The sequence below is a fragment of the Bacillus sp. H1a genome, assembly GCF_000633475.1.
Lineage (GTDB): Bacteria > Bacillota > Bacilli > Bacillales > Bacillaceae_G > Bacillus_A > Bacillus_A paramycoides.
In genome coordinates, this window is the sequence record NZ_AYMH01000029.1 from 57,672 (window position 1) to 115,342 (window position 57,671).

At 31.7% G+C, this 57,671-nt stretch carries 63 protein-coding genes, 7 pseudogenes and 1 other annotated feature (2 of these 71 cut by a window edge); of the genes and pseudogenes, 29 read left to right on the plus strand and 41 right to left on the minus strand.

Annotated features, from left to right (window positions below):
* The 3 genes from U860_RS0114155 to U860_RS0114165 form a co-directional block, all read left to right on the plus strand.
* Window positions 1-33: the 3' end of a hypothetical protein gene (locus U860_RS0114155; protein ID WP_025149043.1), read on the plus strand. It extends 1,260 nt beyond the left edge of the window; only the last 33 of its 1,293 coding nucleotides appear in the window; its start codon lies off the left edge, out of view; the stop codon is at window positions 31-33.
* A 96-nt stretch (window positions 34-129) separates the two neighbouring features.
* Window positions 130-435 carry a hypothetical protein gene (locus U860_RS0114160; RefSeq protein WP_240184471.1) on the plus strand — a complete coding sequence of 102 codons (306 nt, stop codon included), beginning with the start codon at window positions 130-132 and terminating at the stop codon, window positions 433-435.
* 2 nt (window positions 436-437) lie between these two features.
* Complete coding sequence (locus U860_RS0114165) at window positions 438-632, plus strand: EamA family transporter (protein ID WP_025149045.1); 195 nt, start codon at window positions 438-440, stop codon at window positions 630-632.
* Window positions 633-798: 166 nt separating this feature from the next.
* Here U860_RS0114165 and U860_RS0114170 read toward each other — a convergent pair whose 3' ends face one another.
* Window positions 799-2,271 carry a HAMP domain-containing sensor histidine kinase gene (locus tag U860_RS0114170; RefSeq protein WP_025149046.1) on the minus strand — a complete coding sequence of 491 codons (1,473 nt, stop codon included), beginning with the start codon at window positions 2,269-2,271 and terminating at the stop codon, window positions 799-801.
* On the minus strand, window positions 2,264-2,929 hold the full coding sequence (locus tag U860_RS0114175) for a response regulator transcription factor (RefSeq protein WP_025149047.1): 666 nt from the start codon (window positions 2,927-2,929) through the stop codon (window positions 2,264-2,266). Before U860_RS0114175 ends, U860_RS0114170 begins: the two co-directional genes overlap by 8 nt.
* Before the next feature lie 491 nt (window positions 2,930-3,420).
* Here U860_RS0114175 and U860_RS0114185 point away from each other — a divergent pair, with 491 nt between their 5' ends.
* Together U860_RS0114185 and U860_RS0114190 are read left to right on the plus strand one after the other, a co-directional pair.
* The gene (locus U860_RS0114185) at window positions 3,421-4,101 is read left to right on the plus strand and encodes an HAD-IA family hydrolase (protein ID WP_025149048.1); all 681 of its coding nucleotides are present in this window, start codon (window positions 3,421-3,423) and stop codon (window positions 4,099-4,101) included.
* A 164-nt stretch (window positions 4,102-4,265) separates the two neighbouring features.
* A complete protein-coding gene (locus U860_RS0114190) occupies window positions 4,266-4,634 on the plus strand; it encodes a DUF4180 domain-containing protein (RefSeq protein ID WP_025149049.1) in 369 nt (122 codons plus the stop codon).
* A gap of 8 nt (window positions 4,635-4,642) precedes the next feature.
* Here the strand turns inward: U860_RS0114190 and U860_RS36410 are convergent.
* Window positions 4,643-4,744: pseudogene (locus tag U860_RS36410) on the minus strand (recombinase family protein); the annotation flags it as partial.
* A gap of 106 nt (window positions 4,745-4,850) precedes the next feature.
* On the opposite strand from U860_RS36410, the gene U860_RS0114200 reads away from it, so the two are divergent.
* Both U860_RS0114200 and U860_RS0114205 read left to right on the plus strand, forming a co-directional pair.
* Window positions 4,851-5,354: a MepB family protein gene (locus U860_RS0114200; protein WP_025149050.1), complete on the plus strand. Its 504-nt coding sequence runs from the start codon at window positions 4,851-4,853 to the stop codon at window positions 5,352-5,354.
* A 225-nt stretch (window positions 5,355-5,579) separates the two neighbouring features.
* Window positions 5,580-6,347, plus strand: coding sequence for an arylamine N-acetyltransferase (locus U860_RS0114205; RefSeq protein WP_025149051.1), 768 nt, complete (start codon window positions 5,580-5,582; stop codon window positions 6,345-6,347).
* Window positions 6,348-6,366: 19 nt separating this feature from the next.
* Here U860_RS0114205 and U860_RS0114210 read toward each other — a convergent pair whose 3' ends face one another.
* Window positions 6,367-6,549 carry a hypothetical protein gene (locus U860_RS0114210; protein ID WP_002172113.1) on the minus strand — a complete coding sequence of 61 codons (183 nt, stop codon included), beginning with the start codon at window positions 6,547-6,549 and terminating at the stop codon, window positions 6,367-6,369.
* A gap of 144 nt (window positions 6,550-6,693) precedes the next feature.
* On the opposite strand from U860_RS0114210, the gene U860_RS0114215 reads away from it, so the two are divergent.
* Both U860_RS0114215 and U860_RS0114220 read left to right on the plus strand, forming a co-directional pair.
* On the plus strand, window positions 6,694-7,353 hold the full coding sequence (locus U860_RS0114215) for a YdeI/OmpD-associated family protein (protein WP_025149052.1): 660 nt from the start codon (window positions 6,694-6,696) through the stop codon (window positions 7,351-7,353).
* Between the two features lie 119 nt (window positions 7,354-7,472).
* Window positions 7,473-8,588: an FAD-binding oxidoreductase gene (locus tag U860_RS0114220; protein ID WP_025149053.1), complete on the plus strand. Its 1,116-nt coding sequence runs from the start codon at window positions 7,473-7,475 to the stop codon at window positions 8,586-8,588.
* Between the two features lie 42 nt (window positions 8,589-8,630).
* Here the strand turns inward: U860_RS0114220 and U860_RS0114225 are convergent, their stop codons facing one another.
* Window positions 8,631-8,888, minus strand: a complete 258-nt coding sequence (locus tag U860_RS0114225) for a hypothetical protein (RefSeq protein WP_002172116.1) — start codon at window positions 8,886-8,888, stop codon at window positions 8,631-8,633.
* A gap of 136 nt (window positions 8,889-9,024) precedes the next feature.
* Here U860_RS0114225 and U860_RS0114230 point away from each other — a divergent pair, with 136 nt between their 5' ends.
* The 4 genes from U860_RS0114230 (at window position 9,025) to U860_RS0114245 (ending at window position 12,382) form a co-directional block, all read left to right on the plus strand.
* A complete protein-coding gene (locus U860_RS0114230; protein WP_025149054.1) occupies window positions 9,025-10,455 on the plus strand; it encodes a PQQ-dependent sugar dehydrogenase in 1,431 nt (476 codons plus the stop codon).
* Between the two features lie 181 nt (window positions 10,456-10,636).
* Complete coding sequence (locus U860_RS0114235; protein WP_025149055.1) at window positions 10,637-11,209, plus strand: hypothetical protein; 573 nt, start codon at window positions 10,637-10,639, stop codon at window positions 11,207-11,209.
* 151 nt (window positions 11,210-11,360) lie between these two features.
* Window positions 11,361-11,924 (plus strand): GNAT family N-acetyltransferase, encoded by a 564-nt coding sequence (locus U860_RS0114240; protein WP_025149056.1) that lies wholly within the window; start codon window positions 11,361-11,363, stop codon window positions 11,922-11,924.
* A 77-nt stretch (window positions 11,925-12,001) separates the two neighbouring features.
* Window positions 12,002-12,382 (plus strand): nucleotide excision repair endonuclease, encoded by a 381-nt coding sequence (locus tag U860_RS0114245; RefSeq protein WP_001048941.1) that lies wholly within the window; start codon window positions 12,002-12,004, stop codon window positions 12,380-12,382.
* A 57-nt stretch (window positions 12,383-12,439) separates the two neighbouring features.
* On the opposite strand, the gene U860_RS0114250 is transcribed toward U860_RS0114245, so the two are convergent.
* Window positions 12,440-12,646, minus strand: a complete 207-nt coding sequence (locus U860_RS0114250; protein ID WP_002172120.1) for a hypothetical protein — start codon at window positions 12,644-12,646, stop codon at window positions 12,440-12,442.
* 132 nt (window positions 12,647-12,778) lie between these two features.
* Between U860_RS0114250 and U860_RS0114255 the strand changes: the two genes are divergently transcribed.
* From U860_RS0114255 to U860_RS0114275, 5 genes and pseudogenes are all read left to right on the plus strand, one after another.
* The gene (locus tag U860_RS0114255) at window positions 12,779-13,558 is read left to right on the plus strand and encodes an undecaprenyl-diphosphate phosphatase (RefSeq protein ID WP_025149057.1); all 780 of its coding nucleotides are present in this window, start codon (window positions 12,779-12,781) and stop codon (window positions 13,556-13,558) included.
* Window positions 13,559-13,639: 81 nt separating this feature from the next.
* Entirely contained in the window at window positions 13,640-14,962 is a 1,323-nt protein-coding gene (locus tag U860_RS0114260) for an FAD-dependent monooxygenase (RefSeq protein ID WP_025149058.1), read from the plus strand.
* A gap of 63 nt (window positions 14,963-15,025) precedes the next feature.
* Window positions 15,026-15,553: a GNAT family N-acetyltransferase gene (locus tag U860_RS0114265; RefSeq protein ID WP_025149059.1), complete on the plus strand. Its 528-nt coding sequence runs from the start codon at window positions 15,026-15,028 to the stop codon at window positions 15,551-15,553.
* 16 nt (window positions 15,554-15,569) lie between these two features.
* Window positions 15,570-16,091, plus strand: a complete 522-nt coding sequence (locus U860_RS0114270) for a YfiT family bacillithiol transferase (RefSeq protein WP_025149060.1) — start codon at window positions 15,570-15,572, stop codon at window positions 16,089-16,091.
* A 1-nt stretch (window position 16,092) separates the two neighbouring features.
* A pseudogene (locus tag U860_RS0114275) lies at window positions 16,093-16,566 on the plus strand (GNAT family N-acetyltransferase); the annotation flags it as partial.
* A gap of 121 nt (window positions 16,567-16,687) precedes the next feature.
* Here the strand turns inward: U860_RS0114275 and U860_RS0114280 are convergent.
* The gene (locus U860_RS0114280) at window positions 16,688-17,065 is read right to left on the minus strand and encodes a PH domain-containing protein (protein WP_025149061.1); all 378 of its coding nucleotides are present in this window, start codon (window positions 17,063-17,065) and stop codon (window positions 16,688-16,690) included.
* Window positions 17,066-17,244: 179 nt separating this feature from the next.
* Here U860_RS0114280 and U860_RS0114285 point away from each other — a divergent pair, with 179 nt between their 5' ends.
* From U860_RS0114285 to U860_RS31540, 5 genes and pseudogenes are all read left to right on the plus strand, one after another.
* Window positions 17,245-18,096, plus strand: coding sequence for a patatin family protein (locus tag U860_RS0114285; RefSeq protein WP_025149062.1), 852 nt, complete (start codon window positions 17,245-17,247; stop codon window positions 18,094-18,096).
* Window positions 18,097-18,108: 12 nt separating this feature from the next.
* A complete protein-coding gene (locus U860_RS0114290) occupies window positions 18,109-18,480 on the plus strand; it encodes a YxiJ-like family protein (RefSeq protein ID WP_025149063.1) in 372 nt (123 codons plus the stop codon).
* 136 nt (window positions 18,481-18,616) lie between these two features.
* A pseudogene (locus tag U860_RS31535) lies at window positions 18,617-19,307 on the plus strand (alpha/beta hydrolase-fold protein); the annotation flags it as partial.
* Window positions 19,308-19,328: 21 nt separating this feature from the next.
* Entirely contained in the window at window positions 19,329-19,736 is a 408-nt protein-coding gene (locus tag U860_RS0114300; RefSeq protein WP_025149064.1) for a DUF1992 domain-containing protein, read from the plus strand.
* Window positions 19,737-19,814: 78 nt separating this feature from the next.
* Window positions 19,815-20,634 (plus strand): annotated as a pseudogene (locus tag U860_RS31540) (YwqG family protein).
* 823 nt (window positions 20,635-21,457) lie between these two features.
* Here the strand turns inward: U860_RS31540 and U860_RS0114310 are convergent.
* The gene (locus U860_RS0114310; protein ID WP_025149065.1) at window positions 21,458-21,853 is read right to left on the minus strand and encodes a RidA family protein; all 396 of its coding nucleotides are present in this window, start codon (window positions 21,851-21,853) and stop codon (window positions 21,458-21,460) included.
* 146 nt (window positions 21,854-21,999) lie between these two features.
* On the minus strand, window positions 22,000-23,085 hold the full coding sequence (locus tag U860_RS0114315) for a hypothetical protein (RefSeq protein ID WP_029952987.1): 1,086 nt from the start codon (window positions 23,083-23,085) through the stop codon (window positions 22,000-22,002).
* A gap of 317 nt (window positions 23,086-23,402) precedes the next feature.
* Here U860_RS0114315 and U860_RS0114320 point away from each other — a divergent pair.
* Window positions 23,403-23,759 (plus strand): annotated as a pseudogene (locus tag U860_RS0114320) (MBL fold metallo-hydrolase); the annotation flags it as partial.
* Between the two features lie 51 nt (window positions 23,760-23,810).
* Here U860_RS0114320 and U860_RS35635 read toward each other — a convergent pair.
* From U860_RS35635 to U860_RS0114390, 14 genes are all read right to left on the minus strand, one after another.
* Window positions 23,811-24,065 carry a hypothetical protein gene (locus U860_RS35635; protein WP_162791001.1) on the minus strand — a complete coding sequence of 85 codons (255 nt, stop codon included), beginning with the start codon at window positions 24,063-24,065 and terminating at the stop codon, window positions 23,811-23,813.
* A 72-nt stretch (window positions 24,066-24,137) separates the two neighbouring features.
* The gene (locus U860_RS0114330; protein ID WP_025149067.1) at window positions 24,138-24,971 is read right to left on the minus strand and encodes an alpha/beta fold hydrolase; all 834 of its coding nucleotides are present in this window, start codon (window positions 24,969-24,971) and stop codon (window positions 24,138-24,140) included.
* A gap of 93 nt (window positions 24,972-25,064) precedes the next feature.
* Window positions 25,065-26,195, minus strand: a complete 1,131-nt coding sequence (dnaN, locus tag U860_RS0114335; RefSeq protein ID WP_025149068.1) for a DNA polymerase III subunit beta — start codon at window positions 26,193-26,195, stop codon at window positions 25,065-25,067.
* 30 nt (window positions 26,196-26,225) lie between these two features.
* Entirely contained in the window at window positions 26,226-26,669 is a 444-nt protein-coding gene (locus U860_RS0114340; RefSeq protein WP_025149069.1) for an NUDIX hydrolase, read from the minus strand.
* A 181-nt stretch (window positions 26,670-26,850) separates the two neighbouring features.
* Entirely contained in the window at window positions 26,851-27,267 is a 417-nt protein-coding gene (locus U860_RS0114345; protein ID WP_025149070.1) for a GNAT family N-acetyltransferase, read from the minus strand.
* A 179-nt stretch (window positions 27,268-27,446) separates the two neighbouring features.
* Window positions 27,447-28,655 carry an OFA family MFS transporter gene (locus U860_RS0114350; protein WP_025149071.1) on the minus strand — a complete coding sequence of 403 codons (1,209 nt, stop codon included), beginning with the start codon at window positions 28,653-28,655 and terminating at the stop codon, window positions 27,447-27,449.
* Window positions 28,656-28,938: 283 nt separating this feature from the next.
* A complete protein-coding gene (locus U860_RS35910) occupies window positions 28,939-29,082 on the minus strand; it encodes a hypothetical protein (RefSeq protein WP_025149072.1) in 144 nt (47 codons plus the stop codon).
* Window positions 29,083-29,113: 31 nt separating this feature from the next.
* Window positions 29,114-30,142: a serine hydrolase domain-containing protein gene (locus tag U860_RS0114360; RefSeq protein ID WP_025149073.1), complete on the minus strand. Its 1,029-nt coding sequence runs from the start codon at window positions 30,140-30,142 to the stop codon at window positions 29,114-29,116.
* Window positions 30,143-30,255: 113 nt separating this feature from the next.
* Complete coding sequence (locus U860_RS0114365; RefSeq protein WP_025149074.1) at window positions 30,256-30,522, minus strand: heterocycloanthracin/sonorensin family bacteriocin; 267 nt, start codon at window positions 30,520-30,522, stop codon at window positions 30,256-30,258.
* 199 nt (window positions 30,523-30,721) lie between these two features.
* Complete coding sequence (locus U860_RS0114370) at window positions 30,722-31,168, minus strand: NUDIX domain-containing protein (RefSeq protein ID WP_025149075.1); 447 nt, start codon at window positions 31,166-31,168, stop codon at window positions 30,722-30,724.
* Window positions 31,169-31,193: 25 nt separating this feature from the next.
* The gene (gene cutA / locus U860_RS0114375) at window positions 31,194-31,532 is read right to left on the minus strand and encodes a divalent cation tolerance protein CutA (protein WP_025149076.1); all 339 of its coding nucleotides are present in this window, start codon (window positions 31,530-31,532) and stop codon (window positions 31,194-31,196) included.
* Between the two features lie 30 nt (window positions 31,533-31,562).
* Window positions 31,563-32,021 carry a GNAT family N-acetyltransferase gene (locus U860_RS0114380; RefSeq protein WP_025149077.1) on the minus strand — a complete coding sequence of 153 codons (459 nt, stop codon included), beginning with the start codon at window positions 32,019-32,021 and terminating at the stop codon, window positions 31,563-31,565.
* A gap of 77 nt (window positions 32,022-32,098) precedes the next feature.
* Entirely contained in the window at window positions 32,099-33,022 is a 924-nt protein-coding gene (locus U860_RS0114385) for a nucleoside hydrolase (RefSeq protein WP_025149078.1), read from the minus strand.
* Between the two features lie 283 nt (window positions 33,023-33,305).
* The gene (locus U860_RS0114390) at window positions 33,306-34,214 is read right to left on the minus strand and encodes a DMT family transporter (RefSeq protein ID WP_025149079.1); all 909 of its coding nucleotides are present in this window, start codon (window positions 34,212-34,214) and stop codon (window positions 33,306-33,308) included.
* A gap of 153 nt (window positions 34,215-34,367) precedes the next feature.
* Between U860_RS0114390 and U860_RS0114395 the strand changes: the two genes are divergently transcribed.
* Complete coding sequence (locus U860_RS0114395; RefSeq protein WP_025149080.1) at window positions 34,368-35,804, plus strand: PLP-dependent aminotransferase family protein; 1,437 nt, start codon at window positions 34,368-34,370, stop codon at window positions 35,802-35,804.
* A gap of 42 nt (window positions 35,805-35,846) precedes the next feature.
* On the opposite strand, the gene U860_RS0114400 is transcribed toward U860_RS0114395, so the two are convergent.
* Window positions 35,847-36,377 carry a DUF4269 domain-containing protein gene (locus U860_RS0114400; RefSeq protein ID WP_025149081.1) on the minus strand — a complete coding sequence of 177 codons (531 nt, stop codon included), beginning with the start codon at window positions 36,375-36,377 and terminating at the stop codon, window positions 35,847-35,849.
* Window positions 36,378-36,552: 175 nt separating this feature from the next.
* Here U860_RS0114400 and U860_RS0114405 point away from each other — a divergent pair, with 175 nt between their 5' ends.
* Entirely contained in the window at window positions 36,553-37,014 is a 462-nt protein-coding gene (locus tag U860_RS0114405) for a DUF2306 domain-containing protein (RefSeq protein ID WP_025149082.1), read from the plus strand.
* A 123-nt stretch (window positions 37,015-37,137) separates the two neighbouring features.
* On the opposite strand, the gene U860_RS0114410 is transcribed toward U860_RS0114405, so the two are convergent.
* Together U860_RS0114410 and U860_RS0114415 are read right to left on the minus strand one after the other, a co-directional pair.
* Window positions 37,138-38,007 carry a glycerophosphodiester phosphodiesterase gene (locus tag U860_RS0114410; protein WP_025149083.1) on the minus strand — a complete coding sequence of 290 codons (870 nt, stop codon included), beginning with the start codon at window positions 38,005-38,007 and terminating at the stop codon, window positions 37,138-37,140.
* Between the two features lie 46 nt (window positions 38,008-38,053).
* The gene (locus tag U860_RS0114415; protein WP_025149084.1) at window positions 38,054-38,854 is read right to left on the minus strand and encodes a GNAT family N-acetyltransferase; all 801 of its coding nucleotides are present in this window, start codon (window positions 38,852-38,854) and stop codon (window positions 38,054-38,056) included.
* Window positions 38,855-39,360: 506 nt separating this feature from the next.
* Between U860_RS0114415 and U860_RS0114425 the strand changes: the two genes are divergently transcribed.
* On the plus strand, window positions 39,361-40,071 hold the full coding sequence (locus tag U860_RS0114425; RefSeq protein WP_115610317.1) for a hypothetical protein: 711 nt from the start codon (window positions 39,361-39,363) through the stop codon (window positions 40,069-40,071).
* A gap of 192 nt (window positions 40,072-40,263) precedes the next feature.
* Here the strand turns inward: U860_RS0114425 and U860_RS0114430 are convergent, their stop codons facing one another.
* Together U860_RS0114430 and U860_RS0114435 are read right to left on the minus strand one after the other, a co-directional pair.
* Entirely contained in the window at window positions 40,264-40,836 is a 573-nt protein-coding gene (locus U860_RS0114430) for a GNAT family protein (protein ID WP_025149086.1), read from the minus strand.
* Between the two features lie 313 nt (window positions 40,837-41,149).
* Window positions 41,150-42,445 carry an MFS transporter gene (locus U860_RS0114435; protein WP_025149087.1) on the minus strand — a complete coding sequence of 432 codons (1,296 nt, stop codon included), beginning with the start codon at window positions 42,443-42,445 and terminating at the stop codon, window positions 41,150-41,152.
* A 167-nt stretch (window positions 42,446-42,612) separates the two neighbouring features.
* Between U860_RS0114435 and U860_RS36415 the strand changes: the two are divergent.
* Window positions 42,613-42,867 (plus strand): annotated as a pseudogene (locus U860_RS36415) (MFS transporter); the annotation flags it as partial.
* Between the two features lie 419 nt (window positions 42,868-43,286).
* Entirely contained in the window at window positions 43,287-44,219 is a 933-nt protein-coding gene (locus tag U860_RS0114445) for an NAD-dependent epimerase/dehydratase family protein (protein WP_025149088.1), read from the plus strand.
* Between the two features lie 238 nt (window positions 44,220-44,457).
* Here the strand turns inward: U860_RS0114445 and U860_RS0114450 are convergent, their stop codons facing one another.
* The 13 genes and pseudogenes from U860_RS0114450 to U860_RS0114510 form a co-directional block, all read right to left on the minus strand.
* On the minus strand, window positions 44,458-45,009 hold the full coding sequence (locus tag U860_RS0114450; protein WP_025149089.1) for a TetR/AcrR family transcriptional regulator: 552 nt from the start codon (window positions 45,007-45,009) through the stop codon (window positions 44,458-44,460).
* Between the two features lie 348 nt (window positions 45,010-45,357).
* Window positions 45,358-46,581: a methyltransferase domain-containing protein gene (locus tag U860_RS0114455; protein ID WP_025149090.1), complete on the minus strand. Its 1,224-nt coding sequence runs from the start codon at window positions 46,579-46,581 to the stop codon at window positions 45,358-45,360.
* Between the two features lie 153 nt (window positions 46,582-46,734).
* On the minus strand, window positions 46,735-47,541 hold the full coding sequence (locus U860_RS0114460; RefSeq protein WP_025149091.1) for a DegV family protein: 807 nt from the start codon (window positions 47,539-47,541) through the stop codon (window positions 46,735-46,737).
* A 199-nt stretch (window positions 47,542-47,740) separates the two neighbouring features.
* Complete coding sequence (locus U860_RS0114465) at window positions 47,741-48,247, minus strand: DUF3189 family protein (protein ID WP_025149092.1); 507 nt, start codon at window positions 48,245-48,247, stop codon at window positions 47,741-47,743.
* A gap of 79 nt (window positions 48,248-48,326) precedes the next feature.
* Window positions 48,327-48,782, minus strand: coding sequence for a DUF1453 family protein (locus tag U860_RS0114470; protein WP_025149093.1), 456 nt, complete (start codon window positions 48,780-48,782; stop codon window positions 48,327-48,329).
* Between the two features lie 222 nt (window positions 48,783-49,004).
* Window positions 49,005-49,235: pseudogene (locus U860_RS36420) on the minus strand (VanZ family protein); the annotation flags it as partial.
* 101 nt (window positions 49,236-49,336) lie between these two features.
* Entirely contained in the window at window positions 49,337-49,930 is a 594-nt protein-coding gene (locus U860_RS0114475; RefSeq protein ID WP_025149094.1) for a GNAT family N-acetyltransferase, read from the minus strand.
* Between the two features lie 4 nt (window positions 49,931-49,934).
* Window positions 49,935-50,960 carry a serine hydrolase gene (locus U860_RS0114480; RefSeq protein WP_025149095.1) on the minus strand — a complete coding sequence of 342 codons (1,026 nt, stop codon included), beginning with the start codon at window positions 50,958-50,960 and terminating at the stop codon, window positions 49,935-49,937.
* A gap of 108 nt (window positions 50,961-51,068) precedes the next feature.
* Complete coding sequence (locus tag U860_RS0114485) at window positions 51,069-52,307, minus strand: MFS transporter (protein ID WP_025149096.1); 1,239 nt, start codon at window positions 52,305-52,307, stop codon at window positions 51,069-51,071.
* Between the two features lie 65 nt (window positions 52,308-52,372).
* Window positions 52,373-52,629: a binding site (T-box leader), on the minus strand.
* Between the two features lie 193 nt (window positions 52,630-52,822).
* Complete coding sequence (locus U860_RS0114495; protein WP_025149097.1) at window positions 52,823-54,961, minus strand: penicillin-binding protein; 2,139 nt, start codon at window positions 54,959-54,961, stop codon at window positions 52,823-52,825.
* A gap of 223 nt (window positions 54,962-55,184) precedes the next feature.
* The gene (locus tag U860_RS0114500; protein ID WP_025149098.1) at window positions 55,185-55,784 is read right to left on the minus strand and encodes an undecaprenyl-diphosphatase; all 600 of its coding nucleotides are present in this window, start codon (window positions 55,782-55,784) and stop codon (window positions 55,185-55,187) included.
* A gap of 273 nt (window positions 55,785-56,057) precedes the next feature.
* On the minus strand, window positions 56,058-57,047 hold the full coding sequence (locus U860_RS0114505; RefSeq protein ID WP_025149099.1) for a zinc-binding dehydrogenase: 990 nt from the start codon (window positions 57,045-57,047) through the stop codon (window positions 56,058-56,060).
* Window positions 57,048-57,195: 148 nt separating this feature from the next.
* Window positions 57,196-57,671: the 3' portion of a HAMP domain-containing histidine kinase gene (locus U860_RS0114510; protein WP_025149100.1), read on the minus strand. The gene runs 940 nt beyond the window's last position; the window shows 476 of its 1,416 coding nt (coding positions 941-1,416); its start codon lies off the right edge, out of view; it ends in the stop codon at window positions 57,196-57,198.

The window sequence follows — 57,671 nt, forward strand, 5'->3', positions numbered from 1 at the left end:
ATTGGTAAAAAAGCTAATCCCAATATTGCTTGAAAAGTATCTCGAAAAATATCGGTACTAAAAAATGGAGCACCACAAATATCTGATTGTAGCTTTTAGTTTGTCCACGATCTAAGTAACATAAGGTGGATGGTAAAAATAAAGGGCGTAAAAAAACGAGATGTAATCGCATCTCGTTTTTTTATGTTATGTGAAGTGTCAGATCAATTTAAAAAACTAAAGGGGTACCATTCGTATTATGGTCACGAATATGTCAGTACCCATATCGCTTGTCACTTTTTAATAGAACTTGGTTACGAATGGGAGTTTATCGAAAAAGTGTTAATGATTACAGATTTTCATATGAAGATGTTACATGGCGGAGAAGAAGCAGTGCGTGAAATCTATCATTACTGCGGTGATGTGTTGCTATTATTATGGGAGGTTTATCATTAGGGATGCATGGACCGAGTGCACTAAATTTAACGTTTCCCATCAACTTTTGGATTTTAACACTATATTTGGCGATTTTCGGTACGTTGTTAGCATTTTATATTCAATTAATAATGATACGGAAAACATCCCCCATACGTGTAGGCTTACTCATGGGAACAGAACCAGTTTTTGCTGCTCTTTTTGCTGTTATGTTATAGTAGGGGGAGAATATTTAAGTTGGATAAAGTAGATTGGGGGAGCCTTAATTGTTATCGCTACATTACGGTCGCCATTTAGAAAATAGAATACGTCATAAAACGAAAATCCAGCCTATTGATTCCTAATAAGTTTATACTTACTACAAAAACAAACAAACTCGTCCTACTAAGAGGAGAGTTTGTTTGTTTTTTGTTTAGATAATGGAATGTTCATGCAAAATTGTACACTATGTTCCATATTATTTATAGAATATTTTATACCTAGCGTTTCAAGAATTTGTTTAACAATATATAGCCCTAAACCACTACCTCCAGTATTTCGATTCCTTGATTTTTCAATTCGATAAAATGGTTTGAAAATTTGCTGTATATCCTCTTCTTTAATATTGACACCTGTATTCATAATTTGCATTTTGATTTGACCTTGTTTAGAATCCTCACTTAACTTTATATAGACTTTTTCATTATGTGGTGAATACATAACCGCATTATGGATAATATTTTTACATGCTTTTTCTAAAAGAACACAATCTGTATAAACAGAAAGGTCAGAATCAATTTCTTTTATTATTTGGATGCTTTTTTGAGAAGCAAAAAATTCGAGATCTTTTGTGATTGTACCTATTAACTTTGAAAGATTAACTTCTTCTACTTTTAGTTTAAAGGTGTGTTGTTCTAACTTCGACATGCTTAAAATTTCACGAACTAATTGTTCCATACTTTCAATAATTTGATGATTTTTCTTTAAATATTGATCACGATTTTGATAAGGGCCAATATTGTATATCATCCCTTCTAAGTATCCTTTCATTACAGTAAGAGGGGACTTTAATTCATGTGCTACAATCGCAAAAAACTCTCTGCGTTTTGTTTCTATTTCTCTTTCTTTTTCAATATCATTTTTTAATTGTTGATTTGCTTTTTTTAAATCAAACATAGCTTGTTGTAAGTTAATAGACATGTCATTCAAACTGTTAGATAATTCTCCTAACTCATCTGTAGAGCGAACTTCAATTTTTTCGGAGAAATCTAAATTTGCCATCTTTTGTGCACCTTCATTAATATAAATAAGTGGCTTTGTAATAAACCTGGAATAGAAATAAGCACTCCCTACACCAATTACGAGTACAATGATACTAATATAGGGAAGAAAGCGTACTAAAACCTGTGAAGCTTCATCAATCGGTTGAAATGTTGCGAACACTACAAGCGTTAAACTACCATCTTGGAATTGAATTGGTTTCGTAACGTTATATGAATTGCTAAGGGTACCTGCATTCTCGAATCGTGTTGCTTTAGTAACAACTTTTGCTTGCGTACCACTTTGAATAAAAGAAAATGAAGGAGAGTAAATAATTATTCCCTCTTTATTTTGAAGTGAAAGCATTGCATTATTTTTTTTTGCGTATTCATCAAAAAGTGGTATCGCATCTTGAAACGTAAGATCTTTAGACTTATCAATTATTTCTTTTATCCCTGTTTGAAGTTGATCTGTTTTGTATTGCTCATAAAACGTAGGGAGAAAGAAGTATAAGGTTAAATAAATCAATACTGCAAAGGATAACAAAATGAGAGATGTAGTCATAAAGAGTTTATAAGTAATTTGCTTCATCTTCATGATTTTTACAATTCTATTCATCAATTTTATAACCAATACCCTTTATTGTTTTAATGTAAGGGATAGCTAATTTTTTACGTAGGTTTTTAATATGTGTATCAATTATTCGTGTTTCTCCAAAATAATCGTATCCCCAAACTTTTTCAACGATATTTTCTCTTGTGAGTACTTTTCTCTCATTTTGAAATAGTAGTTGTAGAATTTCAAACTCTTTTGTCGTTAATAAAATTTCAACGTCATTTACATATACTCTATATGCATCAACATCGACACGCACTTCTTTAAACACCAAATGATTATTTACATTTTTATCATAGCTCCTTCTCAGTACAGCTTCGACTCGTCTAATCAAAACATGAAACGAAAAGGGTTTTGTTATATAATCATCGATTCCAAGATCAAATCCTTTCATTTGATCTTCTTCTTCTTCTAACGCAGTTAGCATAATAATTGGTATATTTGACTGGCTTCGAATCATCTTTGAAACTTCAAATCCATTAAGATTGGGCATCATTACATCTAGAAGAATTAAATCAAAGGATTGCTTATTAAATTGTGTCATACCCTCTAATCCATCTGATGCAACTACAACTGTATACTGTTGTGTCATTAAAAATTGTTTAATTAATTCTTGAATTTCTTGATCGTCTTCTACCACGAGAATATGATAGTTCCTCATAATATCACCTCTGGTAGTCATTATAGCCTTACTATCTGGAGTTTATGTGGAGATGCATTACGAGACTTTACAATACGTTTATCGTGTTAGCTCCACGTTCAAGATTGTGTGTTATCAGCTAATAAGTATTAATAGCCATATTACTTTTTGGGGATGAATAATTGTGCGCTTAAAAATACTCAGCGTATAAAAAATGAACGATTAATATTTACGGAAAACTAATGTATAATAATGTAAACTTATACTGTATGAAAATATACTTTCGCTTCTTTACTAGAAGGGGAAAAGGAAATGAATTTCAATATAAAAGAAGCTACCGAAATTCTGGAGCGTGCGCCACAAACTTGGGAGTTTTTTTATCTAGTCTCTGTTTAATCGGTAATCACCTAAATAACAACTCTCTTGGTAAACCAAAAGTTTAAAGGTACAAACTAGGGATTATTTATATAATGCGAGAAAGGTTGTGAAATTATTTGAGGGGTTATAAAGCAATGCTATTTGATTTAGATGATACGTTACTTGATAGGGATATGGCAGTAAATAAATTGTTTTCAATTATTTTAGAGAAGTTTTATGGGGATGTTAAACAACATGCAGTAAAAAACGAAATGTTACAAAAATTCAAGGAATATGATAAAAAAAGCTATGGGCACAGTGATAAAGTAAAGGTTTTGGAATCATTTTTTGATGAATTCCCACCGAAATATAGATTGCCATGCAATTACATTCAAGGCTTTTGGAATAATAATTTCCCTAAATGTTTTTCTATAAACCAAAGTACTATTAATATTATAAATACTATAAAGTTGCATGTTAAAGTTGGAATTATAACAAACGGATCAACTCAAAGACAAAAAGCTAAAATAATTAATACGAATTTGAATTGTTATTTTGATACAATCATTATTTCTGAAGAAGTGGGATTTAGTAAACCTGACAAACGCATATTTGAATTAGCATTAAATAAGCTAAATGTGCAACCAGAAGATGTACTATTTGTTGGAGATGACTTAGAAAAGGATATTTCTGGTTGTCAAAATGCAAATATAAAGGGCATTTGGTTTAACCCTCATATGATCAAGAATACTACCGAAATAAAACCATATGCCGAGATTACTTCTTTTGATAGTTTATTAAGTTATTGTGGAGAGATACATTTTCAAAAACAGTGATAGATTACCCTTAATTTCATTGACCGTATGAAAAGTTTAAAAATAATATTTATTTACAACGGCATAAGGAGCATATTGAGCCAGGGCAAATCATTTATGTGTGTTAATGAAGAGCTGCAAAGCATGTTTAATATATGCCTTATAAATTATAGAGGAGTGAGACTATGGAAATAAAGAAAGTAGTAATCGGCGGAATAAATATAGCGGTCATAAGAAACGATACGCTAGTGATATCCGACGTTCAATCTGCATTGGATCTTATGGCAACAGTTCAATATGAGGTAGATGCGAAACGTATTATTATCCACAAATCATTAATAAGTGAAAGTTTCTTTGATTTAAAAACACGTCTTGCGGGTGATATTCTTCAAAAGTTTATAAATTACAGAGTAAAGATTGCTATCGTTGGGGATTTTTCTTTTTACACTAGTAAAAGCTTAAAAGACTTCATTTATGAATGTAATAAAGGTAATGATATTTTTTACTTAGCAACTGAGCAACAAGCAATTGAAAAATTAAGTACATTAAAGTAATCTAATCAATCTGTTTTTGTTCCAGTGAATTTTTTAAAATAAATACAATCACACTTTTCTTTTTCTAAATCTTGATTCAAAGTAGATACTCTTGCATAATCATATTCCACTAAAATACCCCTCTTTTTCACGTCGCTTATGACTATCTGTTATCTATACGATATATAGGAACTAACGTTTGTGATAAACTAAAAGATGGATAAAGGGGGCGTTTACTTGAACAATTTTAATGATATAATCCAAAATTTAAATAACATAGTATATAAACCAAATAACTTAATGATCACTAATTTAAAAGAAGAAAAACAAAACTCGGAGTATGCAGGGGCGTTATTTCACTTAAATAACAAAACGATACGTTTTAGAGTATCAAAAATTACTCCTAATAAAATTGGTCAATTTGTTTCTTTTTGGGAAAAAAATGAAAACATGCAAAATCAAGCATTTTCTTATGACTCTGCTCCTGACTTATTAGTTATCACTTGTATAGACGATAATAAACTAGGACAATTTATTTTCCCAAAAGAGATTCTTCTTAAAGAGAAAATATTGAAAACTCAAAGTCAAAAAGGAAAGATGGCTATGAGAATTTATCCGATTTGGGATATCCCTGTTAGCAATCAAGCTAAAAAGAGCCAAATGTGGCAACTTCAATATTTTGTTGATTTAAGTGATACTAATAATTTATCCATAGACAAACTATTACATTTATATTCGTAGCTTCTTGTTTTAGTTTTGTATGTGGCTCCAAAAAGTAGGTTTTTTTCTGTATCGCAGAGGCATTTATAATAATGCCTCTTATTTTAATTTTCATATTAAGTTATCTTGTGAATTAGAATTTTTTGTACCGGTACAGTTAAACGAAATGTACATTGTTACAGTACCCCATCAAATTTACAATCAGCATATACTATTTTAACTTATAACTAATAAGGGGTGCTGAATATGACAAGATTACAAGATCGGCTTTTTACAAGATTGAACCTTGAAAAACGTACTGAAATAAAATTTGAAGAATTAAGTACAATACTCTTTTCATTTGCACACACTATACCGTTTGAGAATTTAGATGTAATAGCAGGTAATCCGAATAAAATTTCTATGGAAAACTTACAGGAGAAAATTTTAACTAGTTCCCGCGGTGGACTTTGTTATGAATTAAATACTCTTTTTTATTATTTTTTAAAGGATAGTGGTTATGATGTACAACTCGCACTAGGTACCGTATATAAAAATGATATAAACGCTTGGGCACTTGAGGACGGACATATAACAATTATTTTAAATAATGATAACGTACGGTATTTAATTGATGTAGGTATAGCTTCGTTAGTACCTCTCGTTCCTGTACCTTTTACTGGTGAGTCTGTTTCTTCAAAAAATGGTTCGTACCGAGTGAAACGAAAAGATACGAGTAAAGGAAATTATGTTCTAGAAAGAATAGATGTTGATGGAGAATGGAAAGTTTGTCATGCTTTTTATAATCATATTATTGATGAGTTAGTAGTAAACGAGGTTCAAAGAAGAGTAATAGAAGAGGAGAAGTCTATTTTCAACAAGGGACCAATTGCAGTAAAGTTGACGAACGCTGGCCATGTCTCTTTAACGAATACTAGTTTGACTGAAATTATTTATGGAGAAAAAACGAAGCGTGAAGTTACAGAGGAACAATATAGAGAGCTTTTATATACTTTCTTTGCTATTAAGTTATGAATAAATATATAGCCGGTTCTTATTCAGAATCGGCTATTTGTATAATTTTTGGTTTAAAAGGTTTTCTTCTAATATGTTTTGGAAACTGCGGTATAGTTAGTGTTTTTAGCGTTTCTGCAGCTTCTTCATACGTATGAAAAACGGGTTCTTTTCCATTGTCTCCTTGCAAAACTAGTCCTTCATCTCGGATTACATACGGCATAAAACCACTCCTTCTAGTAAAAGAATTATGTCCTTTTGAAATAGAATGATACGATTTAAAGTTTGATTTTCTTAATAGATATAATACACTAGAACAGTATAAAAAAATATGTACAATGAATTTTGAATGTAAAGGAAGATCATTATGTCAGTTATCGATAAATTGAAACTTAATAAGTATACAAATATGGTCGTTATTAACGAGCCAAGTGATTATGACATTTTCACAGGTAAAGAAACTTCGTTTTCAAAAGAACACGATGCTATTTTTATTTTTGTAGAAACGCTTGATGAAATGGTGAAACAAACGAATTTTATTATTAATAATGAAGAATTACTAAATGAAAAAGGGTATGTGTTCTTCGCATATCCGAAAAAAGGTAATTCTCGTTACAGTACGTTTATTCACCGTGATGAGATGTTTCCAGCATTACATGTTGGGGAAGATGGGTATGTAGGAAAAAGCGATATTAAATTTGCGCGAATGGTAAGTATGGATGACGTCTTCACAGTTGTTGGTTTAAAGCGTGAAAAGAAAAAAGCGAAGAAAACACCTGCTGCGAGTCAATGTGTTGCTGATTATGCAGATCGTATTCAAGATGTTGAAGCATTATTGGCTAATCATCTAACTGAACTTAAGTTTTATCAAAGTTTAACTCCTGGATATCAAAAAGATTGGGCGCGTAATCTTTTTTCTGTAAAACAAGAAAAAACACGTGAAAAACGTCTTGAGAAAATGATTGAAATCCTTTCACAAGGATATAAAACAATTGAATTATTCCGTAAGAAAAAAAATAACGATTAGGAAAGTCATAATGATGCAACAATTAATTGCGATGAGTACATTGAAAAAAGGATTCCTTTCAGTATACTAAAGTATGTTCTTATATTTAAATAATTAGCAAAAGAGAAAAGGTGTTTGAAATGAAATCGTATATTGTAGTTGGAGCTGGAATTTTAGGAGCGTCTACTGCTTATCATCTTGCTAAGGCTGGTGCGAACGTTACTATCGTAGATCGCCAACAATTAGGTCAAGCAACTGATGCAGCAGCAGGTATAGTATGTCCATGGCTTTCACAACGTCGTAATAAAGCGTGGTATAAAATCGCTAAGGGCGGTGCACGTTACTATTCTTCGTTAATTCAGCAATTAGAAGAAGACGGTGAAACGGATACAGGATACAACCGTGTAGGTGCAATTAGTTTACATACTGACGAGAAAAAGCTAGATCAAATGGAAGAGCGAGCTTATAAACGACGTGAAGATGCGCCAGAGATTGGTGAAATCACTCGTTTATCAGCTGAAGAAACGAAAAAATTATTCCCAGCATTATCGGAAGAATATAGTTCTGTTCATATTAGTGGAGCTGCACGAGTAAATGGAAGATCATTACGCAACGCATTAATAAGCGCTGCGAAAAAACATAGTGCAACTTTCATAAAAGGAGATGCAGTATTAGTCCGTGAAGGGAATCATATTACTGGAGTTAAAGTAAACGACGAGACAATTTTAGCAGAAAAGGTAATTATAACTGCAGGCGCTTGGGCGGACGAAATATTAAACCCATTAGGTATTAATTTCTTAGTTACGTTCCAAAAAGCACAAATTGTTCATTTGCATATGGAAAATACTAATACAGAAAATTGGCCAGTTGTTATGCCGCCAAACGATCAATATATTTTAACATTTGACAATGGTCATGTCGTAATTGGTGCAACACATGAAAATGATACTGGTTTCGATCATCGTGTAACAGCGGGTGGTTTACATGAGGTATTCCATAAAGCATTAACAGTTGCGCCTGGTTTAGAAGATGGTACAATGCTTGAAACGAGAGTTGGATTCAGACCATTTACACCAGGATTCTTACCTGTTATCGGACCATTACCTAACTTTGAAGGTATTCTCGTTGCGAACGGATTAGGAGCTTCAGGTTTAACGGCTGGTCCATACTTAGGAGCAGAACTGGCTAAACTAGCGCTCGGACAACCTATTGAATTAGATATAAATGATTATGATGTTGCTGGTGCAATTGAATAATAAAAAAGATTAGGATAGAATCCTAATCTTTTTTATTTATACTTAATTACTATATGGAGTGGGGGTTCTTTTGAATAAAAACACTACTGACAGAATAATAATTACAGCCTTCAAACTGCCCCAATATGGATAAACAGCATGGTCTGTTAAACTAGCATATTGAAAAATATTCTCTAAACCGAAAATCCCTATCATGACTGCTAAAAGGAATGAAGCTGATCCAAACCTCCCATTACGATAGAGGGTAAATAAATACACCGCGAAAATTAGTGGTAAGATAATTTGTAGTACGATTGTCATAGTTCGTCCCCCAGATTATTTATAATTATATTATATACAAAATTGTAATAAAAAGGAATGTTGGTTGTTTGATACTAATAGAACTACTCTAATCATATTCTTCTATAAAAAAGAATAAAAAGGAGTGTACAGTTAATTGACAAAAGTTAAAGTTAGTTTACGACCCATTGTTCATAATATAAATTTACCGACTGTAATGAAAACAACTATACTTCCGGGTGATTCAACTGAAAGACTATTTATTGCAACACAACTGGGAGAGATTTTTTACATAGGAGACGGAGTTATAAAAACATTTTTAAATATCCGTCCGCAAGTTATCAAGTTAGGTACATCTGAAGAAGGCGTTTCTAGTAGTGGCTATGATGAACGTGGATTGCTAGGTCTAGCGTTTCATCCACAATTTTATCAAAACGGTTTATTTTATCTTCATTATTCAGTAGCTGGAACTCAAGGACCGGGTGCGCTTACTGAACAATTTAAACCGAATCCTTGTGACCCTAAAGCTTTAAACTTAAAGTGGGTAAATAGAGATACTCAATATGATCATATCGATACAGTTGAAGAATGGACTTTACAATCACATGGTCAACCTCAAAAAAGACGAACATTACTTAATATAAGAAGGCCCTTTTTTAATCATAACGGAGTCAATAGTTTAAACTTTTCACCGGAGACTGGAAAACTTATTTATACAAATGGAGATGGTGGATCGGGTTATGATCCATTTAATTTAAGCCAGGATGATTTAGAAATAGCAGGTAAAATAATTGAAATCGATGTAAGTAAAAATACATTCATACATAATCCGCCAGTTGTTACACGTTTCAATGAACTTCCTTTATCTATACAAGAAACACTTACAGTAATTGCGAAAGGAGTTCGTAATATAACAGGTATTTCATTTCAAAGATTTTATAATCAATTTGTAAAATATGCTGGAAATGTCGGACAGGATATTGTAGAGTCTATTTTTTCGTTTGTTCATTATAAACCAATCCCGGTTACCGAACTTGTTCAAACGTATTTAATGAGATCTACTCCTAATCAAGAAGGATTTATTAACTTTGGTTGGCGAGGATGGGAAGGAGACTTGCCCACCTCTTTTATAAGACACTGTTCTGAGAATCCTACTTTGGATGAGAGAACAATGGCTTATTATGATGAAACAATACAAACATCAGTGAAGCGTATTCAACCTCTTATTAGTTATTTTCATAAAGATTCTAGACCGGATAAGTTTGGAGGAACTGCACTTACAGGAGTTCAGCCATATATGGGAACTGCAATCCCGAATTTAAATGGTAGTGTTGTGTTTACTGATCTCGCCAAGAAAGAAGAATCTCAATCTCCAGTTAAAGGCGTTTTAGCTTATACTAGAGCAGGTACAGACGGTAAACATAATGACTTTCATGCTATTGAAACCAATTATGATTTTGGTGCTCAGGCAGCTTATTATGTTAGTTTGGCAACAAATTTGGATCAAACTAGATTATATTTAGGAGTGTATGGTTCTATGAAAGTATCTGATTTTAATAAAGGTACTATTTTTGAAATTGTTCCTTGATACGATATAAACTCTCAGTCTAAATTCTTCAAAATGCACGATCTGTTGTCCCCCTAAAAATACTTCTATGTATAAACGACTATTGTATAGTGATCGATAACCAGCAGAAAGTAACGCATAAACAAAAAGTGTATGAATAATATAGGAAGTGATGAATTAGGTATATTTAGGGGGGATTTTGATGAATCGGTTTGTGCGTTATTGGTATCAACTGATGATAGAGCAGGATGCGAATTTTGTTCATAAAAGAAAGTTTTCCCTTGTAAATAAGTTAGTAATTACAGCTTTAATGAGTGCATTGGCCACCATGTTTCAAGCGGCAGGGAACTTAATTCCTGGTATAGGATTACTCATTAGTCCATTTGCGACGTTACCGATTTTTTTTGCTATTTGTTATTCTTTTCGTGAGGGAATACTCTCTTATGTCCTTACTATTTTCCTACTATTTATTATTCAACCAAGCGAACTATTTGTTTTCCCTTTTACTACAGGTTTATTAGGTATAGCATTAGGAGTATCCTTTCTACAATTAAAGAGGAGAATATGGGTTGTTTCCTTTTCTGCGACATGCCTACTTATAGGTATTATTATCGTTCTCGATATTTTCCATTTTCCAGTACTCGGTCCTGCTGTTCATACAACTATGGATATAAAAATTATTTCATTAATATTTATACTGAGCTTTCTATACTGCTGGATCTATGCAGGTCTTTGTAGAATAATGATGAATAGATTATTTAAAGTATTGTATTAATAATGTCATAAAATATTTTTGAACGAATATACGTGTGATGCCATAAAAGTTTAAAAAGAATCAATAAACATAAAAAAGGCTACTGTTTAGTGCCAAAATAATTTACAATATAAACTTTTCTCGGATATTTTCATAGATTGGAGAATAATTCATGACTAACGTTGCGATTAGAAGACCGAATTCGAATGATTTAGATGAACTGTACTTGTTTTTCCGCATGGTTATTACGAATACATATAAAGATGAAGGATTATCACAATTATTGGATGACAAAGAAAATGAAATTAATACGAAAAAGCAATATTTGAAAAATGATTTTGATAGTAATGGAGAAAATCGTTACTTTTTATTAGCAATAGATACAAGTAACGAAAAAATCATTGGAACAATTGAAGTCGGTCCAGCAAGTACATTGATTAATAGTTGTACTGGCGATGTACTTAAAAATTCATATGAAATAGGAACTGTATTTGTCCTTCCTGAATACCAAAGAAAGGGTATAGGGAGTTTACTACTAAATGCAATGTATCTTACATTATTTAGCAGAGGGATAACCGAATACTGTTTAGATAGTGGATACAAAAAAGCACAAAGTATATGGACAAAAAAGTTTGGAAAACCTAGTTATGTACTGAAGAATTATTGGGGAGAATCAAGCGATCATATGATTTGGAAAAAGAGTTTGCATGATATACCTATTATATTTGAATTATAAAATGAAATATACCTCTGAACGTAGCTTTTCTTACATATGTATGCTATTATTTATCTTTATAATAAAAGAGGACGTGAATGAACTTGATTAAAATTAATATTCCTGAGGCTGATGTTTCAATTACTGAACGTAAACAAGTTATTAAAGGAGACGAGCCGATAATTACTCCTATTAACGGTTTTATCGATTTCCACTTGTTTCCTAGAGATAAAGGCGGCATTTTTATGTTTTACAATATTAATGACGAACTTCTTTTCGTAGGTAAAGCTCGTAAGATTAGACAACGTATTAAGAAACATTTTGAAGACAATGTTTCACCAATTAAAAATCACCGTGATGAAGTATACCGCATTGATGCATGTATCGTAGAAGATCCAACAGAAAGAGAAATTTACGAAACATATATCATTAATGAATATAAAGCAAAATATAACGTTGATAAAGTATTCTATAAATAAGCAACATAAATAAAAAACAATCCTAGCATATATACTGGGATTGTTTTTTATTTAGCTTCATTCTTCATTTCTTTCTCCTTTTTTAAAGTGATTAGCAACAATTAAACAGAAAAGCCCTATAAATAAAATTATTACTCCAAGCGTTTTATGTTTTCCTTCAAAGAAAGGAATGTCTGAAATAACATTAGTCATACATAACCCTAAAAACACAAGGATGGGTCCCACCCAAAGTAATACATTGCCGAATTTTGTATGCTTCCACATATTAACCCTCCTCGATTCTCTTTACATATATATCCATAATTTAAAAGTAAATTCATAGAGAAATATAGTTTTTTTCATATCGAAAATTTAACCTTCATATATTGGTACAAGCAAACGAGAAAGGAGACCATCATGAATTGGTTAGAAGCTTTTATTTTAGGCATAATTCAAGGTTTAACAGAGTTTTTACCAATAAGTAGTACAGGGCATCTTTATTTAGGAAGGCATTTGTTTCAATTAGATGAAGCAGGATTGTTTTTAGATACGATGCTGCATATTGGGACTTTGCTTGCAGTGTTTATTTATTACAAAAAAGAATTTATATATTTAATTAAAAATCCATTTTCAAAGCTAATGTTATTACTTATTGTCGGGACGATACCTGCGGTCGTAATCGGATTATTATTTAAAGATTTCTTTGAAGGTATTTCAAAAACAGGTATCACCATTGGTTGGGAGTTTTTAGTGACAGGTTTATTTCTGTATATGGCCGATAAACAAAAGAATGGTCGTAAAAAAATGGATGACATTACATATAAAGATGCATTTATCATCGGTTCATTTCAAGCAGCTGCTATTTTCCCTGCAATTTCTCGCTCTGGTATGACAATTGTCGCTGCATTATGGAGAAAGCTAGACCGTGAAACAGCTGCTTACTTTTCTTTTTTATTATCAACACCAGCAATTGTCGGAGCTATCATCTTGCAATTTGTTGATGTTTTTCAAGGGAAAGCAGAATCTATTTCTAGTACATCCTTAATTGTCGGAACGTTATCAGCAGCTTTCTTTGGTTACATAGCAGTTTCATGGATGATTCAATATTTAAAACGTCATTCATTAAAAGTATTCGCGTATTACGTATGGGGGCTAGGTATTTTAATTTTAACGTTGCAATTTACTCATGCATTTTAAATATAATGATAAAGAAGCTATTAGTTTAAGATCCTGTTTCATTCATACACGACAGGATCTCTTTTTATTAAGGGGGAAAATATGTTTAATAAAGCTATTGTTATTGGTGGAAGTATTGCAGGAAAACTCGCAGCAAAAGCATTATCAACTACTTTTAAAGAAGTAATCATTTTAGAGGCTGGAGAAAGATGGAACGGAATAGACTCTCGTAAAAGAGTTCCACAAAGCAATCACCCTCATGTGTTATTAAAAGGCGGAGAAAAAGCCATTGAGGAATTGTTCCCTAATATTACTAATGAATTAATAGAAGCAGGCAGCATCGTAAATAACTTTACTCGGGATTTAAAATGGCATCAATTTGGCTTATGGAAACAGCCATTTATAGGAGAAGTGCATATGATCCAACAAAGTCGTCCTATGCTAGAATCATATATTCAAAACCGAATTGAACAAGTTTCAAATATTACTACGAAGTATGAAATATTGGTTGAAGCATTACAAGTAGATGAAAAACGTAACAAAGTATATGGAGTAAAGGCTAAATGTTTAGAGAAAGGCACGCAAGAAGAAATTCACGCAGATATTGTTGTTGATGCGAGTGGATTTGGTTCAAAAAGTATAGGGTGGTTACGAGAATACGATATTGAAGTGAATGAAGAGAAAGTACGCATTGATTTATTTTACGTAACTAGAATGTTTAGGCTAAAAGAAGATGAGACGTTAGACTATTGCAATATGCTAATGTCTCCAAGTTTTCCAGAAAACCCTTATGGTGTACTTATACAAACGATTGAAGATAATCGTTATTTTGTTACTTTTAGTGGATATGCAAATGAGAAAGCACCACAAACTGATGATGAGTTTTACGATTTTGCTGAAAATCTTTCAATCCCTAATGTAACAGATTTTCTAAACAAAGCTGAGGCGATTACCGATATAAAAACGTACAAAATTCCTTATCAAGTACGTCGGAGATTTGATCTAGTTAATAATTTACCAGAGGGATTGTTAGTAGTTGGAGATGCACAATGTCGTTTTGATCCCGTTTTCGGCCAAGGTGTTTCAGTTGCAGCTATGGAAGCTCACCAATTGCAAGTACTTCTGCAAGGTAGAAAACAGCTCGATAAAACATTTACACAACAATTTTATAAAAAAACCGCTAACATAATAGAAACCCCTTGGGATATGACAACAACGGAAATATCACGTCACCCGCAGCTAAAGAGAGAATTAACTATGAAGCAAAAGTTTCAGCTTTGGTACACGAAACAAATATATCGACTATCCGCAAGTGATTCTGACGTTTATATTCGATTAGTACGAGTGATGAATTTAATTCGTAGTCCATTTCATCTTTTTCATCCGAAAGTGTTACTAGCTGTATTACTTAATCGAAAGAAATAGCAGGAATATAATCGATTAAAAAAGAATGTATAACAGTTAGTAAATCAAGAAGGAGTATACTGGATGGAAATATACATAGAGCAACTAAAGAAACAAGATGCTGAGGATTTATTTACGTTTGAACTTACGAATAAATCTTTTTTTGAAACAATGGCACCAAATCGCGGTTCAAAATATTACGATTTTGAATATTTTCAAAAACTACTAGACGATTTATTAATAGAACAGGCAGATGAAAATTCTTATTTTTATTTAATTCGTAATGAAGAAAAAGAAATTGTAGGACGAATAAATTTAGTAGATATAGATACGGAAACACGAATCAGTTCCTTAGGTTATCGAGTTGGAGAAAAGTTTACTAAAAAAGGAGTTGCAACAGCAGCTGTAAAATTAATTTTAGACTTAGCGAAAAATAATGAAATTAATGAGGTTCATGCTAAAACAACGACTAATAATCTCGCATCACAAATTGTACTAGAAAAAAGCGGATTTTCTTATAAAAACGAAGCAGATACAACTTCTGTAGAATTAAACGGAGAACATGTAAATTTTATACATTATATTTGGAGAAATACTTCGTGTTCAAAATAATAGGGGGGACTTATTCATGAAGGATTTACGTTATCCAATTGGCCAATTCACTTATGAAGGTACAATTACAGAAGAAATGATTGATAAATGGATTCAAGAAATTGAGGATTTACCAAATGAATTAACAAAAGCGATAAAAGACTTAGATCAGAAACAGCTAGATACACCGTATCGTGTTGGTGGATGGACAGTTCGTCAAGTCGTTCATCATGTTGTAGATAGCCATATGAATAGCTACATACGCTTTAAATTAGCACTAACAGAAAAGAATCCGACTATTAAGCCATATAAAGAAGAAAAGTGGGCAGAGCTACCTGATTCAAAGCTACCAGTAGATGTTTCACTTGTTATGCTAGATTCATTACATAAAAGATGGGTAAACTTATTATATTCTTTAGAAACTACGGATTTAGAAAAGACATTTAATCATCCGGAATCTGGAGAAACAAAACTTGCTGCTGCAATCGGTTTATATGCATGGCACGGTCGTCATCATACAGCTCATATTACGTCGCTCCGAAAGCGTCTAAATTGGTAAAATGGAAATTACATTAGAGAAGGCGACAGAAATTGATGCAGAAATTATTTTTCATATGCAAGTAGAATCATTTAGCTCATTATTAGAAAAGTATAAGGATTATGAAACAAGTCCAGCAAGTGAATCCATTGATAGAACAATTTCAAGAATAAATCATCCGGACGGTGGTTTCTATAAAATTATAGTAAATACGAATCTTGTTGGCGCGATATGTATTTCACGCAAAGAAGATCCCTCAAGATTTTGGATTAGTCCAATGTTTATTCATCCAAACTATCAAGGAAACGGAATTGCTCAAAAAGTATTAATTTTAATCGAAGAAATGTTTCCGGAAGCAACTACTTGGGAGCTTGCTACAATTTTAGAGGAAGAACGAAATTGTTTTCTATACGAAAAGATAGGGTATAAAAGAACAGAATTAAAAAATAAATTAAATGATAAAGCAACTTTAATTTATTATAAAAAAGAAAGGTAAAGCACATTTTAAACGCTTTACCTTTTTGTGGTCTTTTAGATTAAATATACAAATTTAGTGTATATTATTCCAAAATATTCGGGTTAGTATTTTTAAAATAGAATAAATATACAAAAACAAACTATTTTGTCGTGTATGTTACTAACGCTTTTTGAATACTTAATATGCTATCGTCGCCTTTAAATTCTTTCGTAATTGGCGCGCTCAAACTAGAAACCCAAATTTTAAGTTCTGCATCTAAATCAAAATGCCCAGCTGTTTCAATACTAAATTGTGTAATACTTTTATAAGGGATAGAATGGTATTCTGTTTTTTTACCAGTTACTCCTTGTTTATCTACTAAAATAAGACGGCGATTTGTAAATACGATTAAATCGCGAATTAATTTATAAGCATGCTCAACTTTTTCATCATCTAGCATAATCTTTTCTAAATCACGTTCTACGCTTTCTGTACTCGCATTTGATGCATTTCCTAAAATACCACTAAATAAACCCATATGAAATTCCTCCTTTATAATATGTGGAATGAGTTTCTTATATTGTACCATGCTATTGAATAAGAAATTATGACATAAGTTCAATAGTTTTTCGCTAAAGTTGCAATTAATTTATATAACCTCATCCTAAAATCTTGTGCTAACATGTAATTAAGAAAACAGAAGCAGAGGGATTAAGCATGAATAATATCGGTTTAGTTTTAGAAGGCGGCGGAATGAAGGGGTTATATACTGCAGGAGTACTCGAGTATTTTATGGAAAGGGACTTATTCTTTCCATATGTAGTCGGTGTATCCGCTGGAGCATGTATGGGAGCAACATATTTGTCACGTCAAAAAGGAAGGAATAAGAAAGTAAATACAGAGCTAGTAGCAGATCACAGATATATATCTTATCGAAACTTAATTCGAAAACGTGAATTATTTGGAATGGATTTTTTATTTGATGAAGTACCAAACAAAATTGTACCGTTTGATTTTCAAACTTTCCTAAATTCAAATGAACAGTTTGTAATCGGAACAACCGATTGCGAATCAGGACAGGCAGTTTATTATAATAAAATAGAACACGGAAATGATATTTTGAAAATTATTCGTGCATCAAGCTCTGTGCCATTTATTGCACCTGCCGTAGAATATGATAATCGAAAATTGTTAGATGGAGGGATTATAGATCCTATTCCAGTTTTCAAAGCACAGAATGATGGTTATAAAAAGAACGTTGTTATTATGACAAAGCCAGAAGGATACGAGAAGCAGCGGAATAAATTTTCTGGGCTGTCCAAAATTTTATATAGAAGATATCCGAAAATCGCAGAACTTTTAGTAGAACATTATCGTTTTTATAATGAAACCGTATCTTATATGAATCACAACGAACAAAAGGATAATTTTTATGTAATTCAGCCAAGCGCACAGCTTCCTATAAGCGGAATAGAAAGAAATAAAGAAAAGCTCGTTAATTTATATAATCTTGGATATAACGATGCTCATAATCATTATGAAAACTTATTGAATTGGATGAAGAAATAAAGGGGTGGAAAGTTGATATTAGGAAAAAAGGTTATTTTTAATGAATTGCTGAAAATGCATAGTCCTCTGAATAAGCCATTTCCTTATCGTGACACACGAAAATTGCAGCAAGACTATAAAAATACATTTACAGAGGATGACTGTATAAATGCCGATTTAAATTATTATTGGATACATACAGCAGGAACTTTGAGTAGGGTACTTAATAAAAACGAACATAAAATTTCGTTTCAACAAATACTAAGGCTACGAAAATCGTTTTTTGAATGTTTTCCGCAATATCGTATTCTTGAAACAGAAATTGTGAAATATCCCATTTTATATAGAGATTTCATGAATTTTGAAAAGGTTAGAAAACTGTTACTTTACTACCTTACTAAATAAAAACGAACAGGTTAAATGGCTTGTTCGTTTTTTAGTTCATAGAATATACAATATTACTACCTTGTTTATATAGGGATTCCTCTTATAAGAAAGAAGTACATATATAATGCTGGAAAGGAGGGAAGAGGAGTACAATTATAGTTCGCTTTTAAATAACACACGTAAGGTTCATATTTATACGCCTCATGATTATTCTCACACTTCACACCTCCAAGAACTTCTCATTGTATTTGATGGAAATTCATTTATTGAAAATCTTTCAATCACAAGAACACTTAATTATTTAATTTATGAAAAAGAAATTCAATCTTGTATTACTGTTGCAATTGATCATGTAGATCGATTAAATGAGCTCACTTATAACGATAAAATGAATAAATTTTTAACAGATGAATTACTTCCTTGGATTAAAGCTAGATATCATGCGCTTAAAGAACCAAAGCATACAACAATTGCTGGTTTAAGTCTTGGTGGTTTAGCAGCCTTTTATGCAGCACTTCAAAATCCTCATATTTTCGGGGATGTGCTGTCATTGTCAGGATCTGTACATTGGAAAAAGGAATGATTCAAAAATAATATTCCTTGGATGGAGAATCAAATTATATCTGTAAATTTAAATGCAAATCATGTTCAATTTTATATGACAGCAAGACAACTTGAAAACGAACCTCTTTTAACGGCGAATAGACACCTGTATGAAGCTTTAAAAGAAAAAAGGATATCAAACCACTTACGAAGAGCTTCAAGGCGGGCATGGTGGCATTTGGTGGCGTAAAAAGTTATCTGATGGATTGAAAACATTAAAATATACAAAAATGACACTGTAAAATGAAAGGGAGAATGAATTTATGAATCAAGATGAATTAGATAAGAAACTAAAAAAACAAGAAATTTTAGTGAAAGATGAGAAAGTTTGGTCTTATACGTATGAGGATCATATTAGTTCTATCGTTAAACGGGCAGAAAAGACAGGAGCGTTTAATGATTTACCTGGTAAAGGGAAACCTCTTAATCTTGATAAAGACCTTTCGTACAATCCTGAAAAACAACTTTATAGAACTTTGAAGAATAATCATGTTTTACCTAGGTGGATTGAACTTTCGAAGGAAATTGATAATCTAAAAGAAAAGCAAAAAGAGGCAACAGATGCAGAAGAAGTAGCTAAACTAATTCAAACTATCAATAAAAAGGTCTCAGAACATAATTTACTTTGTCCGCCAAGTGCGCAAAAAATGAGGGTGAAAACGGATTTTTAGCTTTTTTTAATGAAACCACTTTTCGCTATCTAATAGGGGTAGGCATTTATAATTTATCTTTAAAGAGAGGCAAGAGAAATGAAGAATACGTATCAGCTTAAAATACCGAAAGAACTCGAGCAGTATCGAAGTGTTTTTGAAGACAGTGTGAAACCTTATATTAAAGTGTTTGGAACTCAAGCAGCAACAACGCTTTTTGAGAGTGAATTTGGTGGATACCCGTATTTACCTTTAAATCATGATCATCCTAAAGATTCAAATGGACAACCTATGATGTTACTTGCGCAGTGAAACTTTGAAGATATTCCTCATATTGAATTTATGCCAACTAAGGGACTGTTACAATTTTTCATTAGTGCAGAAGATGAACGTTTTGGAGCAGACTTTGAGCAACCAACTACACAAAAAGACTTTCGTATTATTTATCATCCTGAAATAACGCAAGATTCAACTAAGATTATCATTGATTTTAGTTATTTAAACACTTTAAATTTAGAGGAGTTTATCATACCTGAAGCAGCAAAACTAACATTTGAATTAGACTATCAACCTGTATCTGCTAGAGACTATCGATTCGAAAAGATTTTTCAAGATAACATTGATTTAGAAAAAAATATTAATGATGAAAATGAAATACTAGAACTAAGCGACCTATACGATGAACATTATGATGGTGAAGGTCATAAAATTGGCGGATATCCATTCTTTACACAAACTGATCCGAGAGATTGGAGAGAAGAATTATTAGAACATAATGTGTTATTATTACAAATCGATACTGATGACGCTTTAAACATTACGCGGGGAGATGCTGGTGTAGCTAATTTTCTTTATACATGAAAAAGATTTAATAAACTTAGATTTTTTCAATGTAGTTTATAATTGGGATTGCTATTAAAATAACAATTTAGAGCATTGCTTATTTTGAAATAGGGAATAGGAGCCTATTTCTTAGCGTATATATGTATAAGTGTTATAAAACAAAAATCTTTCTAACAGTTAGGAGGATTTTTTTATAAGAATAATTAATTATGTTAACTAAATTAATAATAGAAGTTGTAATAAAAGTCAAGTGATGATATGAAATAAATAAAAATAATAGAACATGTAGCAAATCGTATATGTAGCTAAAAACGATAAATCAATCAGTGGAAAATTTATTAGTCATAGAAATATTTTAATCGAATTTTAATTTTTGTTATAAATGTATCGTTACATAAATTTTTTTGTGCTTATAAACAGAACGATTCATGAATTTTAAGTTCGAATTTGCTATGAACTGATTAAATATAAATTTAGTGATAAAAACGTAAAAAATCATTTAAATTTGATTTAGTATAAATTTCATTAAAAATCTCCGTCTCGTCTCATTAAGTATAGTTTACTTGGTTTTTGATACAGTGAAGTGTCTATTTTATATAACTTTGTATAATATATATTATGTAAACTAGAAAAAAGTAATAAACTAAATATGAATTAATTTATAGTTTTACACTTCCCTTTTTTCTGTTTGTTCTTGATTAGTTGTTTGTTTGATGGATTGATAAAACTTAATAGCTTGGATGTTAAGTTTATAAATTGCTCTAATATATTTTGTTGCTTATTTTCATCAATAATACAGCAAAATATATTTTAGTTAAGACTATAAAAAGCAATTTGTTTAAAGTTAACGATTAAACAAATTGCTTCGGTATTAATTGAATAAATAATACGTTTTTAAATTAGTTTGCTACAGCAATTGCTTCAATTTCAATTAATAGTTCGTCGTGAATTAGTTTGTTAACTTCTAAAGCTGAACTAGCTGGTGGATTATTTGTGTTGATGTATTGATCTCGAATATCTCTAACAATGGCCATTTGCGAAATGTCCGTTAAGAAAAATGTTAATTTTACTACATCGTTAAAATTTAATTCTGAAGTTTTTAATGCGATTTTAATATTTTCAAATACTTGTCGCGTTTGTATTGCTAAATCTCCAATTCCAACTATCTGGCCATCAGTATTAATAGCTACTTGTCCAGATATGTAAATTGTGCGTTTAGCATTATTGACCTCGACTATATGCGAATATCCGAAAGTTGCTGGCATATTTTCTGGATTGATAAATTTCTTTTGCAAGGTGCCTCTCCCCTTTTTATATCGTATTTTCTTCATGTTCAATTTCAATTTTGGATGACTATCTATTTTACAAATGATCTTTCACATATCCTTCTGCTACACATGCGAAGTAATAACATGCTGCTTATATTTATAAAATTAAGTATTTAATTGATTATATATGTTTGATTTTTTTGAATGCTGATTCTAATTATGTCTTGTTTTATTAATTCTTCAGTTACTTTTGTATAGAAAAAGTGATACCACCAAATAAAAAATTCTTCGTAAGTTATTTCTTTTGAGTATCTGCTGCTTGCAAAGTATTTTTTTAAAGGTTTCTCATTTTCTTTAAATAATAAGATCAAATCTTCACTGATCGTGTTCGCGATTTCGCTAAGTATAGATAAGTTAGCTTTTTTAAACACTGGGATAACAGGTTGTGAATTTTGATATAAGCCTAATTTCTCGTAAAATACATTTAAATTTAAGTCTGCTTGTTTATCTACTGCTACAAAATTTTTAACTAATTGCTTTTTCGTATAATTAATATCAGTAATAACATCGTGAAAATGTTCTTTAAAAGCTTCTTTATTCGCATTTATTAAATTTAAAGTCGTATATCGAGTGTTTCCATAAAGTCCAATTTGATATTCTCCTAAATCCAAATACGTATTACCATACATTCCATAGGCCTCTTTGTCTGTTTGTTCTTGTTCTAGAATCGCATAATAATATCTTTTATTGTTTCTCAAAGGCCGTTCTGTTTCTAAATAGTTTTCTTCAATGTTAATTATTTGTCCAAAATCTAATAACACACCGCTATAAAGTAAAAGACTATACGATTCTTTAGCTAAATGATTAAATGTCTCGATTCTTTTAGAAATAGCATCAATTTGATTATAATACTTCTCAATTATGTTAAGTGTAGGTTTAATTAGAGGCTCACATAGTTCATACAGCTTTTCTCCTTCATTAGCTGTTATAACCATACACGTTGGATAGTAACTCCCTTCTGTCTTTTTCAATAAACCTTCTAGTTCTAGTGAACGCATTTGTTTTTCGAATTTCTCGTTAGTCCAATTTAGCTTCGTTTTTATAGCGTTCGATTCTATGCCCAGATGGAGCATTACTAGTAAATATCGTAGATTTGTTCCACTTATTTCTATTGATGGATAATTATCTCCAGATGAAATCATTTTAGCCTCATAAGCTGTTTGCAGTATATTCTCTGGGGTATTATTAACAACTAACATTAAATCCCTCCTTTTTTAATAAAAAAATTGTAAAATCTATGTATTTATTATGTTCTATAAATAAAAATAAGTATCCTCTAATAAACTGAAATTAAAATCCTCAGTATACTCCTTTTGGATAATTAGATGAATTCCTGCTTCTTAAACTTATAGAGGAACTTATATTCTGCGTTGTTTATGATAAGGAATTTACTTAATTAAAACAATTTACAGTTACAAAATATTAGTTTTAGCTGCTGCTAAATGAACTTCATTTTATATATATAAATAATAAATTTGACGAATTTATGAAATGTACTGCATTTAAGATGAAAGGTAAAGTCTTCTTTAGTGGTGATAGTGGCTATGCTCCTCACTTTAAAGAGATTGGTGATAAATACGGCCCGTTCGACCTTACTTTAATGGAATGCGGACAATGTGATACGAGATGGTCTGCTATTCATATGTTGCCTGAAGAAACAGTTAAAGCTCATATAGACGTTAAAGGAGAATTACTTGTTCCAATCCATTGGGGTGCTTTTACATTAGCGTTACATGAATGGAGCGATCCAATCGAACGAGTTACGAAAGAAGTAAATCTTTTAGGGGTTAATATTGCAACGCTGCAAATTGGTGAATCTATTACTTTAAAATCTACAGATTATCCTACGTTAGCTTGGTGGCGAAAAGTTTAATCATTATAAAAAGCGAACTATATTAAATCAGTTCGCTTTTTGTTAATTTATTTATAGTTCATCAATTAAGGTTTCCCTGTTATATCTACTGGAAGTGCATTTTTCATCTTTTCTTTTGTCCAATATCCTGAAGGGTCCTCTGTATTGTTTGAGTCTTGAATTGTAGATGGGATGTTTGGAGCTTTTTTTAATTGAGTAAGAGTATCTTTTTTTGATAGATGCTGCAAAAGCTAAATAAATAATTGAGGATAACATAGTAATCATACTAGTGATATTAATCCAAAATAAAAGCTTTTCTTTTTTCATGAACTCCTCCTTTCTTTATATATTGCCCCTATTAAGCTATTAAGCTCTAAAACATATAAAAACATATATTTACTATAAAGTATCCTTTACAAACGTCTCAAACTTATCCATTTCCTCGACAAATGGATTGTGATTACTTTCTTCAAATGTTGTTAGCGTTGCGTTCGGGATTAGATTTGCTATTTCTTGTGAAAATATGTATGGGCATTGTGCATCATGCTTGCCACAATATATAAAACTTGGTATTTCTACATGTTTAAGTTTCTGACGGACGTCATAGTCTTTATATTCAACTTGTCTAAAATAATTTAACCGATCTCCAACTACTTTCCCGCTATTCGGCAGTTTTAATGATTCTTCAAGCTTTTCTTCAGAATAAAAAGACATAAGTGCCCACTCTTTACCTAATGTTTTTCTTTCTTCTTGTCGTGTATTAGGGTCATTTAAAGAATTCATAATTGAAACGATTCTATTGAAATTTTTATTTTCACTGCAGTATATACAATCTTTATGAGATGCATATTCTTTACTTGCCGATGCGCCACCAGCAATAATTTTTGTTAAACTTTCTTGTGCTTCAGTTGCATAAACAAGAGCTAGCATACCTCCTGTAGAATGACCCGCAAAAGCCCACTTATTTATATGTAAAGCTTCTCTAATCGCTTCTAAATCTTTTACGGCTTCTGCCATACTATATTCCGCATCGTCAGTTGCTGGATCCGAATTACCGCAGCCTTTTAAATTAATTAAATACACGCTATAGTGTTTGGTAAATGGATTCGCGAAAGTATTTCCATTAGTGTTATACTCACTATAAAAATGTGTAACGCATAAAGGAGCCCCTTCCCCTTTTTGGAAATACTCAAACTTCCCACGTGATGTTTCAATTTGATTTATTTTCCACATAATGAATCTCTCCTCTAAATTCTGAATTCATTGTTGTGTTTTCTAGATTGTTTCTCTCGTATTAAATGACAAACTCTTTTTCTTTCATTTCTCTTAATAAGCTCTAACTGGTGATATAAGATGTACTGCTGCAGATTGTTCTCCTGCTTCAATTAATATCGGTCTCATAGAACCACCAAAACTTAAAGTAACTATATCTTCTTTCATTGCTTTTAAAGCATCAACCATAAAGCGTCCATCGAAAGATATATTTAATTGCTTTTGTCCGTGAATTGCATCTATTTGTTGTGTTTCTGATATTTTACCGACCTGAGAAGCGTTAGAAGAGATTTTTATTGTGGATTCATCGATGATTTCTAAATTTACGTTGTTATTCGCCCATTCACTTGCTAATAAACTGGATCGATCTACACCTTGTAAAATCTTCTTTCTGTCTATGTTAATTACTGTTTGAAATTCATGTGGTATTAGGCTAGATATATTAGGGTATTTTCCTTCAATTAGTCTTGAATACAACGTAATTGTACCGAATTTAAAAATAATGTGACTCTCTGAAAGATATATGTATACAAAATTTGAATTGTTGTTCATTAATTTTAGAAGTTCACTAATAGTTGAACTTGGTATAATGCAATTTGCTTTTACATGAGATGAAATTAGTATTTCACGTAAAGCCAGTCTATGTGAATCAGTTGCAGCGCAAACTAATTTATTGTGATCAAATACGATATGTACGCCAGTAAGAACTGGTCTGGATTCATTTTTAGCAGCTGCAAAGGAAGTTTGTTTAAATACTTCGATTAATTTTTCTGTCACTACTTGTATTTTTGCATGTTCGTCTATATATGGTACATTAGGAAACTCATTCGCTAAGAATCCATTTAAGTTTAATGTAATTTCATCAGATTGAATGGTAATTATTTGCTCATTCATGCTTTTTATTAAAATATCACTTGGCATTTTCTTTATAATTTCAATGAAATATTTAGCCGGTACAACAATACTTCCTGCTTTAAAGATAGTTGCAATTTGTTCGTCTTCAATTGAACTAGGTATAAATTTTTCAATGAAAATATTCGAATTACTTGCGATTAAAGTTATTCCAGATTGATCTGCTGTTATTTTAATTTCAGATAATATAGGAATTAAAGTTTTTGCCGAGATAGCTTTACTCACTTCTGAAAGAGCTTGTGTAAATTGTTTGTGTTTAATGATAAACTCCATTTTTCCCCCGCCTTAAATGAAATAATATCTTTATGAAGATTGATGAATTATAGTTCCATTAAAAATATAAGGTACTGTTTCTTTCTCTTGCAAAATTCCTTTTAATTGTTCTGGTATACGTAAATAAGGTTCTGCTATATGTAATTCCATCCAGATAACCTCTTCAATTTCTTTTGGCCGCGATATACATATTTCTCCTCCGATTATTTCCCCTAAAAAATTAAAGAAGATTGCATGATGTCCTCTCTCCTCAAAAAAGGCTTCACTAATGGAACAAACCCCTTTTACGGATATATCTAGCCCTGTTTCTTCTTTCACTTCACGAATTGCAGCCTCTTCTAACGTTTCCCCAAGTTTAACTGCGCCACCTGGTAATGTATAGTAAGAACCATTCTTCCCTTTGTTTTTAACCATTAGAAGTTTTTCATGAGTTTCATCATATAAAAGCGCGTATGTTACATTTACTTTTTTCATATGTAGTCCCCTTCAATAATAACAATTTTCTGTCTTTATTACATTCTACCATTAAATTGTTTTGATTCATAAAAAGTAATTTGAGTAAATAACGAATACGAAACGATATCCCGTTCATAAACACAGAAAAAAGAGCATATTTTGAAAAAGATTAATCAAAATACACTCTTAAATGATTTATTTATAACCTTTTTTCTAAATAGTAATGATTATGCCCTTTAGGGTGATCTTCACTCATTCCAATCACTTTATATCCATGCTTCTTATAAAAATTGGGGGCTTGGAAACTAAAAGTATCTAAGTTTATCAGCCGACATTCTTTTTCAATTGCAAATTCTTCAATAAGATTCATTAATTTGCTCCCGTAACCTTCGTGTCTATATTCTTCAGAAACCCATAGGAAGTCAACATGTACATGGTGCCAAAATATGATTGCCGTTATCCCTCCTACTATTTCTTCTTTTTCATTTTTTACTATAAAACTAACCTTTTCAGAGGGTGTTTTTTCTTCATTTGAAAGATGTTTTTGGTTATATTCAATTACTTTTTCTCTTATGTAATCACTATCTTCTTGTATCCATTGCTTTACTATTTTCATTTTAACTATCACGCTCCTTTATGTTTTTTATTCAATTTAATAATCGGATTGTCCTGTCTTCTTTAATATTAGGTTATGTAGTAAGTAAAGAGACAAAATTAGATTTTTTGAATGACATCCATTGTTTATACATTATTTTATAATGAAAAAAAGCCCTAGTATAAGGACTCTTTTTAGTATTAAGCTATTTTCCGATTTAATTGTTTTATTTCCTTCTTCTGTTCTATATTTGGTGGACGGATTAAAATAGAAATAACGAAAGATATAATACTTAAAATACCGATTGTAATGAAGGTTGGCTGAAATCCTCCAAGTAATGCGCCGATAAATGATCCTGCAAGTGCACCAAATCCGAACCCCTGGTAAACAATCCCATAATTAGTACTATGGTTTTTTAATCCGAAGAAATCCCCGACAATAGCTGGGAATATAGTGATGTTACCACCAAAGCAAAAAGCAACACTTGCTACACAAGCAAAATAAATACCGTAATTCAATGGAATAAAACTTAAAGTAAAGACGGACAATCCAATAATCACAAATGTCGCAGAAACGATTTTTAATCGGCCTATTTTATCCGATAACGTTCCGAGAATAATTCTCCCCACTGTATTGAAGATGGCAATCATTGCGACGGCATTAGCAGCGGTTGCTGCACTAAGACCAACGAGCTGTACTCCAATGTCTTTTACCATACCAATTAAATATAAACCACCCATACATGATGTGAATAACATAATAAATAAGAGATATACTTGCTTAGTTCGCATCATTTCACGCGTAGTATAATCGTTCTTTAATGATTCAGTTACAATATTACTTATATTTGCCTCACGTAAGAAGAACGATCCAATTAATACTAAAAGTAAAACGATAATGCCCCAATATAAAAATGCTTGTGATACACCAAGGCTATCGATTAGCTTTCCGTTTACATATTTAAAGATTAAGCTCCCCATTCCGTATGCTGAAACAGATATACCAGATATAAGTCCTTTACGGTTTGGAAACCATTTAATTAAATTAGATAGTGATGTAATATATGCGGTTCCATCAGCATATCCAACAACAACACCGGCTAGTAAATAAAGTAAAGGTAATGAAGAAACTTGTGAACTAAGGATTAAGCCGAGTCCAAGGACAATTCCTGCAGTAGCGATAAGTTTACGGAGTCCGAACTTCTTCTGTAACTTCCCTGCAAATAAAGTTGAGAAAGATAAAGAAAAACTCGTAATAGAAAAAGTTATTGCGACGGCATTAAGATTCCATCCAAACTTACTTACAAGGGGTTGATTAAATAAACTCCATGTATAAATCGTTCCGAGGCCAATTTGTACAATGATTGTACCTAGAACAATTAGCAACGGATTTATAGATGTTTGTTTCATACTAACTGTCCCCTTCTTTTTTTCATGACATGTATTTTCACAGTTAGTATAACCATGATAAATTGCAAGATACTGTACGGAAAATGGAAATTAAGTTAGTATACACAAAAAGACACTTCATAAAGAAGTGCCTTTTTGTAGGTTAAATACAGAAATATTTAAAGAAAGTTTTGTTAAGATAAGACATTTTCAAATGCTTATGTACATATGTTATCAAATAATTTTCTAAATGTGATGAGACTTAAGACGTATTTTTCTTTCATAAAATAGTCGGAGAGAAAAATTAATACTCAATTTCTTCGAAGTCTTTCGGTTGCGGTACAGTTTGCATATTAGCTGCATCTTTCGGATCACTATAAATCGCGTTTTGTTCCGTATTTACATCTTTTATATTTTGCTTCTTATTTTTACGCACTTCTTTCTTCATTAAACCTCACTCCTTTACTTTATAGGAGTAGTTATGCCCTCATCGTATTATTTTTATTGCTGCTAAATGTATCAGCGACTAAATTACTAAATTCACGTAAATAATATAAATAATTATCCCCGCCATAGTTATATCTTTTGTTGTACATTTTTGCGACGACAACATTATATTCTGGAATCACTAATATCGTTGGTCCTGTAATTCCTAATATTTGATAAGACCCTTTAGGAACTCGTTCACCAAGTTCGCTAAGCAAAGCAGGCTCATTTTGAACGAACCAAAATAGCCCGTTTTGTGGCAGTTCTTTATTTAAATAGGTTGAACTCTGCAATCTCGTAGCAATTTTTATAACTTCTTTTGGCACAATTTGTTTACCATTTAGGAGCCCTTTATTTAAATGAAGATTCCCCCAAAATGCAAATTCTCTCGCAGAGACAAAAAGGTTTTTCTCTGATCCGTCATCTACTGCACCAACACTACTTATTGCATCTTCATTTGGATTGACAACAACCTTAACTAAATTATTATCTTGCTTTATTCTCCATCCAGTTTCTTTGAAGTTAGCAGGTTTAAATACACGCTCCTTTAACAGTTCAGGAAAACTTTTATTATAAAGCTGATAAATAAGACGTGTAATCATTCTTACATTAATATCTCTATACGCCCAAGCTTGTCCAGGTTCAAATTCACGATAAATTGTCCCATCATCAGTTTCATTTAATCCGTGCGAATGGGTTACTAAATGTCTTATTGTTGTTTTACCGAGTAACGAAGGATCATAGTCTTTAAAATAAATTACTGCTTCGTCATCTAGAGATTTTATTTTCCCCTCATAAAGCGCATATGCTACCATTAGTCCTAAATAACTTTTTCTAGCGGAAGCAACATTGAACTGTGAAGTTGCTGTTATCTTTTTACTATTCAATGTGTTTGAATGGTTTCCACTATAATGCTCTAATATGATTTTGTTATCTTTCATAATACAAAGTGCTGCTGCAGAACTTTGATTTGTCTCTTTAATGTTTTCTACCCATGAAATTAACTGCTCAAATGTATACAAATGAATATCCCCCTAAAACATATAAACATGAAAATATGAAAGAAAAGCGTCAATACTATTTAATCTTGTAGCTACACTTTTCTTTCATGTGAAATATTATTGATTTATGTTACTTAAATAATCCACCAGCTCCAGCAATTAGAGCAGCTGAAACAACCAACACAGCCTACACAACCGACGCAGCCTACACAGCGTCCACCACAACCACCACAACGCCCGCCACAACCACCACAACGCCCGCCGCATCCGCCACAACGACGTGCATCATCTTGAATGTAGTAGTAAGGATATTGACTTTGTTGTTGATCCCAGTACACTACATTACCAGGTTGATACTCATTAAGGTTTAATGATTGTAGTTCTTGTTGAAACTCATTCATTACGAAAACCTCCATTTATAAATATAAATTCCGTCCAAATTTTTAAGTATATTTACTTTTTAAAATAAAGTAGAAATAAGGCTATAGACTAAATGCGTACATCAACAAAATATGACTTTACATTAGGTGATGTACCTTGTTTTTGAGCCTATTTTCTTTATATCTTTTCGGTGGACGTATTTACTATAAATAGAGCGACTTAAAGGTTACTAATCCAACAATTTAGTAGTTCACCACTTAATCTTCTTTCAAGTAATTCTTTAACTGAAGGCGACGGCATTATTTTATAAGAATTAATACCCTCATTATTAAAATCAATCCAATGAAATGCTAGATGTGATTCTTTAGATATTGGTGCTAAATTACAATGTAACTCTTGTGAATCTATTTCAAAAACGTGGTTTATTTCATGATGAAGTGTTTCTCTGTCTTGCCATTGGTTTTCAATGACTCCTAAAAATTGTTTTATACTGCAACTTACTCCAAGTTCTTCTCGTAACTCTCTTATTAGTGCATTCTCTGCTGATTCACCAACTTCAACATGACCGCCAGGTAAAAAATAATGATGTCCTATGTATTCAGCAACTAGCAATTTTTCATCTTTAATCATAACAGCTCGTACAATGTGATGGAATTTACTGTTCAATTGATATTCCTCCTAGTTATTTACTTTATACCTGATTAAAATTGGCATTTAAAATTGGGATAATGTAAATCATAGGCGTCTCATAAGGATGAATTTCATTTATAACTTCGAGAGCATCTTTTACAAGTTCTCGTTTACACTTTATTTCAACTTTACATTCTTGACCTTCACATATTTGATCAATTTCGCCATTAAAAGGTGTTGCCTCTGCCAATGGTCTCCAGTATCCTTTAACTGAACTATAAGAAAGACAATTGTCATAATGTCCAGTTCTACAAGCACCAACTTTATTTAATTCATCTCGTAATAATACAACGTATTCTTCAGGAATAAACACTTCGATTTTAACCTCAGTAAATTGCATGTATCAGTTCACACCTTTACCTTATTAAAGTTATACAAATAAACGATATACTTGCTCACCATCATAAATATTTCCTAATGGTTGAAAACCGTACCGTTCATATAGTTTTTTTGCAGAAATATTATCCTTATGTACAGTTAATCTAATTTCTTTACACTCTTTAAATCTATTTTTTATTAAATTAATAATTTCCTTTAACGCTGCTTTACCATATCCATTTCCTTGCTGCTTTTTATCAATGATAAATCCGTTTATCCAATACATGTCTGTTGTCTCCTGTACAAAAGCGTGCATAATAAAACCAACTATAAGATCACGATCATATATAGCGAAAGGAATATATTCAACGTTTTCACCATCTGGTTTTATGTATACTTTAGCAAGAGATACTGCCACCGCCGGGACAAATGTTGTTTGGTTTTCTTTAACTTGTAAGTTTAATACCTCTTCCCAATTTTCTCTCGTAACAACTTTTAATTGGACGTTCAATATTTTAAGCTCCTTTGTAAAGAGAATGTATCTTTTATATTCAACGGAGTGAAATAAATCCCTTTTTCGACATCCCCTTATAACATGATTTTCGTAAAATCCTGAATGAATTTTTCCTCATCTAATTGTAACGCAATACGAGCCCCTTCAGATTTAGAATGTGGGCGAAAATCAGCAAAAGTTTGTCCCTTCGTTTCGCCGCATATATCCACAGTTACTTTTCGGGATGTATAATTTAAAAATGTAGGATTCACCAAACCGCTTATAGCAAGTACATCATGTAATAATGGCCCTTCAATAGATGGATTGAGCTTTTGGTATGCTGATAAATAATAATCGTACATGGGTTTCATAATCGATTTAAATGGATTTTTTGTATTAGCTAAAATATAAGTAAATACATTTGGGGTTAAAACTGTTTTATTTGTTACATTTAAAGGGAATAACGTTAAATTTTTCGCTTGCTGAAGTACAATTTTACTTGCTATAGGATCTCCGTACACATTTGCCTCTGCTAATGGAGAAACATTTCCTGCTTCTAAAAAGACACCACCCATAAAATAAATTCCTTTTATATTTAACATCATGTCGTGCCATAAATTAAAAGCAATTGCTAATGAGGTAGATCTTCCTACATCGACAATCGTTAAATCTTTGCCATACTTTACGAGAATTGCTGCAATACTACCAAAATTGTATATCAGAATAGATAACACGCTTTCCGGTACATGAATGGGACCTAATCCTTCTGGTCCATGAATTTCAGGATAATACGTTGTAATTCCATTTGTAAGTGGACTAGTTGCACCGCTAATTACAGGAATATCTTGTCTGTTTGCTAACTGTAAAATATGCGCAGCATTATGAGCGGCATGTATATGTTCAACATTTCCATATCCAGTTACGCTACCGACAATTTCAATTTCAGGATGTAGCAAACCATACATAATTGCAAACGAATCATCAATACCTGGGTCTCCGAAAAATAAAACTTTCTTCAAGAAACGTTCTCCTTTCATAGGTAAGATAATTATGTATATGTAGAAATAATTTAAATCTATACAGTTCTAAGCAAATATTAATGATGAGTAGTGTATTGATAAAAAAGAACTAGCATTATGCTAGTTCTTACTCTGGTAATAATCTAACAGTATAATTAAATTTCGTACAATTGCTAGACTAGCGCATGTTCATATAGATATTTTCCGCTATATCTATATGAAAAGCCCCATATCAATTCAATATTGTTGGTTTCAAATTGCAAATACTCACTGAACTGTATTACTATAATTTTTCACTCTCAATTTGCATATAATTATCTTTTTTAAATGTTAAATGAGCAATCACAACTCCAAGTATAGTAATTATCCCTCCAATTATCGAAACAAAGGTTGGCAACTCACCTAACCATACCCAAGCAATAAAACATGCAGTTACTGGTGTTAAATATAGAGAACTTGTTGCCTCAGAAGCACCCGCATGGGATGTAATATATGCTAATGCAATATACGGCAGTACTGTCGGGAACACACCTAAATATATAACACTCAAAGTAGTTTCTATAGGAGCTGCTACGATTTCTTGATAAATCCCTGGTAAAAAAATAAGCATACATACAGTACCAGACCAAATTGTATATATTGTAAATGGTAAGAAACCGTACTTTTTTAAATACGACTTTTGGAAAACGAAAAATAGACTTTCTGAAAATGCCGCTAATAATATCAGTAATACCCCGCTATTCAATTGAATGGAATCTCCTTGACTTAATGATAAAAAAGCAATTCCTACTAAACTAATTACACCACCAATCCAACCATTTAATTTCATTTTTTCATTCATAAAAACAGAAGCAAGAATTGCCGTTAATATAGGTGTTACTGATACAATTAAACTAGCAGGTCCAGCATTCACATTTTGTTCACCGTAGTTCAGTGCAATATGATAAATAGTAAATCCTAGAGCGCCAAATATAAAAATCACTGGAATATCTTTCAAGTCAGGTAAACGTAATTTGTATATAAACGAAAACAGTAGAAGAATCAAAGAAGCGATTAATAATCGTAGCAATGTGAGGTGCTCAGGCGTGTAAGCTTCAAGCCCCATTCGAATCCCTGGAAAAGCAGTTCCCCATATAAGAATCGTAAAAGCGTGAGCACATACAATACGAAAATCCCATTTTTTATTATGCATATTTTCTCTCCCTCTCCAATAAAACAGCCTTTTTCTAATTACCAATTATTTCTTTTCATCATATTTAATAGTTGATACAATGTCTTCAACCAGTTATTCCTCGAAAAAACCAACCACTTTGCATTTTTAAAATGAATGAGGGAGTTTTTTAATATGTCTACCGATAAAAAATTGCCAAAATATCGACAAATAATAGACTATATGACAGAAAAAATTGAAAACGGAGAATGGCCAATTGGAAGTAAGATTCCTAGTCAGCGGCAGTTAGCAAAATTATTTCATGTAAATCGTAGTACTATAATAACTGCACTAGAAGAACTTATGGCAGATGGTTTAATTCAAGGGAAAATTGGAGCGGGAACAATTGTAATGAATAATACATGGTCATTATTGGCGACTAATCCCCCGCCTGATTGGAGTGAATACGTGAAAGCCGGTATTCATAAACCAAGTAAGTTAATGGTTCGAGAAATTAATGAAGCAGAAGCAAATAAAAAATTCATTCATCTTAGTAAAGGAGAACTTGCACCTCATCTTTTCCCGTTAGAAACTATGCAATGCATTATGCGAAACGTATGTGAGGAGCTAGATTATTTCGGATACGAGGAACAAAAAGGATATTTCCCTTTACGTGAAGCGATAAGTAATTATGTAAAATCATTTGGAATAAATACATCTCCAAATTCTATATTAATAGTCTCTGGTGCATTACAGGCATTACAATTAATATCAATCGGTCTCTTACATAGAGAATCAACTGTGTTACTTGAACAACCTTCTTACTTATATTCGCTTCATGTATTTCAATCGGCTAATATTCACCTTTCTGGAATACAGATGAATCATCATGGAATTATCCCTAATGATTTGTTAAGAAGAATTAATTATAGTCAAAAGAAAAATATTTTATATTCGATTCCTTGCTTTCAAAATCCGACGGGTGTATTAATGTCCGAAGAGCGACGAAAAGAAATACTAAAAATTTGCGAAAAAGAACAATTGCCTATCATTGAAGATGATATTTATCGTGAGTTATGGATTGATGAACTACCTCCGCCTCCTTTGAAGTCAATGGATCAACATGGACATGTATTATATATCGGTAGTCTATCAAAAACACTTAGTCCAGGACTTAGAATTGGTTGGATTATTGGACCAGAGCCTGTTATTGAGAGATTGTCAGATATAAAAATGCAAACTGACTATGGATCAAGTTCTTTATCTCAAAGAGTTGCTGCGGAATGGTTAAGTAACGGTTTTTATGAAGAGCACGTAGCGAACGTAAGGATTCACTTAAAAGAACGAAGAAGAATGATGATTCAAGCTTTAAATAAGTATTGTGCAGGCATTGCCACGTGGGATATTCCTAGTGGTGGATTTTTTATATGGCTAAGGATTGTACCAAACATTCCGATGAAAAAACTATTTTCAGAGGCCCAATCAAAGGGAGTTCTTTTTAATCCAGGACGTATTTACGAGGAAGAATCAGATCAGTTTATACGTTTATCTTATGGGTATGCTTCTCCTGAACAAATTACTCAAGGTATTATTATATTAAGTAATTTGATTCGTAAGTTAATGGCATATTAAAAAAATCCTCTTTATAAAAAGAGGATTTTTTGTGTACCTTTTTTACCACAATCTCATTTCCTGTCCTAATAAAATAAGTTCTTTATAGGGATCACCATCAATTTTTAATACTTGCGCAAAAGCCGGTTCTGTTTTTACGCCTTGTTCTTTTAATTCAATTACTTCTTCTCTAATGTTTGGGTGCTGCATTAATAGCATGTGCTCCACTATCATATGTTTATATGCATTTTGGTTACGTACTGGTTGCGGTTGAGCAAATAATTCAAATTCAAAACCTTCAAATTTAAAATTCACCTTTATTGTTAAGATATTTTTAAAGTTTTTCTTTTTCATTTCAAATCCTTCGTATGAGCCATACAATGATCTAATTTCTTGTTCGAAAAAATCATAATTATGTACTTCCAATACAATGTCTAAGTCAGAATGAAGGGTATCAACTCTAATAGGGATTGTCCCGCAAAGTACAGGGCTATATAAAGCTAAATCCTCCATTATGTTTAGTTTATTAATAGCTTCGTAAACTTTTTGTTGCTTATCATTCCCAGATTGTAAATATGTGATAGATGTAAACATAGAAGTCTCTCCTTCATTTAACGTAATACTCGTCTCACTAAATTTGAGAAAAAATTTAATCATTTCATTTTGTTCTAAGAGTACCTATATTTCAATATATTAAGCCGAACTAACAATATTTTTCAACTTTTCTCCTATACTGTAATACTATAAAAATAAAAAAGGAGGAATTTTTATGAGCATTTTCAACATAATTTTGACCATACACATATTATTTGGAACAATATGCTTAATCACTGGTATCGTAGCGATGCTTGCTCAAAAAAAGAAAGGAAAGCATACAGAATGGGGCGAAATATATCATGCATCCTATGTTGTTATAACCATTACTGCAATTATATTGTCCATATTAAATTGGGATAAAGTCGCATATTTATTTTATGTAGCAATTATCTCCTATTCATTTGCGATTTACGGATATCTCGCAAGAAAAAAGCGATGGAAAAATTGGCTAGGGCATCATATTAGAGGTATGCTAGGCTCCTACATCGGTGCAGTGACCGCACTTTTAGTAAACATTGGGATGTATATTCCTATTATAAATTTACTACCACCAATATGGTTTTGGTTCTTACCTACACTAATTGGCATTCCTCTTGTATCTAGTGTATCAAAAAGGTATAAAAAACAAAGGTAAAATTAATTACAGTTTAATTACTTTCTAATTTATTTTGTAAAAATAGATGGAACATCCGATTTTTATAAGGATGACCTGGAAGAGAAAATAAAAAGAATCCAAGTATTATTGGATTCTTTTTATTTATGATTTTTTAGACGATATTGAATGCAAACGATCCGGATAATTAGTAAACATCCCGTCTACTCCCCATTTTAGTAACTTTTCCATATCTTTTTCATTATCTACTGTAAATGGATGAACCTCTAATCCATGTTTCTTTATTCTTTTTACATAGGCTGCATCAATATATTTGTAGTTCATGCCTAGGCCAATACAGTATGTTTTATAGTTTTTTATTTCTAAATCTGCTAATTGAACTGCTTTTTTATATGATAATAATTGTACTAACGGTATATTTGCATTTAAACTATGAATCTTTCGTAGACTTTCTACACTAAATGATTGAATAATAACTTTATCACTTATTTGATAGTGATTTATAATTTCTAATAACTTTTCTTCCATTCCAGGATATTCATCTGGTGATTTTGTTTCGATATAATAATTAGCATTCTGTCCAAACGTTTCAATAATTTCTTCAAGTGTTGGAACTTTAGCATTTTCAAATTCTTTCTTTGCTAACTTTGGATACTTTTTATTGAAAAGAGAACCTGCATTCAGTTGTTTTATTTCATCTAATGTATGATCTTTTACAAAACCAGTACCGTTCGTTGTGCGGTTTAATGTTTCATCATGCATAGCTACTAAATGTCCGTCTTTTGTCATTTGGAGATCTATTTCTATATAGTCACCTTTTAATTGCTGTCCTAATTGATACGCTTCTAATGTATGTTCCGGTGCATATGCAGAAGCCCCTCTATGCGCGATGTTTTTAATATGGTTTGATTGATTAATAGCTTTTGTATATTTATGTTCATTTGCTTGCTGAAAAACAAAAATGCTTATTACTATAAAGAAAAAGATGATTGTAATTATAGATATTTTCTTCATAACGGTATGTTTACTCCTATATTTAAAGCGATTTGACTCGGGTGAATTATTCAATTAAATGCCGATTTTCAAAAATAGTCATTTGTCCTACAGCTTGAAAGCCAGATTTTTTATAAATATTTATACCATCAGGTGAAGCTTGTAATACGCAGTAAGTATCTTTTAGTTGTTTTGCTTCTTGAAGCAGGAAATTGAACATAGTAGAACCAAATCCTTTTCCTCTCATATCTTCTTTAGTCGCTATATCATAAATACCGACGCTATTTTCCGTACATACTAAAGAGCCAACAGATACCACCTCACCTTTATAAAGGCCTAAGTATAGTTTCATGGCATCACTATTCCATAAATCTAAAGAGGCAATTTGATTAAAGTATGCTTGAACGTGAGTACCTTCTGCTGATGTACCGAATAAAGCTACTAACGTTTCACCAAATTGTTGTATTTGTTCTGGCGTAGACGCTTTTTGAATTATAAAATCTGCTGGTACGTCTATTATTGGATGTATTATTTTTAAATCTGCAACCATTGCAATATTATTTTCTGCTTCTTTTAAGCCGAGCTTTATTAATTCGCTTTTAATGTTTTGCTCTTGCTCCTCATCCCAGAACCAAACACTCATTGGAAAGCTCTTTTGATTAAAGTGTTCTAACGCAGTATATAATTGATTGACTCCTTCCGATAAGTTGTTGTTTAGTAAAGTGATAATATTGAATGTATCTGCAGGTAAACAGCAGTCAACGGCAATATAATCCTTTGTTTCTTTTACATTCATCCCTTGCACATGACGGGCAACATATGTAATTTTGTATATAAAATTTTCTATGAGTAAATTTTGATAATTCATCAATTATTCTCCTTTAAAAAATAGTAATTAAATAATATCTATATTAAATATAACATATAAGAAATTTCACTTAATCTATACTCCTCCTTTTCTAACCGCTTAATATCACACGATGTAGCATGAGAAGAATTAAAAATGATATAACATTGTCGGAATGAAAAAAGTGGTATATAATAAATATTAACATTACTAGTAATTATTTTAGGTATTCCTAGAATAAAGGAGCGATACATATGAAAATTACTATTTATTTCGGAAGTCATGAAGATCAAGATGTTCGTACTATGGACTGTCATTTAGATGTAGAAGATACAGAAGAGATTGTTTCTGTATCATAATATAAATAGTTGGGATGAACCCTCTTCCCTACAGCGTTTAAGACACCTTTTATAGGTGTCTTTTTTGTTGTTTTTTTCATCAAAAAACCTTTACTTTAGAGCGTTTTAATAGTAAAATATAAATATACGAACAAACGTTCTTTTTTTATTTTAATTGTACATGAAGGGATGATTTTTACAATGGCTCAAGCAAAGCGCAGAGGAAGAAAAAAGCAAACACCTACTATTTCAAATACAGGCTTTATCGGCTCTGTCTTTATTGATACATTGGAATTACAAAAGAAATCCTATTATTTCACACGTAAAAAACTTCAAATTGTTCATCACGTATTAGATGGTCTATCTGGAGCAACGAGTGCGTTATTTAAAGAACATAATATCGCCGCATACATGTCATGTGTGTATTTACATAAACAAAAGAAAATCGGATTTGTTCTTTCAACAAAACCTTTTGAACAAAGTGATGGCGTTGCTTACTTTATAAATTATTTGATTGAAAAGAATTTTTATGGTGACGAAAATATTGAATATCAAGAAGTATTTAATACAGGCTTTATCGGTGTAGTATTCGCCGATTTATCTAGTATAGATCGTTTTAATTTTGATTTTGAAATGAGCATGTTATCAAAATTAATGAAAGATATGATTATTCCTGTTAAGGAACTCTTTTTACGCCACAATGTACCAGCATACATCTCTACCTCTCATTTAGAAGAACAAAATAAATTAGGTTTCGTTCTATCTGTAAAGCCATACGATGAACGCGCTGAAGCCGATTTATACTTTGAAACATATTTAAAAGAACGCGGATTATTTATTGGTGATGAAGAGGATGATATTGATAAGATTATTATTAGAAAAACAGCTGAATTACGATAGAAAAGCGCAGGATGATACGCCTGCGCTTTTGGTAATTTATGAACAACGGGTATATCCAAAAATCTTATCCACGAAATTACCCTCTCAAGTAATGATTATTCTCTAAAACGTACATTTTCGGGATATGAACTTAATTGTTTTTCTTATTTATCAAACATAAAACCCCGTTCAAAAGAGAACTGGTTAGAAATTTTAAATATTCGTGTATTTTTCTTTTAGGATACCGAATATTTCTAAATCGACAACTCCCTTACCAGACCATAATGTGGCTTGTCTTAACAATCCTTCCTTTATAAAACCGTTTTTTAAGAGAACCTTAGTTGAAGCTTCGTTTGCGGGCATGACTTCTGCTTGAATTCTATTTACATTCACTTCATCAAATAAAAATTTTACTAGCATACGAACGGATTCAGTTGCAATGCCCTTTCCCCAATTGTCCTCTGCTAGAAAGTAACCAATAGATACCATGTTCACTTTTTGATTAAAATCCATAGCTTCTATAATTCCCAACAATGTATTACTTTGCTTTTTCTGAAAGATTCCCCACTTAACTCTACTTTTTTTATGGTAATCCCTATCAAAATGACCAATCATCTTCTTTACCGTTTGTATATTATGTTTAGGAATGATCCCGCAATATTCAAATACATTTTCGTTGTCATAGATCATATATACTTCTTGTAAGTGTTCCTCTTCAATTTTTCTTAATACTAGATTAGCAGACTCCAATATTGGGAAATCTCCAAAAAGCATTTCTAAATTCATGTTATTCTCTCCTTAAAATTATTCCTCAATGGGTATGTAAATCTTCATTTTCATTTGGAAATATTGAATTTAAGACATCGGTAATATCAGTAAGTTCTTTTCAATGTATTCAATTGATTTTTGTATACTTTCAAAGTAATCCATTCCTCAACACCTCTGTATAATTCATATTTTATAATTTAAACAAAAGATTTTTTTGATAATTTGTACATTTATATTGTAACCTACACATTATTCTTTTTTATGAGATTTTGAGTTCAATTAAAAAAACAGCTTTCCTTTAACGTAAGGAAAGCTGTTTTTTAAGAAGCTACTAAACACTATAATCTTTCGAATGAACTTCTAATATTAAACGATTTGAAGAAACCTTATTCAATATTAGATATAAGATTCCTCCTACAATTGGAATAGTATAGGCTGGAATATAGTTTAATAATATACCTGATAGTGCCATTGCTATAGGGAGCATCATTTTACCTATACTTAATCCAATGCTGAGTACTCTCCCTCTATATTCATTTGGAATCTCTTTTTGCATGAAACAAGCTAATGGTATATCAATTAAAACTATAATTAGCCCTAAAAAGAACATAACAACACAATACGTAATAACGTATGCAAAACCATTTACTTCAAAACTTTTGAATAAAACTGGAATTCCTGAAATAATCATAAAAACTGCTAACATAAAACTTAACTTTTTTAAAAGATAGGAGTAAGAAAAACGATTAGTTATCTTTTTTACTAGTATTGCACCAACTATCATCCCTACTGGAAAAGTCCCTTGAATCATCCCAAATTGTTTAGAACTTAGATTGAGAACCGTGTTAATAATGTATGGCAATGGAACAGTTACTGCAAAGCCTAAGAAGAAATTAAGTGATATTAAAATACTAAACGTATTCTTTAAGCGTTCATTTTCAATTAAGTAAGAAAATCCCTCTTTTATATCTTTGATAAAATTAATGCCTGTTTGTAAACATTCCTCATTTATGTTGCACTCGAACAATTTAAAGTGAATAAACAACATGGATATGCCCGAAAGAATAAATGAAATACCATTTATAATAATAAAAGTTTTTATATCTAAGACAACAAAAACGATGCCACCTAGCATAGGACCGAGAATTAAAGATACAGAATCGATAATTTTACTTATAGAGTTAATACTCATAAGCCTCTCTTTAGAGACGATATTGGGTTTTGCGGCTTCTAATCCTATTCCAAAAAATGTTGTAAATACCGTCATAAGAAAGGTAGTAGTATAAATGATGAATAAGTTTAATCCATAATTGCTGCTGAATATATAAACTGCGATTAATACCCCTCCATTAAGTAGATCCATACAAACAACCAGCTTCTTTTTATCAACCTTATCTGCGATTACGCCGGCAAATGGATTTATAATAATCATTGGAATAGTTCCTAATATGAGCGTAAGTGCAAAATTGAATGCTGACCCAGTTATTTGTAAAACATATAATCCTAATGCAAAACTATAAATAGAGCTACCAAATATAGATACTGTTTTCGCAATTGAATAGAGACAAATATTTCTTAGTTCTTGATTGCTTTTTTTATTTTCTAAATGTAATCGTAAACTCCCCATAACTTTTCCCTCCCGCTGAACTTTGTATTACGTACAGTGTAAGTTCTCGGGTCAACCCAATATCAATATGCTATTATTAAAAACTTCTAAAAGAAAAATTAAAAAAGATGGGGTTAACCCCATGACCATCAACTTAAGGTTTTGGTATACTCCCACAACGATAAAATCAACAAAGTTATTTAATCCAAACTGCCCCAGACACATCAGATATACAGCAAAGTTTTAATAATTCCGCTCTACAAATCAGAATTTCACTCGGGTCTGCAGTTGGAGGTATAGCTTTAAAACAAGTACATAATGTCGCCAACATGGCCTGGGTTGGCGGATTTCTAGTTCTTCTATCTTTAGGTTTGGCTATCTTTTCTCTCACTAGACATACACTGACAAGAGAATGCCATGTGAGCGCTAAACGTATAGATTAACACTCTCTTTTACTTTTAATTGCAAAAAATATAGTTATGGTATGCACACTTCTATTTAATTTAACTTTGGTGTTACTATATAATTCGTCTAATAAGTAAAAGAAGAAGTGAATCGCTTTTTTTATTTGGGCTAGTCATAGACCATTAATCTTTTGATTATCTATTCAACACTCTTTTATAAACACTTTCTAATTAAGATGCTGAATTCATTTTAATACATGAGTTCACCAAAACACCTTAAAATAATTAACACTTTCAACATTTTTGTTGAATATCCAACAAATCCAGCTAATTTAACCATTGTATGTAGTTTCCTATTAATTATAATTATAAACAGTTGTTGATTAACAAAATCTCATTTGCTTTATCTGATATTAAATACACACAAGTTTTAAAATGAATATTTAGGAGGTACATGTATGAAAGTACTTATTATTGGCGCAACTGGATACCTAGGTTCAACGATTGTAGAAAATTTCAAAAAACAAAATGTTGAACTTTATGGATTGGCTAGATCTATAGAATCATATAAAAAAATAAAAAGAATGGGCATTTCCCCAATAAAGGGAGATATTTTTAAACCAGAAACATTAAAAGTAGCTACAGAACAAGTAGATGCAGTGATTCATGTAGCTGCACCAGGTAATGCATTTAATGATGGAGCTCCTGCATTTAATGAGGATCACGAAGCTATCAAAACAGTTCTAGATACAATGAAAGGAACAAATAAAACCTTTATATATTCAAGTGGTGCAATGGTTATTGCGGACTTACATAAAATCGGAGAAGTAGCTCCACATATGTCTGAAGATATACCTGCGATTAATCCACCTTCTTTTGTTGCTAAGAGGGTAGAAACAGAAAATATGGTTTTACAGGCAGCAGAATTTGGAATTAGAACGATTGTTATTAGAATTCCTCACATTTATGGCAAGGGTAAAAACTTTATGTTCCCATTTTTAATCGATACGGCCATGAAAGAAAAAGCTAGCTTTTATATTAACAAGGGGGAAAATCTTATCTCCTTTGTTCATGTAGAAGATTTGGCAGAACTCTATTGGTTAGCATTGAAGAATTCACCTGCTGGTGAACTGTATCATCCAGCAAGTTTCGACATGAATAGGAAAAGCATTGCCCTGTCAATCAGTGACAAACTAGGTTTTGTTGTACAAACAAACAGCATTTCGTTCGAAGAAGCTAAAGTACTTTGGGGAGAGGCCCCCTCTCTTGTGTTCGGTATAAATGCAAATTTAAACAGTACCAAAGCAACTAATGTATTACATTGGATTCCCAAATATTCCTCAATTGACGAGGAAATTGAGGAGATTTTCAAACTGAAATATGGTAACTAATAACACTTAAGAGGATTTTTCGAATTTACGATCCTATTAAAATTCGGATTTTTTCTGTAAATAGTTTTTTTGTTATTTTGAACCTACTCTATTCTTAATTTTTCTCTTATCCTCCAAGAAATACCCTATAGAATGGACTTTTTTCTATGTCTATTCTATAGGGTACATTTTTATCATTTACGCATACCTTTTATAGTCTTCAAAATGATAAGAAGGGTTAAAACGGTAATAGGGACACCTATATATTTCTTTCAATCAATATCTCAAGTTGTTGCTCCATTACATGTGGTGGATAAGGCATTTTGTTCATAAACCACCACTCCACTACTTGTACGCAAGCAGCTCCCAAAAATTGAAGAATAACTTCTTCTTTTACCCCTTTATTTTTCCCCTCATTTGTATTTATCCTTCTAGCATCCTTGATACTTTCAATGAAAAACTCCAGGAACCGTTTTCGGAAGAACGGGGCTCCTTTGCTGCATAACATCGCTGAAAAAAATATATAATTGCTTTCAAAATATTCGAATGAGCTAGTGATTCCATCTGTAGAAGCACTTTGAGATGGCATCTCACAGATTCCACGCAATTCGTTAATATGTTCCTCAATAAGTTTATCCAACAAATCATATTTATCAATATAATGAAGATAAATGGTTCCTCGGTTAACATCTGCGCTATTAGCAATATCCTGTATAGTAATGTCATCAAATGATTTTGTACACATCAGTTCAGTAATAGCTTTTTTAATAGCTTTTTGACTTTTTGTTATTCTCCTATCCACTTTAGACATAATTCGTTCACCAAACTTCCCTAAACATAATTAGTAATTCCTATTAACGTGCTGAATATTAAGTAGATAACGCTCACTTAAAATATTATAATATTTTCAATAAAGATTATAGACAAATGTTGATTAATCACTCAATGTTTATTTTCCAAAAACTTTAATTATCATAAATATTATGAGTCCAAAAGAAATAGCAATAATAAATTAAAACGTAATGAGTATATAAAACTGCTGTTTAATCTCTTACAGAAAAACGGACGGAAATCCCATAGGTATGAGATGAAAACCTTATTTGATATCTTAGGTGTCATATACAACTTTTTTATGTCGCACAATCATGTAGAGATGGGATTACCCCCATCTTTTTCCGAAAAATGAATATGTATAAATTTCTTCTCCTTGAACAAAGAAATCCTCGTATTTTCCGCCTCGTTCCAAATAACTTGAGGTTCTTTCATCAATGGATTGAAACTGTAGATTTTGGATTTCTTTCGTTACTTTTGAAAATGTAAAATTTTCTCGAAACCTAGTTGCAATTTGGCTGTTTATGCTAAAATTTTTAAATAAAATAAATAAACTTAATAAAAAACAATCAGGTTTTAAAAGAGAATTTAATTTGTGAAGTAAAAAAGTTTCATGCTCAAAACTGTAATTACTAGTACCAGATTGATCAATTACAATATCAACAGACTGATTCTGAATAGGTATATTTAAAAAATCAGCACAGATAAAGAGGATGTTTCTTTTCGGATTACTTCTCTCTAATACATCTTTTAAAAATAGCAGTTTATTCAAATCTCGATCAACTGCAATATATAAGCAATCTTCGGGTAGTTCTTCATAAATGTTTCGCAAAAAGAACCCAAGACCCGATCCTATATCAAGTAGTATTTTGTTATTTAAATCTAATTGTATTAGTTTCTTTTTCGCCCATTCTCCTTCTCTATGCATATTTTCCAAATATGCAGTATCAGTTTCATGAATATAATCCGAAATAGAATCTTCAAGTGAAGTTCGCTCATATGCTTTAAATAATTTACCAGCTGTTATAATCCCTGAAATAATAATGTATTTTTCACCACAGTTACAAATTAACTTTCCCTCTGTAATTTGATTGCTTTTAATAATTCCATTTTGAAGAATTAGGTTTTTGCTACACTTAGAACATATAAGTAAATGAAGTACGCTTAAATCTATCCCTATAATAGAATTCGAAGTTTCATTTGTTAGAGATAAATCATTTAACACTTCTTTTAATTTATCTCTTCTCTCCTCTAAAATTTGTATTTCTTGTTCAATCTTTTCGTATTTCAATTTAAATAAAGATTGGTAAAAAGTATCTTTTTCGTAATTCATAGATTTCGCTAAATTTTTATAAAGAAAAAGTTCTTTAATTTCATTCAAGCTAAATCCTAGCCATTTGTACTCTAATATAAGCTCTACATCTTTTTGACAATACTCATCAAAAAAATAGTGGCCACCCTTCTTTTCAGGAATAATTAGTCCGAGATCCATATAATGTCTGATTGTATCTATACTTATATTATTTATCTTTCCGAATTTACCGATTTTCATAATATCACTACCATTATAGTATTTGTTTATAAATACTTCTTTTTTTATAGTAGAAAATCCTTTTATCTATACATTATTATTTATGATACGGGGATGATGTAATGAAGGTTTTATATAATAAAAAAACCCGCGAATCATTCACGGGTTTTCCTTTTAATAACTAATTGCTATTGTACCTTCACCGGCATGAACAGCAAATGAAATTGGTAATGGATACAGTTTGAAATCCATTTCAGGGAATGCTTGTCTTATATCTGAAATCCATTCCTCAGCACCATCTTTATCATTAGCATGGAACATATGGAGTACTTTTGGTAGCTCTTTCTCAAGCTCATTTTTAATGTATTCTCTACACTTTTGGATTTTGCGTACTTTCTTTTCAAGTAAAAGTTCCCCACCTTTTACTTCCAAAATTAAGTTGACACTTAATAAACTTCCAAGTAAAAATTGAACTCCTTTTACACGACCACTTGCATATAGACCTTTTAAACTCTTTGGAAATACATGAAAAGGTCTTCTTTTTTCATCTACTAATGTTTTGTGTATATCTTGTAAAGTCATACCATCATTGTATAACGATTTCGCTTTTCTAATTAGTTCATCCATTGGATAACTTGTTGTTTCACTATCTAATACAGTTAAATGGAAACCTGCCATTTCTGCAGCTAGCTTCATATTTTGATATGTTCCACTTACTTTTCCGCTAATAGCGACTGCGAATCCTTCTTCGTATTCTTCTTTACATTTCGTAAATAGCTCTACCATTTCCCCAATGTTAGGTTGTGATGTAGTGACAGTTTTGCCTTCGTTTAACGCATTATAGACGCGTTCACGAACACCTTCTTCACAATCTTTGTACGGCACTCCATCAATAATAACTTCAATTGGGATAACAAAGTTATCTCCTTCTGTTGTAAAACTCGCAGTTGTACTATCAGTAATCCAAGCAACACGCTTCATGTTGTTCCTCCCTTAATTCTATTCCTCTTTTCTGACTTTTCTATATATTTATATTATAAAAAGAGAATATCCCTGTAATAGTAACAGGACTTTCTTATTTTTGCTATAGTAGATGAATATTAAATGTGAATATTTTTTGTCTATTTCACAAATAAAAAAGAAAATCAGGATATTTCCCCAATTTTCTTTTAATACTACATTATTTAAAGGTTTCATTATCTAAAATTACAACATAATCATTGGTCAATCGCCCAGCTTCTTTCGTATAACTAACAAGTCGTTGTATGTTATCACAGCAAATTTTCGCTCCCCATACGAGTAACGGTACACCGATAAAGTCGATGTGTAACCTTCTAGAAAACAGACCACCTAAAGTCATTGGTAAAGGCACTGTTGGTGATGTATTAGAAAAAATAATCTTTTCGTGGCTTTGATAATGTTTTTGTAGAATCTCTCCTAAATGCTTCATCGCAGGTACAACGACTTTTGATGCCCCGCATCCAATTGTATATACAGGATTCTCATATTCATCTTGTCCATGGAAAATAATCTTTCCCATATCTTCTGTTTTCAATTTATTAAAGTAATCCACATTTAAAATTTCTTCTTTCGTTAATTTCCTATCAGTTGGTAATTTATTTAAATGATAAGCTGCAGCGAGTGAAGTTGTATGTGTTCCACCAAAATCTGTATAGATAAAAATCATAATATCATCCCTTATTCTAAAAAGTTCAATGTTAATTAGTATTACCATTAGAAAGATTGTTAAACAAGGGATGAATTTTTTATACCTTTTGTGTTAATTCATTATATTTTCTCCAAATATAATATCGTCTACTAATAACAGTACCTAATGTGATACATAAAAAGGCATTTGTTACAACCATTAATGTATAGTGCGTGCTACCAGAAAACATACTTTGCTTAATTACGATTTTCGCACCTAAAATAACAAGAAGAATAATTGTACTTAACCAATTTCCTTTTCGTAATACATGACCCGTTTCACTATCTAATCGAAATGTTAACGCTTTTCCCCTAATAATTCCAAGGCCCAATCCAATTCCAAGCATTGCAACGAAAAGAGCTCCTTGCAATAAAGTTACTTGCTCCATATGAACAATGGATTGAATTGTTACATAGCACAATAAAGCTGGAACGAGCCAAATACGATTAATTTTTACTTTACGTTCTTTACCTTGCATTAAAACGATAATAAAAATAACAACGATAATATCCAATTAAATCCCCCCTATTTACACTCTTCCCTTAAAAAATTATATTCTCCTTTCTTTATTCCATACTTGAAATACAATAGCTACTTTTAATTGTAAAATATGGAATGTGATTTCCCCTCAGTCTTAAGCATTATTTATAAAAGTAAAAAGACGTACTTTTTACTCGTACGTCTTTTAGTACCTTTATTCAAAACAAGTACATTTTTTATGAACTCGTTTAAACTCTTAGTTCTCCATAGATTCTACACCTGTAGAATCAGTTTTATCTAATACTTGAATGTTAAATTTAGCAGCTAGTTTTAAAGTGCTTTTATAAATGAAATATCTAAGAATAGAACCTAGAACGTTTCAGATTACATCATCAATATCGGTAATGCGTCCCCATCCACTAATTAAAGACTCAATTAATTGTAACAATTCAATACAAACTGATATAACAAACCCTAATAATTAAGTGTATATATAACATAATTTTTATTTTTCTATAATTGAAATCCATTAAAGAAAACCTTCATTTTGTAAATAAAATGAAGGTTTTCAATTTATAACTTATCCCATTAACTAAAATACTTTTCAAAGCAGACGCAATCATGTACCCGTTTAAATTGTTTTCTTATTCCTTCTTTATTTTCACCTGTATAATGAGCAAATGTTTGAACCGGATATAACTGTTTCATATTACTTTTTATTACACCTTTTATTCCGTCTGTATGATCGGAATATACGTGTAAATATGAATCTACGTTTACAAAAGCATTGTTTTCATACCATCCATGTACCCATAGATTGTCCCTAGTCCATGCTTCCAGTCGATTTAGCTTAAGTTCTTTCGCTAACTTTTCTGCTTCATTTAATAGTTGATTACCAATTCTCCTTCTGCGAAAATCGGGATGAACTGCAATATGCCAAATCATACCGCCAAGACCAGTTCCTCTTGAACAAACAGTACGTTCTTCTAATTCGTATTCAATATCTATCAAACCCACTATTTGATCTTCGTGTACAGCTACTAATTCAATAGTAGGATTTTCATATTTTTCTTTCTCTCTAAATACGTTATCATAATATGCTGTATCTAAAAAAGATAACGCTCGACAACGTACCCAGCCTATTTCATCTTCTTTTTTATATGCCCTAATCTTAATATCCATGTAATCAAAAAGCTCCTTCTATTTTTGCCATTAATTTTTCAGGTCCTGCTCCTTTGTTTGATGGAATAACTAACGTGATTCCTAGGTCAGGATATACAGCTGAGCGAAAACTCACACCTGGATCATATCCCATTACATGATATTTAATAATGTTGTTTTGTTTTTTCTCAATCCATATTCCATAGCCGTAAGACTGACTATCGTTTACCAAAATGTGAGGAGTTAAAAGTAACTTCGTATATTCGCGGTTTAATATTTCATTGTTAAATAGAGCCTCCCAAAATTTCAACATGTCTGGTGCGGTAATGTAAGCCCCGCCATCAGCACCGCCCTTTATAGGTATAGAGTATGTATTTGTTCTCCACTTTTCGTTATTTCCATCTTTTATATATCCAAGGGCTGTATGCTTTGGTAATTTATCTAAAGAAAAATAGCCGGAATCATTCATTCCAATTGGCATGAATATATTCTTTTTTATATATTCCGTAAATTCGAGTCCCGTCTGTTGTTCTATAATTAATCCAAGTATGATAAAACCGGCATTGTTGTAGTGAAACTTACTTCCTGGTGCAAACATCATAGTACTGTTTTGGAATAATGGTAAAAAGTCTCTTAAACCTTTAAAAAGATACATAGGCGTTTGTTTCCAAAGGTCCTCAAAGTTATCCATAATACTTTCATCAAAATAATCAGGAATACCAGAGCTATGTGTTAAAAGTTGATGTATTGTAATATCTTTATCGAAGTTTGGAAATTCAATATGTAAACAATCTTTTAATTTTGTATGAAAAGTAATTACACCTTTTTCAACAAGTTGACAGATGCCAATTGCGGTGAATAATTTACACCCTGAAGCAATGCCAAATCGTGTTTGTAGCGTATTATTTATTCGTTCACTTTGGTTAGCATATCCAAATGAGCTTTCGTAGATAATGTCATTTTCTCTTTTAATTAAGACTACTCCAGAAAACTCTAGTTCTTGGTACAATTCTTTTACAATTTTCGCAACCGTATCATTTGTATTGATCATAACAACCACCCTCATCATCCAATAATGTTCTTCCACCTAATTATTTTTCAATATATAGATGGAAGAACCCTCTTATTACGTACCATTAATTGTAAAAAGGAAGAAAAATTATTTCGAATCTATTGATTCAGCTGAATATACCTTGGACCTTGAAGGTAATAAGGTAAACACACACAATATGATAGTAATAAGTAGCGTTACCAATACTCCTACAATGACTACAAGTTGTATAGAAATGAATTGAGTTGAAACGCCGAACAGAATTGTTATAAAAATGGTTATTGTCGCAATAACAAGCCCATATATACTTCCAATCCGTCCCATCAAATCAACAGGAACATTATTTTGATAAAATGTGTAATACCCCGTATTTGCATATGCCATAGAGAAAGATAATATAAAGAATCCGATAGCAGCTATTAAAAACCCATTTGAAAAAGCATATACTAGATAACCGATTGCGATAAATAATGAACCCACTCCTATAAGAAATGAAGGTGCTAATTTTTTTGACAAAATTGTATTAGTTATTGCGCCTAAAATAAATCCCGCCCCAGCGATGCTAACTAGGAAGCCATACTCACTATCTGTTAACAATAAAACTTCTTTTGCAAACGATAGTTCAAGTGAATCAATAGCAGTAGCTAATACCATCATCCCCTGGAATAAGAAGTAAACACAAACGATATACACAGACTTTTTACTAAAATTTAAAACTATGTTCCAATCTTTCTTTAATACAGTTAGAGACAATTTTTCACTGGATGTATTAGAATCATATTTTTTATCAAGATTAGGTAAAAGTAATGTAATGAATCCTGATAACAGAAATGCTATAGCATTCATATATATAGCAAAATCTGGTGTACTCGCTATTAATAATACTCCCGCTACCGCCGGACCAATTAAAGATGCACCAGATCCTATTAAACTACGTAGTGAGTTGAAACGTTGTCTTTGCTCTACTGGAATTAATTTCGTCATATACGTCATAGCAGTTGGCTCATAAATCGCACTGGCCATGCTTATAAAGAATACTAAGAGATAGACAATCCAAAGGGATGGAACCAAGGGTAAAATAGCGATAAATACTGCGCGATATATATCAAGTTGGGTCATTAATTTCCGTTTGTTTAAACGATCAATCATACTTCCTGACCAAGCGTTTGTAAATAAAGCAGCTAATGGTTTAATCACATATAAAGTAGCAACAGCTAAGGCGGAGCCTCCCATATTATAGACAAGTATATTCAGTGCTATTAAGTAAATCCATGCCCCTAAATTTGCAATACCGACTCCAGACAATAGTAATAAAGGGTATTTCCAATCTTTAAGTAATTTTTTCATTTTAGGCCTCCGCTTTCTACATTGTTTTAAAACAATAAAAAAATCCCACCCCCAAGACTTATAGTCTTAGGGACGAGATTTATTATCGCGGTGCCACCCTAGTTTATTAATATGTCGCCATATCAACCTTATCAGGTACTGCATTGTATTCATGCTTATACCTTAGCTCTATAACGGGAGCTCCCGTCACACCACCCCCTCATAAAAGGTTCCGATGTGCTGCTCAGAGGCTTGGTTCAATAAAGAATTTTTTCTCCTTTTCAGCTAAACGGAGCTCTCTGTGAAAAATTCATTTATTTACTCTTCTCATCATCGCATGTAATTTTATCCATATTAGCATAGAGTTTTTATATTGTAAATGATTAAAAAGAATAATCAGTTTTTTGATAAAAGAGAACATCCCCTATAATTTTGTCGCTTAATTTATTATTAATATAAAAAATACAGTGCGTGAAATTACTTGTATTTCTAACAAAAAGAGCCTGTAGAATAATAGGCTCTTACAAAATTCTATATTAATTTGCACTCGCTTCTGCTAATGGTTGTAACGGAGGCTCTAAGTCTAGCTTTAAAGTCGCCCCTTCTTGTAAATCTTGTCCTTTTTCAATACTTTGACTCATCACATAGCCCGTACCTGTCGTTTTTAAATCTAATTTAAATAATTTTGATAAATACATAACATCACGCATTGACCACCCTTTTAAGTTAGGCATTTTCACATTATTTCCTACTAGAAATATTCGATCTCCTTCACTTATCACCTCATCAGTCTGTGGATATTGTTTTATTATTTTCCCTTCGCCTAATAATACTGGCTGAAGTTTCTCTTTTTCTGCAATATTTTTTACTTTATCCATCGATTGGTTCACATAATTTTGTGCTTTTATTTGAGATTGCTTCGTTGCATCTGCCATTTGTTTTTCTGTATATGGTTTCACCTTTAAATATTCTAGACTATTTTTCATAACTGGTTTAAAAATTTCAGCAAGAGGCTGAGCGCCGTACTCATCCCCCTTTAAATTCGGTTGCTTAATGGCTAAATATACGACTAATTGTGGATCATCAATCGGAGCCATTCCTAGAAATGAAAAAATGTAATTTTCCTTTCCTTCCATATATCGTCCATTTTCAGGATTCGGAATTTGTGCTGTTCCTGTTTTACCACCAATCGGATAACCATCAACTTTATACATCGTTCCCGTCCCTTTTGATGAAGTTATTACACGCTCCATTAAGTTCCTTACCTTATTTGCAGTTTCTTTTTTAATCGGATTCCCTATTTCTTTAGGTTGATTTTCCATAATAACTTGATTGTTTGTTGGATTTACAACTTTATCAACAATAAATGGCTTCATCATTTTCCCGTCATTTGCTATTGCTGTAGCAGCTTGTACTAATTGAATAGGAGTTACAGTTGAACTTTGACCGAAAGAAGTAGTAACTTGTTGAATCTGTGTGTTTAACAATAATGTATTTTTACTTTCTCCAGGTAGATCTATGCCTGTTTTTTGATTGAATCCAAATTTATTCATATACTTCTTAAAGTTGTTTGGCTTCAATAACTGATCTTCTAAAATAGAAAATCCGACATTTGATGATCGTTCAAACCCTTCATCAAATGTAATAGAACCCCATCCATAACCACCATTATGGTCTTTAATTTCTGCTGAACCAACTGCGTATTTTCCTGATTGGAAATATTCTCTCCCGTTATATACACCTTCATTAATTGCTGCAGCTAATGTAAAAACTTTCATTGTAGACCCTGGTTCGTATGCGTTTGCAATTGGATCATTTAAAAAATATTCAATGTCTCCTTTGTTAGGATTATAACTAGGCTTACTAGACATGGCTAAAATCTTACCTGTTTTTGGATCCGCAATAATACCTACTAACATAGAAGGATCATAGTGTTGCTGTGCTTTATTCATCGCTTCTTCTAAAAAACTAGCAATTTGTTTATCTAATGTGAGATATACGTTATGCCCATTTTTAGCAGGTTCTATTTTTTCTATATCATTTGTAAGCGGAATTCCTTTTCGAGTGCCTACATATGAAATATTTCCATTTGTAGAGCGCAAATATTTATCTAAACTTTTTTCAAGCCCAAATTTCCCTTCTGCATTGCCTTTATCGTCTGGTCTTGCAAAACCTAGTATATAAGAAGCGAAATCTTCATTTGGATATACTCTGGCTTTTTCAGATTTAAAAGATACACCTGGTATTTTTAAATCTTTAATTGTTTCCTTCACATCTCTAGATAAATTCCGACCAATTTTACCAATTTCAACTTGTGTACGTCCTTCATGGAAATTTTTCATGATTTCCTCTTTATCAACTTCAAGCGCATCTGCTAAACGTTGAGCAGTGTCTTCTTTATCTTTTAATTTATCTTTTCCCTTTAGATTTATAACGATGCGATATGTTGTTGAATCTTGAACTAATACTTTCCCATTTTGGTCATAAATTGTACCACGATTTGCTTCCAGAACTCCATTTTTGTTATGTTGTTCATTCGCAAGATCCTTTACATTAACATTATGCACGACTCCTACAGCTTGAATATAAAATATACGTAAAAGCATAGTAAGAAACAAAACAATAAAAGCAATCATCATATATCGAGCGCCTTTATTCGTTTGAAGTTTATGCATACTTATCTCCTTTCCTTTACAATTTATTAATGCAAATATGCGCTTTTTTATTTTAGATACTATATTTTTCGAAGTTTTTTTAGTGAAATCCTCTAAAACGATAAGAAAACAATCTATGTTGCCATTTGTTTCTTATCGTTTTATGTTTTTAACTATTAAATGCGGTGAGTGAAATTTTAGAATCTTCAAATAAAAAGAACCTACTTTTTGTAGGTTCTTAAGTTTACGCTATATGGTTATATTTCGCTAAAAAAGGAACTCGTTTTGCTACTAGTGCATACATTTTGAAAATAAAGTTTGCTAACGGTTCAAATATACGTGTACTTTGCATTACTAATCCGCTTGTAATAAATGTTAAGAACGCAGCACCAAGTATATCTAGAGGATAATGAACACCTACGTACATGCGTGATACACCGACTAATATTGCCCATATAAGCGCGATATATTTAAGTTTTTCTCCTCTAAGAATAAATACGAAAGCAATCGAAAATACAAGTACAGAATGATCACTTACAAATGATGAATCTGCTGCATGCGGTACTAATTGATTTACATGATGTGTAATAAAAGGACGCGGATGATAATATACCGCATGTATAAGAACATTTACTAATAATGCAATACTAACTGAAAGTGTCGTATATAACACTGTATATTGTTTTCTGATTGCATTCTCTTTCTTTCCATTATTGAACCATAGGATAAGCATAAATAAAATAGCTACATATGGAACACTATTTGTAATAGCGATCATTAGCGTATCTAATAGCTTGGATGATCCAGCAAAATTATTAATCCATTGAAATACTGTGTAATTCATATTACTCTCTCCTTATTATTTCTCATTGTACTTTAAATAAAGATACAAGTGTTCTTGACTTACACAGTATACAACATCAATATGAAAATGGGCTTAAACTTTTCTCATCTAATTCTCATTTTGCTACTATTAATTTGACAATCGTGTAACTATTTACACGTGCTAAATATGTATAAAAGTTGTAAAATATTTAAAATAGTATGGTAAACAATCTATGTATGAATACAATACTTAACATGTTCATTTAAATATATTAGCTACGAAATCATATTTTCATTTCATACGAAGGGCTATATTACCGAATTGTTCTCCTTGCTGCATTCGATTTAAAGCTTGAATTGCTTCTTCTAATGGATATACTTTATCAATGATTGGTTTAATATTATGTTCCTCTATAAAATGAATCATCTCATTAAATTCCTCACTACTTCCCATTGATGTTCCCATAATATCGATTTGATTATAAAATAATGCTCGTAACGGTAATTCAATTTTATCTCCTGAACTTGCACCAAAATTAACGATTCTTCCATTTGGTTTTAATATATCAAAATATTTCAAGAAAGTCGCGGGCCCTATACTATCTATAATTAAATCTACTTTTTCGCCATGCAAGCACTCTTCCCAATTACCAGAACTATTAAAAGAAAAGTCTGCTCCATATTTTTCTGCAGCTTTTCTTTTGCTCTTTATCCTTGAAGTAACACTCACCTTTGCTCCGATTGCTTTAGCAAATAACATAGCATAAGTAGCTACACCACCACCAATTCCCGGAATTAGAACATGTTCTTCAGATTTCAATCTACCTTTTGTAAAAAGCGCTCTATATGCAGTTAATGCCGATAAAGATAACACACCAGATTCTTCCCACGAAAGATAGGATGGCTTTTTCACTACGTTTTCAGCTGGCAGAATAACATATTCGGCAAACGTTCCATCTGCTGGTCCACCTAATACTTCAGGTAACTCTGGTATTTCATGAGTATTATTCCATCCAATACTAGGATTTATAATAACCTCTGTATGTAGTGTGATATTTGAAACACCTTCTCCTAATTCCGTAACAATACCTGCACCATCTGATCCTAAAATTAAAGGTAATTTCATTTCTCTTCTATTATTTATTATAAATAAATCACGATGATTTAAACCTGCTGCTTTTAATTTCACTTTAACTTCCCCAACATTAGGAGTTATCTCAGGTGATAATTTATATTCTAAACCTTTTAATCCTTTTTTATGTTGATGTACAATAGCTTTCATTAATTATTCCCCCTTAATACTTTCAATGTACTAGAAATATCGAAATAAATAAAATAATTTGATTAGTAAGCATCAAAAAAGGAGGAAATACAAAATGTATTCCTCCTTTTAAAGAGTTTTTTCAAAAAGAATTTTCTACCTTTAACTATTAATGAGTAGCATAAGGAAATGTAATCGTAACAATTGTTCCTTCGTTTTCTTTACTCTCTAATTGAATAGCTCCGTTATATTTTTCTACAAGCCTTTTTGCTATAGATAGACCCAGACCATTTCCACCCTGTTTTCGACTTCTCGCTTTATCGACTCTATAAAAACGATTAAGAACAAATGGTAAATCCCCTTCAGGTATTCCCGCTCCATGATCTATTATGCGAATTTTAACTTTTCCCGATTGTATACTTGATTCAATGCAAATATACTTATTAACTTCTTTTGCATATTTCACTGCATTATCCATTACAATAATAATAACTTGCTCTAAGTAAGATGATGGCATTGAAACATATGCTTCATCTGCATCCAATTTCATATCAAATTGAAAGTCAGTTTGAAGTACTGCAAAGTTTTGTGTAACTTGTTTTAATACGCTATTAACATGGACTCGTTCGACTGCTATTGGATGCA

What these genes read in the sequence shown, in the direction of transcription:
- U860_RS0114240 (WP_025149056.1), top strand. Translation starts at nt 11,361, where the DNA reads ATGACTAACGTTGCGATTAGAAGACCGAATTCGAATGATTTAGATGAA.
- U860_RS0114410 (WP_025149083.1), bottom strand. Translation starts at nt 38,007, where the DNA reads ATGAAGAAAATATCTATAATTACAATCATCTTTTTCTTTATAGTAATA.
- U860_RS0114245 (WP_001048941.1), top strand. Translation starts at nt 12,002, where the DNA reads ATGAACTTGATTAAAATTAATATTCCTGAGGCTGATGTTTCAATTACT.
- U860_RS0114450 (WP_025149089.1), bottom strand. Translation starts at nt 45,009, where the DNA reads ATGTCTAAAGTGGATAGGAGAATAACAAAAAGTCAAAAAGCTATTAAA.
- U860_RS0114190 (WP_025149049.1), top strand. Translation starts at nt 4,266, where the DNA reads ATGGAAATAAAGAAAGTAGTAATCGGCGGAATAAATATAGCGGTCATA.
- U860_RS0114210 (WP_002172113.1), bottom strand. Translation starts at nt 6,549, where the DNA reads ATGCCGTATGTAATCCGAGATGAAGGACTAGTTTTGCAAGGAGACAAT.
- U860_RS0114350 (WP_025149071.1), bottom strand. Translation starts at nt 28,655, where the DNA reads ATGAAACAAACATCTATAAATCCGTTGCTAATTGTTCTAGGTACAATC.
- U860_RS0114340 (WP_025149069.1), bottom strand. Translation starts at nt 26,669, where the DNA reads ATGAAAAAAGTAAATGTAACATACGCGCTTTTATATGATGAAACTCAT.
- U860_RS0114225 (WP_002172116.1), bottom strand. Translation starts at nt 8,888, where the DNA reads ATGACAATCGTACTACAAATTATCTTACCACTAATTTTCGCGGTGTAT.
- U860_RS0114435 (WP_025149087.1), bottom strand. Translation starts at nt 42,445, where the DNA reads ATGGGGAGTTTACGATTACATTTAGAAAATAAAAAAAGCAATCAAGAA.
- U860_RS0114330 (WP_025149067.1), bottom strand. Translation starts at nt 24,971, where the DNA reads ATGTGGAAAATAAATCAAATTGAAACATCACGTGGGAAGTTTGAGTAT.
- U860_RS0114445 (WP_025149088.1), top strand. Translation starts at nt 43,287, where the DNA reads ATGAAAGTACTTATTATTGGCGCAACTGGATACCTAGGTTCAACGATT.
- cutA (WP_025149076.1), bottom strand. Translation starts at nt 31,532, where the DNA reads ATGCAATTTACTGAGGTTAAAATCGAAGTGTTTATTCCTGAAGAATAC.
- U860_RS0114460 (WP_025149091.1), bottom strand. Translation starts at nt 47,541, where the DNA reads ATGAAGCGTGTTGCTTGGATTACTGATAGTACAACTGCGAGTTTTACA.
- U860_RS0114265 (WP_025149059.1), top strand. Translation starts at nt 15,026, where the DNA reads ATGGAAATATACATAGAGCAACTAAAGAAACAAGATGCTGAGGATTTA.
- dnaN (WP_025149068.1), bottom strand. Translation starts at nt 26,195, where the DNA reads ATGGAGTTTATCATTAAACACAAACAATTTACACAAGCTCTTTCAGAA.
- U860_RS0114345 (WP_025149070.1), bottom strand. Translation starts at nt 27,267, where the DNA reads ATGAAAATAGTAAAGCAATGGATACAAGAAGATAGTGATTACATAAGA.
- U860_RS0114505 (WP_025149099.1), bottom strand. Translation starts at nt 57,047, where the DNA reads ATGAAAGCTATTGTACATCAACATAAAAAAGGATTAAAAGGTTTAGAA.
- U860_RS0114205 (WP_025149051.1), top strand. Translation starts at nt 5,580, where the DNA reads ATGACAAGATTACAAGATCGGCTTTTTACAAGATTGAACCTTGAAAAA.
- U860_RS0114185 (WP_025149048.1), top strand. Translation starts at nt 3,421, where the DNA reads ATGCTATTTGATTTAGATGATACGTTACTTGATAGGGATATGGCAGTA.
- U860_RS0114495 (WP_025149097.1), bottom strand. Translation starts at nt 54,961, where the DNA reads ATGCATAAACTTCAAACGAATAAAGGCGCTCGATATATGATGATTGCT.
- U860_RS0114270 (WP_025149060.1), top strand. Translation starts at nt 15,570, where the DNA reads ATGAAGGATTTACGTTATCCAATTGGCCAATTCACTTATGAAGGTACA.
- U860_RS0114465 (WP_025149092.1), bottom strand. Translation starts at nt 48,247, where the DNA reads ATGATTTTTATCTATACAGATTTTGGTGGAACACATACAACTTCACTC.
- U860_RS0114390 (WP_025149079.1), bottom strand. Translation starts at nt 34,214, where the DNA reads ATGCATAATAAAAAATGGGATTTTCGTATTGTATGTGCTCACGCTTTT.
- U860_RS0114425 (WP_115610317.1), top strand. Translation starts at nt 39,361, where the DNA reads ATGATTTTTACAATGGCTCAAGCAAAGCGCAGAGGAAGAAAAAAGCAA.
- U860_RS0114220 (WP_025149053.1), top strand. Translation starts at nt 7,473, where the DNA reads ATGAAATCGTATATTGTAGTTGGAGCTGGAATTTTAGGAGCGTCTACT.
- U860_RS0114300 (WP_025149064.1), top strand. Translation starts at nt 19,329, where the DNA reads ATGAATCAAGATGAATTAGATAAGAAACTAAAAAAACAAGAAATTTTA.
- U860_RS0114500 (WP_025149098.1), bottom strand. Translation starts at nt 55,784, where the DNA reads ATGAATTACACAGTATTTCAATGGATTAATAATTTTGCTGGATCATCC.
- U860_RS0114315 (WP_029952987.1), bottom strand. Translation starts at nt 23,085, where the DNA reads ATGTTAGTTGTTAATAATACCCCAGAGAATATACTGCAAACAGCTTAT.
- U860_RS35910 (WP_025149072.1), bottom strand. Translation starts at nt 29,082, where the DNA reads ATGAAGAAAGAAGTGCGTAAAAATAAGAAGCAAAATATAAAAGATGTA.
- U860_RS0114395 (WP_025149080.1), top strand. Translation starts at nt 34,368, where the DNA reads ATGTCTACCGATAAAAAATTGCCAAAATATCGACAAATAATAGACTAT.
- U860_RS0114160 (WP_240184471.1), top strand. Translation starts at nt 130, where the DNA reads ATGGTAAAAATAAAGGGCGTAAAAAAACGAGATGTAATCGCATCTCGT.
- U860_RS0114175 (WP_025149047.1), bottom strand. Translation starts at nt 2,929, where the DNA reads ATGAGGAACTATCATATTCTCGTGGTAGAAGACGATCAAGAAATTCAA.
- U860_RS0114400 (WP_025149081.1), bottom strand. Translation starts at nt 36,377, where the DNA reads ATGTTTACATCTATCACATATTTACAATCTGGGAATGATAAGCAACAA.
- U860_RS0114415 (WP_025149084.1), bottom strand. Translation starts at nt 38,854, where the DNA reads ATGAATTATCAAAATTTACTCATAGAAAATTTTATATACAAAATTACA.
- U860_RS0114475 (WP_025149094.1), bottom strand. Translation starts at nt 49,930, where the DNA reads ATGGATATTAAGATTAGGGCATATAAAAAAGAAGATGAAATAGGCTGG.
- U860_RS0114480 (WP_025149095.1), bottom strand. Translation starts at nt 50,960, where the DNA reads ATGATCAATACAAATGATACGGTTGCGAAAATTGTAAAAGAATTGTAC.
- U860_RS0114365 (WP_025149074.1), bottom strand. Translation starts at nt 30,522, where the DNA reads ATGAATGAGTTTCAACAAGAACTACAATCATTAAACCTTAATGAGTAT.
- U860_RS0114485 (WP_025149096.1), bottom strand. Translation starts at nt 52,307, where the DNA reads ATGAAAAAATTACTTAAAGATTGGAAATACCCTTTATTACTATTGTCT.
- U860_RS0114170 (WP_025149046.1), bottom strand. Translation starts at nt 2,271, where the DNA reads ATGAATAGAATTGTAAAAATCATGAAGATGAAGCAAATTACTTATAAA.
- U860_RS0114455 (WP_025149090.1), bottom strand. Translation starts at nt 46,581, where the DNA reads ATGAAAATCGGTAAATTCGGAAAGATAAATAATATAAGTATAGATACA.
- U860_RS0114285 (WP_025149062.1), top strand. Translation starts at nt 17,245, where the DNA reads ATGAATAATATCGGTTTAGTTTTAGAAGGCGGCGGAATGAAGGGGTTA.
- U860_RS0114280 (WP_025149061.1), bottom strand. Translation starts at nt 17,065, where the DNA reads ATGGGTTTATTTAGTGGTATTTTAGGAAATGCATCAAATGCGAGTACA.
- U860_RS0114215 (WP_025149052.1), top strand. Translation starts at nt 6,694, where the DNA reads ATGTCAGTTATCGATAAATTGAAACTTAATAAGTATACAAATATGGTC.
- U860_RS0114430 (WP_025149086.1), bottom strand. Translation starts at nt 40,836, where the DNA reads ATGAATTTAGAAATGCTTTTTGGAGATTTCCCAATATTGGAGTCTGCT.
- U860_RS35635 (WP_162791001.1), bottom strand. Translation starts at nt 24,065, where the DNA reads ATGAAAAAAGAAAAGCTTTTATTTTGGATTAATATCACTAGTATGATT.
- U860_RS0114255 (WP_025149057.1), top strand. Translation starts at nt 12,779, where the DNA reads ATGAATTGGTTAGAAGCTTTTATTTTAGGCATAATTCAAGGTTTAACA.
- U860_RS0114250 (WP_002172120.1), bottom strand. Translation starts at nt 12,646, where the DNA reads ATGTGGAAGCATACAAAATTCGGCAATGTATTACTTTGGGTGGGACCC.
- U860_RS0114235 (WP_025149055.1), top strand. Translation starts at nt 10,637, where the DNA reads ATGAATCGGTTTGTGCGTTATTGGTATCAACTGATGATAGAGCAGGAT.
- U860_RS0114405 (WP_025149082.1), top strand. Translation starts at nt 36,553, where the DNA reads ATGAGCATTTTCAACATAATTTTGACCATACACATATTATTTGGAACA.
- U860_RS0114165 (WP_025149045.1), top strand. Translation starts at nt 438, where the DNA reads ATGCATGGACCGAGTGCACTAAATTTAACGTTTCCCATCAACTTTTGG.
- U860_RS0114260 (WP_025149058.1), top strand. Translation starts at nt 13,640, where the DNA reads ATGTTTAATAAAGCTATTGTTATTGGTGGAAGTATTGCAGGAAAACTC.